This is a genomic window from Rahnella sp. P4_A8 (genome assembly GCF_056402435.1).
Genome location: NZ_JBFUHK010000002.1, coordinates 171,970 through 228,108, shown reverse-complemented (window position 1 = coordinate 228,108; position 56,139 = coordinate 171,970). Strand labels below are relative to the sequence as shown.

The window sequence follows — 56,139 nt, the reverse complement described above, 5'->3', positions numbered from 1 at the left end:
GGTGAGAGACCATGCCCACGGCATCGTCGATCTGGCTGGTTTTACTGGCACCAATCAGGACGGACGTCACGCGGTCGCCGCGCAGAACCCACGCCAGCGCCATCTGCGACAGCTTCTGACCGCGTGCCTGCGCAATATCATTCAGCTTACGCACTTTTGCCAGCTTCTCTTCCGTCAGCTGATCTGCTGTCAGGAACTTACTGCCGCTGGCTGCGCGGGAATCTTCAGGAATGCCCGCCAGATAACGGTCAGTCAGCACGCCGCCTGCCAGCGGTGAGAAGGCGATAGACCCGACGCCGTTATCCGCCAGCGTATCCAGCAGATCAGCCTCAACCCAGCGCTCGAACATGGAATATTTCGGCTGATGGATCAGGCACGGTGTGCCAAGATCTTTCAGGATTTCAAACGCTTTTTTGGCGCGTTCTGCCGGATAATTCGACAAACCGACGTACAGGGCTTTGCCCTGACGCACGATCAAATCCAGCGCGGCCATGGTTTCTTCCAGCGGTGTGTCAGGGTCAGGACGGTGATGATAGAAAATATCCACGTACTCCAGCCCCATGCGTTTCAGGCTCTGATTCAGGCTGGCGACCAGATATTTTTTCGAGCCCCAGTCTCCGTACGGGCCGTCCCACATGGTGTAACCGGCTTTGGAGGAAATAATCAGCTCATCGCGATAAGGCAATAAATCTTCCTGCAGGATGCGGCCGAAATGCTGTTCTGCCGAACCCGGAGGCGGGCCGTAGTTATTGGCCAGATCGAAATGGGTGATCCCATGGTCGAAAGCATGGCGGATCAGTTTCCGGCCATTCTCAAAATGGGCGTTATCGCCGAAGTTATGCCACAAACCCAGGGAAACGGCGGGCAGTTTCAGACCGCTCTGGCCACAGCGACGGTATTCCATATTCTCGTAACGGGTTGGACTGGCTTGATACACCATGTGAGTCCTTATAATAAATTCAGAAGTGAACAGAAGGTTATAAATGTCATAAAAAACCAATTTTAGTGTATGCGCTTTCACAAGCATTTCCAGCTAATCAGATCACATCCGGAACAATCCTTGTACGCAGGATCGTTGATTACCGTGACTATTCTTCCTGCCTATTACCTTTACTGCTGAATCCGCTTCCCTGCATTAACACAGTGCAGGGGTGTAACTCTGCGTTGCCATGCCTTATTTCGAATAATAAATGTGCTGTCCCCCGGTTTGGAGTAATACTCATATTAGTGGGATTAACTGGTTACTTTATTTTTCACAGAGGATCGTCATGGTTAATGAATACACAGTAGGTGACTATCTCTTAGATCGTTTATCACTCAGCGGGATCTCCGAGTTGTTTGGCGTGCCGGGCGATTACAATCTGAAATTCCTCGACAGTGTGATTAATCATCAGCAAATCACCTGGGTTGGCTGTACCAATGAATTAAATGCCGCCTATGGCGCAGATGGTTACGCCCGTACCAAAGGTATTGCGGCGTTGCTGACGACATTTGGTGTCGGCGAACTGAGCGCACTGAATGGCATTGCCGGTAGTTATGCGGAATATGTGCCCGTCGTGCATATCGTGGGTGCGCCAGCGCTGACGTCTCAGCGTAAAGGTGAGCTGCTGCATCACACGCTGGGAGATGGCGAATTCTGTCATTTCATGCGGATGTCAGCTCCGGTCAGCGTGGCGCAGGCGTCCCTCACACCGGAAAATGCCCTGGCTGAAATCGACCGTGTGATTGAAGAAGTGATGTACAGCTCGCGGCCGGGTTACCTGTTATTGCCCAGCGATGTGGCCGCTTTGCCGGTCAGTACCCGTGCGCATGCGTTACCTGCGCGTCAGCCGCCTTTCTCGGCTTCTTCTCTGGAAGCTTTTACTGCCGCCGCTGAAAAGCAGTTGCGGGGCGCAAGCCGTGTTTCGTTGCTGGCGGATTTTCTGGCAGACCGCTTCAAGGTTAAAAAGGCGCTGGAACAGTGGATGGAAGAAGTGCCGCTGGCGCATTCAACATTGCTGATGGGTAAAGGTTTATTCAACGAGCAGCAGGCGCATTTTGCTGGCACTTATTCGGGGGCCGCCAGCGCACCGTCAACGAAAGAAGCGATTGAAGGGGCTGATGTGGTGATCACGGTCGGGGTGAAATTTACTGACACCATCACCGCCGGTTTTACCCAGCAGCTTCCGTCCGGAAAATGCATCGACCTTCAGCCCTTTTTTGCCCGCGTGGGCGATAAGATCTTCCATCAGCTGCCGCTCGAAAAAACGGTCAGCGTGATGCACCGCCTCACCGCTGAACTGGCTTCCGGCCGGACGCCTTATCCTGTTAAACACAACGCATTGCCGTTGTCGCACGATAACAGCCTCGGACAATATGCCTTCTGGCAACAGATTCAGGATTTCCTGCAACCGGGAGATGTGCTGGTCGCTGAGCAGGGCACCGCCTGTTTTGGTGCGGCGGCGCTGAATTTGCCGCAGGATTGCCAGTTCGTCGTCCAGCCGTTATGGGGCTCAATCGGTTTCACGCTGCCCGCCGCATTTGGTGTACAGATTGCCGTACCGGATCGCCGTGTCGTGCTGCTGATTGGCGATGGCTCCGCACAGCTCACCTTGCAGGGATTAGGTGCCGCCATCCGTTATGGCCTGCCGCCGATTATTTTTGTGATTAACAATGACGGTTATACCGTCGAACGGGCGATACACGGCGAAACCCAGCGCTACAACGACATCGCGCAGTGGAACTGGACACAGTTCCCGGCGGCCTTCGGCGGTAAAGAAGTCTTCAGTGCGCGGGCGGATTCGCCGCAGGCGCTGAAAGAAGCGATAGCAAAGGCCACCGCACGGCGGCAGATGGCCTGGATAGAAGTCATTTTGCCAAAAATGGATATTCCTGAACTGCTCAATTCAGTGACTAAATCGCTGGCGCAGCGTAACTCAGGGCAATAAATCAGTTTCCGGTGATGGCGGGGCAGTCAGCTGGTCGATGAACCACCAACCCGCCGGACCGGGCTGATTGTTTTTACTCCAGACCGCATCCACCGATATCTGCTTCGGCCAGCCGCGCATCGGCAGGCTGACCAGTTTGTCATGTCCGAACTGTTTCACCAGCCAGTGCGGCAGTGTCGCCCAGCCAAATCCCTGTTCCGCCATTTCCAGCAACATCAGATAACTGGGCGCTGACCAGATCTGACCCCGCGCCCGCGGCATTTCACGACGGCTGTAAGGCTGCAGGCAAAGCTGGCGGAAGGTGTGCAACTGCTCCGGTTGCAGATCGGTGATTTTTGCCAGCGGATGTTCACGGCTGCAAAATACCGACATATCCGTTTGTTCCGGTAAACGCGCCACACCAATGTCCGGCGGATAACTCGCCTGTACTTCCACCATGCCGACATGGGCACGGCCAGACTGCAACAGGTCGATCACATCCTGATCTTCGGCGATCTGACATTCAAATTCGATATCCGGATACCGGCGTTCAAACCGGCGCAGCAGCGCCTCGTGGTGAGTCGGCTGGTAAGTGTCAGACAGCACAAACGTCAGGCGGGTTTCCACCTGCGTCGATAAACGCACCGCCAGCTCATCGAGGCGTTCGCTGGCCGCCAGAATCGCCTGAACGTGGCTGAGCACGCGTTGTCCGGCTGGTGTCAGCACCGGCTGGCGACTCTGGCGGTCAAACAGTGTTACGCCTAAATCCACTTCCAGATTGGCGATCGCCGTACTGACACTCGACTGACTCTTGCGCAGTTTACGCGCCGCTGCTGAAAACGATCCGGTATCGGCCGCTTCGACAAAAGCCATCAGGGCTTCCGGTGAATAGCGCATCAGGTACTCCTTCTGATTCTGATCTATCTATTTTATCGATACTTTCTATCTTTTAACTATCTCATTTAGTGATGATAATGACTGCCTGTGACAGCCGTCACGTAACAATGATCAGGAGTCAGGCAGGTTTTTATGTCTAAGCAAACACGGAATATCTCTCAGAAAACGTTCGGCGAACGCATTTTCCACGCGGTGGGTTTTGAAACAATCGCGGTACTGATTTCGGCACCGGCAGCAGCCTGGGCGCTGAACAAACCGGTCTGGGAAATGGGCGCGCTGGCGATCATGCTGTCGACGACAGCGATGGTCTGGAACATCGTTTATAACAGCCTGTTCGACAAATTCTGGCCGGTTTCCCGCGTGGTGCGGACATTTAAAATCCGCGTGGCGCACGCGCTGGGGTTCGAAGGTGGATTTATTATGATTGGTCTGCCGGTTGCCGCACTGTGGCTGGGGATCGGGCTGCTGGACGCCTTTATGCTGGAAGTCGGGTTCTTCCTGTTCTTCCTGCCGTATACCGTGGCCTACAACTGGGTTTACGACACGTTGCGCCAGCGCTGGATGGACCGCCGTCTGGCCGCAGAGGATTGCCCGGCCAAACATTAATCCGCATCGCTGAATGCACAAAAAAGCCCGCCGACATTTTCTTTGTCCGCGGGCTTTTTGTCGGTTATGGTTTTGCCATCCGCATAAACACAGGGTGTGCAAATGAAAACGTTAGGGTTGATTGGTGGCATGAGCTGGGAATCTACCGTGCCGTATTACCGCATGATTAACGAGCATGTGAAGCAGCAACTGGGGGGATTGCATTCTGCCAAACTGTTTCTCTACAGCGTCGATTTTTATGAAATCGAAAAGCTGCAAATGGCTGGTGACTGGCAGCAGGCGGGTGAAATTCTTGGTAACGCCGCGAATTCACTGGCGCGTGCAGGGGCGGAGGTCATCGTTGTGTGTACCAACACCATGCATAAAGTGGCAGACGATATCGAACGGATCGGCGGCCTGCCGCTGCTGCATATCGCCGATGCGACGGCTGACAAAATCACCGGACAGGGGCTGTATAAAATCGGTCTGCTCGGCACGCGTTTCACCATGGAACAGGATTTCTATCGCGGACGTTTGCAGGAAAAACATCAGATTGACGTGGTGACGCCGGATGAAGCTGACCGCGGGATTGTTCATCGCATTATTTATGAAGAGCTGTGCCTGGGCAGGATTAAGGAGGATTCCCGCGCAGAATACCGGCGGATTATTGGCAAATTAGAACAGCAGGGCGTGGAAGGCATTATTCTCGGATGTACCGAAATCACCCTGCTGGTGGGCGCTGAAGACGCGAGCGTGCCGGTTTTTGACACCACCGCCATTCATGCGCTGGCGGCGGCGGAGTTTGCACTAAAGCAGGATTAATCTTCTTCCGGGACCGGCCGGTTGAGCCGCTGTTTTGCCACCTGCATCAGCGGTTTACCTGCCAGCATCAGCCAGGCTGGCAGCATCACGATGCACAGTAGCGGCAATAATTTCAGCCCCGGCACCACCGCTGCGGCCATAAACAAGCTGAGCCAGCCGTCGCGTGTCACCACCAGCACCATGCCCATGACGGCGCATGAAACGGTCACCGCCGCCGGCACATCCGGTGCGTACTGATGCAACATCAGGCCAAGCGATACCCCGACAAACACCGCCGGGAAAATGCGTCCGCCACGAAAACCGCAGGCTGCCGCCACCACTAACGCCGCCAGTTTGGTCAGGGTGATCGCCAGCAACGGCCCCATCTCAAACAACGCATTGGAATGTGCCAGTTCCTTCATTTCATCCAGCCCTTTAAACAGGGTAATTTCCCCGCCTGTCAGCGCCAGTAAACCCAGCACAAACCCGCCAATACCCAGGCGCAATACCGGATTCTGAATATTGTTAAACATCCGGTGAACATGCGGGAACAACCAGACGGCAATCATCCCCAGCGCGATGGCAATCAGCACCACGACTGACCCGCTGAAAATATCCATCAGGCTGGCGGCGTCATACGACGGAATGCTGAGCGAAAAATCGGGCTGAAAAAACTGATCGGTGGTGATGGCGCCAGCGCCCGCGGCGAGCAATGGCGCAAAAAGGCGATCCCATAACTGCACATCTTTGCTGGTGCCGAGGGTTTGCGAAAAAATCAGCGCGGCTGCCACCGGCGTGCCGAACAACGCGCCGATAGTCCCGGCCGCCGCCAGGATCACCCAGTCCGTCGTTGGCACTGCGGGCAATAAACGGGATCCTATTGCCGCCACCAGCGCGATATTAATCACTGTAATCGGATGTTCCGGCCCCAGACTGACACCGCCTGCCAGTCCGACCATCAGCGCCAGCGCCAGCCCAGGTAAAGCGCTGACTGCCACCGGGGCGCCAATCAGAGATTCCGTGGCAGGATCCGGCCCGGCGTGGCCTGGCATATACTTAATGATGGCGCCGACGCCAATGCCGGTCAGTGTCAGCATAAACAGCGTCCAGCTGGCGGATTGTGTATTGATATTCAGCACGGCGGGAATGTTCTCCCACAGCAGATTTTGCAGCGCGCCAGAAATCATCATGACGAATACCAGAACCAGGCTGGACATCACGCCAATAATGATCGCGGGCAGGGCAAAAGCTAACATGACTCTGGTGCGGGGATGGAACATGCACGTATTTCCTTACTTTATAATTTTGTTTGCTCTGATAGCTTAGATGAATCCCGGCAAAGTCGGTTTGCGGGCTGTCGACATTATTTTGTGTGGCATGCTGCATAAATGTGGGTTGCTTCAAAACTGCGTTGCAGCGTATAGCAATTACCGCTATTTTGCCCACACGAATTTGGCGCAAATGCGCAGCATAATGAATTTACTTTTGCGGAGAATAACATGACCAAATACTCCCTGGTGGGCGATGTCGGGGGCACCAACTGCCGCCTGGCGCTTTGCGCGTTGGACAGCGGCGATATTTCTCAGTCTAAGACTTTCTCCGGGCTGGATTACGACAGCCTCGAAGCCGTGGTGCGTGAGTACCTCGCGCAGCAGCATCAGGATGTTGAGGATGCATGTATTGCCATCGCCTGCCCGATCACTGGCGACTGGGTGGCCATGACCAACCATACGTGGGCCTTTTCCATTGCCGAAATGAAGAAAAACCTTGGCCTGCAACATCTGGAAGTGATCAATGACTTCACCGCTGTTTCGATGGCGATCCCGATGCTGAAAGAAGATGACCTGTTGCAGTTCGGCGGTAAAAAAGCGCAGGACGGCAAACCGGCAGTGATTTACGGTGCTGGCACGGGGCTGGGCGTCGCACACTTAATTCATGCCAATAACCAATGGTTGAGTCTGCCGGGCGAAGGCGGCCATGTTGATTTCGCGCCAAACAGCGAAGAAGAAGACATCATTCTTGAGCAGTTGCGTACCGAAATGGGGCACGTTTCTGCCGAGCGTATTCTCTCCGGTCCGGGGCTGGTGAATCTCTACCGTGCCATTGTTAAATCAGATAACCGCGTGCCGGAAAACTTCAAACCGAAAGACGTGACAGAACTGGCGCTGGCAGATGAAAATCTGGATTGTCGCCGCGCACTGTCGCTGTTCTGCGTCATCATGGGGCGTTTCGGTGGCAACCTGGCGCTGAACATGGGGACCTTCGGCGGCGTGTACATTGCCGGCGGCATTGTTCCGCGCTTCCTGGACTTCTTCAAAGCTTCCGGTTTTCGTGCCGCGTTTGAAGACAAAGGCCGCTTCAAAGATTACCTGATGGATATTCCGGTGTTCCTGATCACGCACGATCAGCCGGGGCTTGTGGGTGCCGGGGCGTACCTGCGTCAGTCTATCGGCCTTCCTCTTCGTCCTTGAAGTTGCAGCGGTGTTGGCTGCGCTCGAAGACCCGAATCACTGACATCAGTCAGCTCATCGGGATCTTCTCACTTGCCGCCTTGCTGCAACTCCAATGACTTAGCGGAAGAATCGGGCTTTCTATTTCAAAAGCCCGATCAAAACCGCATTAACTGCCTGAATTCCTTCACCTTGCTTCTACTCACCGGCACTTCAAAATCCAGATCACTTAAGCGCAAAATGTAGGTGTTGTTAAACCACGGCACGATCTCGCGGATTTTCGACAAATTCACGCAGTACGAACGATGACAGCGGAAAAAATGCTCCTCCGGCAGGCGGTTGCATAATTCGGTGATGTTCATCGGCATGGTGAATTCTTCTTTGCGGGTATATACCTGCGTGACCTTTTCCTGCGCGGCGGCGTAATAAATATCGTTGATATCGGTAACGATAATCCGCTCATCTTTGATCAGATTGATGCTGTGACTGACACGCGGGGTGCTGCCCGCGACGGGGGCAACACCTTCCGGTTTATCGCCCGGTTCCTTCACTGTCAGCTCTTTATCCCGGCGAAAATGTGACTCCAGCTTTTGCAGCATGGTGACAATGCGTGACTCGTGATAAGGCTTAAGAATGTAATCAAATGCCTCGATTTCAAAGGCTTCTGCGGCGTGCTCCTTATAGGCGGTGATAAACACGATATAAGGTTTATGCGCAAACTTACTGATGTTTTGCGCCAGTAATACGCCGTCAAGGGAAGGGATGCTGATATCGAGAAAAATCGCGTCCACTTCATGTGATTGCAGGTATTTAAGCACGTCCAGCCCGTCATCCAATATTGCTTCAATGCTGATGCTGCTGTGGGTATTAATCAGATAACTCAGCTCTTCCTGAGCCGGTACTTCATCTTCGACGATAATCGCTTTCACTGAATTATCTCCCGGTGCGATGGCCCGAAAGGCGGGCGGGTAAAATGAAAAAGCGTCCCTGTAGTCAGGCTATTTTGCTCTCAAGGGCTTGCGTGACTTTTGCAGGAGCGTGGGTAATAACAAACGAAATATCGGTGCCTGGCTCAAGACGGCGGATGCTCAGGCCCTGACCATACAGCAATGAAACGCGGTGATGCACATTGAGCAGGCCGATTTTGTTGCCGGGCATTTCATTGCGTGCCACACGTTCAATGGTTTCCTGATTAATACCGTGGCCGGTATCTTTTACTGACACCCTGATACCGTCAGCCTGATGCTTCACTGAAATCACCACCACGCCTTTTCCGCTGCATTTCTGGATGCCGTGCACAATGGCGTTTTCGACCAGCGGCTGGATCAGCAGGCTGGGGATTTTCACCGAAATGTCGTCATCAATGTCATAAATCACCGTCAGTTTGCTGCCGAACCGCGCCTGCTCAATGGCGATGTAATCCTGTACCTGATGAAGTTCTTTGCGCAGGTCGATCAGTTCATCGTTCAGTTCCAGGTTATAACGCAGATAACGGGAAAGGTTGATGATGAGCTGGCGCGCCACGTCGGGGCGGGCGCGGATAGACGACGAAATCGCATTCAGCGCGTTAAACAGAAAATGGGGATTTATCTTGCTCTGCAACGCCCGCATTTCGGCTTTATTGGCCATCTCGCGCAACTGTTCGGTGCGTGATACTTCCATCTGCGTCGACATAATTTGCGACAGCCCGATCGCCATCACTTTCAGCGAATAAGTGATGCGGTGCGGGTCGCAATAATAGATTTTCAGCGAGCCGGTGACTTCGCCTTTTTCCCACAGCGGAATAATAATCAGCGAGTGAATTTGCGGCGTACGGTGCATTTCATCGTTGTTTCTGACCGTGATTTCACCGCTTTCCAGCGTCGCTTTGGTCATCTCACTCAGCGTTTCATGGCCGATATTATACTCTTCAGCACCCACGCCGACGTACGCCAGAATGTTTTTGGTATCAGTGATCGCCACCGCATCGGCGTCGATATCATCACGAATAATGCTACAGATACTGGCCAGGGATTCGGCGTTGATATTCCTGCCTTCTATGTTACGGCCATCTATATTGCGAAAGTACGGCAGCGTTTTATTGGCAATATCCAGCGCCAGCCGCGCCTGCCGTGCGGCAATCACCTCTTTTTCATCCTCGACACTTTGCACCAGCAACACAATCAGGCCGATGGAACTGGCTCCGAGGATCAGCGGTGCAGCGATGTTCATGACGATATCCAGCCCGAGCGAAAACGGTCGCGCCATCAGTAAAATCAGGATCATGGTCAGCGTTTCGCACAGCATGCCGCCCAGAATGCCGACTTTCCAGTGCAGTGATTTTTTGACTTTCTTATTGATATAACCGGAAAGGAAACCTGCGGTAATACTGGTGATGAGGCACGGAACAGACGTTGGTCCGTGAATGTCGATCAGGAAACGGTGCGTGCCGGAAATCAGGCCGGTAATGATCCCGACCCACGGCCCGAACAGGATCCCGCCCGACATGATCGCGATCGTACGCACGTTGATCAGTGAGCCTTCGACGTTGATCCCTGAGAGCGTACCGAAAATGGCGAACAGCGAGAAAATGGCGGTGACCGCAGTCAGTTCCAGCGGCGTATGGGTTTCATTTTCTTTGTGCAGCAGTTTGCGGAACAGCGGGGTTCGCGTGAGGAAGAACAGACAGATGAGCATCAGCGCCGCACGGTCGAAGACCGCCAGCAGCATATCGAACATGTGAGGCATGGCAGATTAGGCTCTTTGCACGATTGAAAGATAAGCGTGCCAAATGGATTCAGCGGTTATTATATGTAAAAGGTCAGACTTTCACCATCGCCAGACACAGGAGCACATTCCGACATGATTTTGTTATCCACGCCGCGGCTGATCATGCAGCCCATCCAGGCTGACGACTGGGCATTTTTCTTGCGGCTGTATCAGACCCCGGACGTCATGCGTTTTATCGGCGATATCGAAACCCATGCACAGGTTCATAGCCGTTTTGAACAACGTCTTGGTCACTGGGATCGCTACAGTGATTTCTGGCTGTGCCTGCTGATCCGCGAAAAAGACACCGGCGCGGCGGTGGGACTGACCGGATTTTTCCCGGACTGGCGGCCCTATAAACAGGGCGAAGTCGGATTCATTCTGGCGCCTGAACATCAGCGCAAAGGTTATGCAGCGGAATCCCTGCGCGAAGTGCTGAACTTTGCGTTTGACCAGTGTGGTTTTCACCGTCTGCAGGCCAACGTGCTTGAAGGCAACGACGCTTCGCGCCGTGTGCTGGAAAAATGCGGATTCCTCATGGAAGGCCGTTTACGGGACAGCTACCGGATCGGCGACGAGTGGAAAAACGACTGGCTGCTGGGGCTGCTGGCGAGCGATCCGCGTCCGCAGTAAAAAAATAATGCGCAGTATCTCGACAGCCATTTTCCTCTGCGTTATGTTCGTAGAAGGCCGTTACGCGGCCAGCGTCGCTCGGACGGTCCGGGCGCTTACGTATCCCAGAGGAAATTATGGCTGATTCCAGTTCACCCCGTCGTTTTTCACGTATTGATCGTCTTCCCCCTTATGTTTTCAACATTACCGCTGAACTGAAAATGGCCGCACGCCATCGTGGCGAAGACATTATCGATTTTAGTATGGGTAACCCCGACGGCCCGACACCGCCGCACATTGTGGAAAAACTGGTGCAGGTTGCGCAGCGTGAAGACACGCACGGTTACTCGACCTCACGCGGCATTCCGCGTCTGCGTCGTGCGATTTCCCGCTGGTATGCCGATCGTTATCAGGTAGAGATCGACCCTGAAAGTGAAGCTATCGTCACTATCGGTTCGAAAGAAGGGCTGGCACATCTGATGCTGGCGACGCTCGATCACGGCGACACCGTTCTGGTGCCCAACCCAAGTTATCCGATCCACATTTATGGTGCCGTGATTGCCGGTGCGCAGGTGCGTTCTGTGCCGCTGGCTGAAGGTGTGGATTTCTTTGCCGAGCTGGAAAAAGCCATTCGCGAAACCATTCCGCGGCCGAAAATGATGATCCTCGGCTTCCCGTCCAACCCGACGGCGCAGTGCGTGGAGCTGGATTTCTTCGAGCGCGTGGTGGCACTGGCTAAGCAATACAACGTGCTGGTGATCCACGATCTGGCGTATGCCGACATCGTATACGACGGCTGGAAAGCGCCGTCAATCATGCAGGTGCCGGGTGCAAAAGACATTGCGGTGGAATTCTTCACGCTGTCGAAAAGTTACAACATGGCGGGCTGGCGCATCGGTTTTATGGTCGGTAATCCTGAACTGGTCAGCGCGCTGGCGCGTATCAAAAGTTATCACGATTACGGCACCTTCACGCCGTTGCAGGTGGCGGCCATCGCGGCGCTGGAAGGGGATCAGCAATGCGTGAAAGACATTGCCGAGCAATATCGCCAGCGCCGTAACGTGCTGGTACGCGGGCTGCATGAAGCGGGCTGGATGGTGGAAAATCCGAAAGCGTCGATGTATGTCTGGGCAAAAATTCCGCCTGCATATGCGCATTTAGGGTCACTGGAATTCGCCAAACGTCTGCTGGCCGACGCTAAAGTTTGTGTGTCGCCGGGCATTGGTTTTGGTGATTACGGCGATACCCATGTGCGTTTCGCCCTGATCGAGAATCAGGACAGGATCCGCCAGGCGGTGCGCGGCATCAAAGCGATGTTCCGGGCAGACGGTTTGCTGCCACCGAAAAAAACGGCGGGTGAACCGCCTGTGGAGCCGGAACAGGCCGTTAACGAATAATATTCTGATGCGCTGAAAGCGATAAATGAAAGCCAGTCATTCAGATGACTGGCTTTTTTGTTTTTATGCAGCCGGTTTGTTCAGCGAATATCGACTGGCGAACAGCCAAAACGCTCTTTGAAGCGCAGGGAAAAACGCGAGCTGGCCCGATAACCGCAGGCATCCGCGATTTGCGAAAGATTCCAGCGCGTGGTTTGCAGCAGGGTGATCGCATGATGCATGCGGATATCCTGCAACAACGTGCGAAAACTGATTTGCTCTTCCACCAGACGCCTTCTCAGCGTGGCTTCGCTCATCGCCAGTTGCTGGCTGGCGCTGGCGGCCGTCCAGGCAAATTCCGGCGCGGCCGCCAGCAGGGCGGTAAGACGTGTACCGAGCGGTTCTGCGGCGCGCGGCATAAACAATATGCGGCGTTCTGCCAGCGCGATAAGTACGGCGGTAAGACGATTTCGCTGCACTGTATGACTGGCCGGATTGCCGATCCCGCGCAGGCAAAAATCGAGCGTATCGCGTAATTCGTCATCCAGCGGGAGAGTTTCAAACCCGTTCAGCGGCGACAGCGCAGTCAGAAGCCGGGCGTTATCGCGATAAAATTCCGCTACCAGCGCAGGTGAAAACCCCAGATACAGCGACGAGAAAAAACCGTTTGCCGCGTCCGGCGTTTTACTGACGTGCGCCAGCGTATGCTGCGACACCACGATCAGATGTTCCGAATTCCCAAGCTGCACCGACGTGCCGTTTTCATGGCGCAGCGCCAGCTGACCAGAATTTACCCGCAGCAGCGAAGGCTCAAAAAAACGAAAATTCGACACCTGATGAGGCTGTTGCAGATAAGGCTCGGCCCGTGAAAAAAGCCGGTCATGACTGACCGGCAATTTATTTGGCAAAAGACTCACGGCGTGACTGTGCTGCTCAGAGGACATGGTTTCTCCTGCCTGCGGACTTTAATCCAGATTGGGATTTAACGTGTAGGTGCCGGTCAGGCTGGCCTGCGCCAGAACGTGACCTTCGATGGCCTGCAACACATCCGGGCCAAAGAATTTATCCTGCAAATCCAGTTTTTCAATGTCCAGCGCATACAGCGTAAATACGTAGTCATGCACCCGTTCATCGTTCCACGGCGGGCACGCGCCGTCGTAACCGTAATAGTCGCCGCCCATGTTTTCATCATCGCCAAACCATGCGGTATAGCCGTTGATGCCATGACGCATTCCGGCACTGGCGGGCAGCGCGGGTTTGCCGTGCGGCGTCACGCTGTTGCTGTGACTGCCTGCGGCGATTTCGCGAGCATCTGCCGGAATATCCACCAGCAGCCAGTGGAATAAATCGATGCGCGGCAGCGAAGCTGGCACCACTTTGCCTTCCTGATTCACGTCGTCCGGGCGGCCTGGTACGTGCGGATCCACACACACCAGCACAAACGAACGGGTATTTTCCGGCACATCACTCCACGCCAGGTGCGGGTTCTTATTATCGGAAAGTGCAATGTGGTTTTGGGTATCTTTCACGGCAAATGAAAACTCACCCGGGATAGGTGCACCGTTCTCAAAACTCTGGCTAATCAATTTCATCGTAAACTCCGCATCAGACAATGCTATTTCAGTGTGCGTTGATTATAAAGAGCGGTGCGGACAGACAGGGAACATCACCGGTCAAATTATTCACTTTTCCTGTCATTATGAGCGGAAAGGTGAATGTCTGCCGCGTTTAATCCCTGTTGCGGGTATATCCACAAAGTCTGCGCAATTCCTTTCTATACTCAGGGCAATATTCCTGTTTTCCACACGTTATCCTCCGGCGAGGAAATTACTCATGAAAACCCGTTATTCGCTGTCGCAGATCAGCCTGCACTGGGCAACGTTACTGATGATTATTCTGACCTACACGGCGATGCTGACCCGTGATTATTTCCCTGAAGATAATCAGCCGCTGGTGCGTTTGCTGCATTTTAATTTCGGGATTTGTGTCTGGTTGCTGATGTTTGTGCGCATTTTCCTGCGGACCCGCCATGCGACACCGGCGATCACGCCGCCCGTGCCGCGCTGGCAAAAAGCCGCGTCCCATGCAGTGCATGGGGTGTTATATCTGCTGTTTCTGTCGTTGCCGGTGCTGGGGATTTTGACGCTGGAGTTTGGCGGGCGGGAGTGGTTTTTATTCGGCTGGCCGGTGCCACAGTTTGTGACGCCGGATCCCGATGTACGCCGCACGGTGAAAACGGCGCATGAATTCCTGGCAAACTGCGGTTATTACCTGATTGGCCTGCACGCGCTGGCAGCGATTTATCATCATTACTTGCGCAAAGATGACACCTTACTGCGCATGATGCCGGGAAAATAAAGCGGGATTCACCGGCAGAAATCTGCCGGTGAAGGGAGGCGATTATTCTTCGTCGTGTTTGTAATGAATGACCCGGCGTTTACCGTCAATCTGTACGTCAGCCCATTTACGCGTTACCGGTTTGACCTCGCCGTTGCGCAGGGCAGTGATCAGCGCAGGGTTATCCTTTTCTTCATACAGATAAAGTTCTCCCGTTTGCGCCCATTTCCCGGCCTGTCTGGCGTAAATACGGCAGTTGACGGAAGGCGTATCCAGCGTATTACAGAGGAAAACTTCTTTCTGCCGGTCGTTGTTTAAATCCAGCGTATTGACGATACACGCGCCCTGCAGGCTGTGACAGTCGCGCAGTGTGTTGCGGTATTCATCCAACTGCGGCAGGTTTTTCCACCAGGTGTCGTCGGGGGATACCGCGCCTTTCGCGAGCTGAATCATCTTCTTAGCATCTTCCACGCGATAATTTTCCGCCAGTGCAGCATGCTCTTTATCATCGTAAGCGCCCCAGCGTGATGTCTGCGCGATCATATTTTTCAGTGTGACCTGCAGGCGCGGATCGGCAGTAAACGCGGGGTGTTGTTGCAGCGCTGTCAGCGCCTCGTTGCCACGGCGACCGGTATCGAAACGCAGCATCTTCAGATCGAAATCCTTCGCCTGCGTTTTGCCGCTGTCGAGTCGCGCAATCTGATTGTTGACGCTGATACGGTAAGGATCGAGCAGCGGGCTGTTGGCCGCCATCAACAGAATGACCACCAGCAGCGACAACGGCTTATTGAATTGGGTAATACGCGGCAGCCAGTCCGGGCGTTTATCGATCACCGAAAAACTGTAGCAAAGGGCGGCGATCAGCGTGACGCTGATCACCAGCACCGCCCACAGACGTTGCGGCGTCCAGCCGTATTGCGAAACGCGCAGGCCGGTGGAATACAGCGCCAGCACGGCATACACCGGCAGCAGTAAAATCGCCGCATTCACCAGCAAACGGATCGCCCGCGGATACGGTTTTTCAGCGTGATCGGTTTCGCGTACCACGTTAACCAGCAGCAGAATGCCGAGCGCCATGGTGGTCAGCAAACTGGCTGCGGACCAGGCTTGCGATAACACCGTCAGGCCGGTGAACGGCAGGGCGAACAGGAAAATCAGCGCAACGAACGCCACCAGCGGCAGCAGGCCTTTGAGAATAAAACGGATGATATTGCGGGTGGTATTCATCAGCGCCGGTTGCGTGCGGCAGGTGACGATACTGATGCCCAGCAGCAGGCCGAACACCAGATGCATAAACAGCGGCGTATCGAAAAACAGCTCATGGAAATATTCAATGCCGATCACCCGGAACAGCCCGGCACATAATGCCATCACGCCAACGGCCAGCAGCATCATCAGCAACGTCAGCATGGCGCACAGCGTATTCTGGCTGTAGCAGGCGGAAAGGTTGGCGTAACGGTAACGGCTTTCTGCCGGGAACGCCTGCACCTGTAGCCACGGCAAAACAAAAAAGACCAGCAGCGTCAGCGACAGGTTAAACGGCACCATCACGCTGTCCCCGGACGTTGCCGCGATATTGCTTTTCGCCCAGGCTGCCATGCCCGCCAGTAACAGGATGAGTAACCCCGTTCCGCCCCAGAACCGGCGATCACCAGGCTGTACTACTGACAGAGAAATCAGCACCGGTAATGTTAATGCCATAGTCTGGCCGTAAATATTATGAGAGAACCCGGCATATCTGATGGCCGCGTGATCTGAAAAGAAGTAATACAGCAGGAACCCCTGCAACAGGCAAATCGCAAGGATTAACCAGCGGGTGGGAACGGGCAGAGGCGGCATCGCGCGACCTGCTCTGTTGAACTGAGACATCCGTGACTCTCCGAAAGTGTAAGAGGACATGTTGTTAAAAACGCATGCCAGTGTAGAGGGTTCCGGCTTCCGGTGCAGAAAACTCTTCACCTGAGCGGCCTCAGCGTTTTGTGAGCGACCCTTCATAACTGGCAAAATCAGCGGCAGTCACTAGGCTTATGGACTGGATGGAGAATTTCGAGGTGAAAATGGCAGAACATGAACTGAAAGAAAAGCGCATTGAAATTGTTAAGAATTTCTACGCCAAACTGGATCAGGCAGATGCCTCTTTACTGGATCTCTTTGCTGAAGATGTGGTGCTGTTTTTTCCGAAATTTGGCACTGCGCAGGGAAAGTCTTCACTGGGGGAACTGGGTAAACGCTTTGCGCTTGAAATCGACAAGATCCAACATATTCAGAACGCTTTCCGCTTTCTGAGTGACGGAGATGCCATTGTGCTGGAAGGGCAGATGCGCGGCGTGATGCAAAACGGTGACCGCTGGCCGACGTCCGAAGTCGGCAGCCATCATTTCTGCACTGTCTTTGTCTTTGAAGATTTGCTGATCAAACGGCTGAGCATTTATCTCGATCCGGACTTTAATCTTGAGGATAAAAAGCGGGTGAATAATTACCGGCAGGTGATGAAAAGCGAGGAAAGCAAAACCTGAGATTGTCGGATAAAAAAAGAAGGGAAACCGTTTCAACCCACGGTTCCCCTTCGCCAACTGCCTCTCATCAGGATTCGGCAGGGACAATGTTGTTCTTATAGCGTTGCAGAATGGGTGAGTTGATCTCCGACGGGTTTTGCAACTGCCACAGGTTACGTTCGATACCGTCATTTACCAGATAAATCACGCCGGATTCAATCGCCGACATCAGGCATAACATCACAGGCTCATTGGTGGTGTAGCCCAGTTCGCCTTCCAGCAACCGCTGATAATCGATAAAGCGGAACACCCCGGCCTGCACTTCATACGACAAAATCGTTTTGCTGGTATTTACGGAAGATAAAACCTCGCCGGTATTAACGTCGACAGCGCGCAGGTTCACGGCTATCTGATCCAGCTGGTATTGCGTACTGGCACCGATACCGAAATACCGCGCCCCCACGCCGCCTGATTTCACATTACTTTCGTAACCGATTATCGAGCCTTCAATCAGAATATTCGCTGCCACCAGCGAGGAAAGTGGCCGCTGATTATTGATCGCGACACTGCCATTTTCCTGCGCGGCACGGATAATTTTGCGTTCGTTCAGCAGGTTTTGCAGCCCCTGACGTTCCAGCGGGATAAACCATTTTGAATCTTTGAGTGCCGATACCAGCATCGCCGTGGCGCTTTGTGGCACGGCGGTCGAGAAGTTACTGGCCGGATACGGTTTGAACTGCCCCGTTTCATCCTGAATGTTATAGACCGACACAAAAATCCGGCCCTGCGGCGAAGGCAAATGCGTCAGATCGGTATAGCTTGGCGCCCGGGGCAATAATGTCGGTCTTGCGGCTTCTTTCGGTGCTGCTGTGAGGCACCCGCTCAACACAAAAACTGCGATGAGTAATAAATAGCTGCGCATGATGTCGTTCCTGTTTTTATTGGTCGTCGGAATCAGTTGGTGGTGGCGGACAAACCCTGAACCTGAATAGTGGAAATTTTACCGGTCTTGCGGTCAGTGACATTCATCACCAGCTGTCCGTCGGTATTCTGGATATCCACGATAAAGTCCTGTGTTACCAGCCGCCCCGGTTTTCCCTGATTGACGTTGCCCATCAGGCTGCCCAGCAATTGTGACTGAATCGAGGCGGTGAAATTGTCCAGTGCAGACGTCGAGGTGGACCCGAAGTCATACGCATCGGGGTCTTTATAGGAGTTTTGCGCCTGAGCTTCGTTGAGCAGGAACGCGCCATTATTCGGGTTGCCGCCGAAATTCGGGTTGATGAACTGGAAAACCATATTGCCGCCCCAGGAAACCGGGGACGCCGTCAGCAATGCCAGCAGCATGACTGAACGCGAAGCTGAGACTGGAATATTCACGATGCTCTCCTTAAGAGGCTGTGCATTAAAATTCGTCATGGGCGAGATCCCCGGTGCCCAGTAACGCTTTGTCTAATTGCCGCCGTGATAACGCTTCGGTTACACCGGCAATGGCGGTATCGACGTCCTTATTAAAATTGCGCCGGTTGGGAAACAGCAAAGTCTGATACAGGGTGTCCTGACCTATTTTTATGGTGATCCAGCTCCCCCAGCGGGCGCTGGGCCTTTCTGAAATGGTGATGGTTTCCGGGTAGTTCTGTTCCCATTTGCCGGTAAAGCCACGGTAAAAATCGTGGCCGACCGATGTCACGGTTCTGTCGGTGATAAGCCCCGGGTCTTTTATATCCGCAGCCTGAACATGCAGGCAGGTGGCGCATAACAGCGCCAGCCAGAGCCAGAAGCCCTTTATGCAAATAGTCATGATGTCAGCGCTTGAGATTGTCATTCGCCCAGGACGCCGCCTGGGTACGGTTTTTAACCGAGATTTTTCTAAATAAATTATAGAGATGCGTCTTGACGGTGTTCTCGCTGATAAACAGCAAACGCGCGATTTCCGTGTTCGAGGCGCCCACACGTAACTTATTGAGGATCTCTTTTTCACGATGGGTCAGGCCGGTTTCTTCTGAGTGAAGATGACGGAAAGCACCGGACTGATTGATCAGGTAACTGGCGAAGCCCTGAGAGAAGTAACATTCTCCGCGGATCACGCTTCTGATCCCTTCCACCAGATGTTCTTCGTCAGTGGAGAGATAAAAAACGGCGCTGATCCCCGGCCAGGTTTCAATTTCCCGAAAATGATAATTATCAGGTGTGTTTAATAATAATAACTTCACGTTGTCGTGATAGCGGTTAATAGCTGTTTGCCACAGTTCAATTGTCCGGCGATCGGCTTCCATCATATCGAAGAGAATTAATGCCTGTTGAAGCGCCTGATCCTCAAGTGATTTATGGATATTATGCAGCCGGGTATTGACACAAAGTTGCTGTTTTAATTGTTGCAATAAAGCACTGGCTTGTAATGATGGTTTGGTCACTAATAAAAGAATATTATTATTGATTGCTGCTTCATTACTCATAATGAAACCCTGCCCTGATTTTTATAGCCACAGTCTGCCACTGCCTGAATATTGAAAAGGCACGGAATAGACTGAGATTTTATTTTGCTAAATCTATAGCTGTATGTTTGCTGTGCATATCTGAAAGTAGCAAATATTCACAACCTGAGGCACATAATATTTCCAGGTGGTTTATGTGCGGTACTGACTCAATTTAGCTTTTGGTTTACCTTACGCAAGGCTTATTTATGTTTCAAAATGTAACTGAAAATGTATAAAGCTTTCCTTATGTATTCCGGGAAATTAAATTCCGCCCTATTAAAGAGGGCTTAAGTAATAAATTTACACTATCTTAACGTTTGGCCTTGTTAAGACAGCATATTTGTCAGATAGCGCTGCGAATTAAGGGGGCTCAAACACCAGCCGGCTGCGTATTTCGCCTTAAATAACTCAAACTTGTTTATCTTTTCGTATTGATTTTACTTAGGTGAGCACATCTGCAGGCTTCTTTATGCCCTGTTAAACCGCGCCGCAAGGCAGCGGGAAGGCATTTTTAAGCGACTGTTAAGGGGTGGAAATGTGCGGGGGATCTCTTTTAGGGCTGTTTTAGTTTCAGAGAAAATTAAGAATAGTTGCATTTTTGTGATTATTTAAAACGGTTTGCTCTGTAACTTTAGGATTAATGCCATGGGTTGATTAGCCGTGCTGACCTTTTACTGAGACGCGCTGGTCAATCCGTATGATAAATACCGCCTCATGCTTTTTGATGAAGTCTGAAATTAAAATACGACGAGCGGGTGAGTTCCTTATTTTGAACAAACACCATAATCAATTCGTCAGCAGCAATTAGCCGGTAAGCAAAGTGTGGTGCCGGTATATACAGGGTGACGAAATGAAAAAGACTTTATTGACCCTGGCGTTACTTTCAGCCTCCTGGGGCATTCATGCACAGCAATTTGATATGGCCTATCCGGAAATGAATTCTGAGGTGCCGGATCAGATTTTTGCTGGCGCAAGGAATTCATCGGGGAATTCGTCAGTGATTTATCAGAACGGTAATAACAATCTGGCCACCACTTATCAGACGGGTTCTGGAAATTCCGGCGTTATCCGTCAGTCCGGGTCAGAGAATACTGCGCTGGTGAATCAGCGAGGTAATGGAAATAACGCGGATATATCCCAAAGCGGCAGCGATAATTTTGCCTACGTATCGCAAACCGGTGGCGGGGATGCATCCATTACGCAACAGAATTTTGGCAATACCGCATACATTCTGCAAAAAGGCCGGAGTGTGACGGAAATTCGCCAGAATGGTACGAACCAGAGCAGCGGCGTCGTGCAAAATTCGTCAGGAATGGCGATTAGAGTGACACAGCATTAACACACCAAACATCCGATATTAAACCAATGGGGTAGCATCATGAAACTTTGGAAAATTGTGGCAGTCTCCGCTTTAGTCGTCAGTGGCAGTGCATTTGCAACCAGTCCTGGTCATGGCGGGGGGGGCTCTGACCACGGTCATAATCCACCTTCATCAACTGTGCCGACATTCACAGCCACTCAGTGGAATTCTGAAATTCAGATTTACCAGCAGGGCACGGCAAACCTGGCGAATGCCACTCAATCTGGCGCACAAAAATCGCTGACCGCAATCAGTCAGGATGGCTACAGAAATAGCGCCGGGACGACTCAGACCGGTGATGGCAGCCTGATCAGTGTGGTACAAAAAGGTGAATACAACGGCGCTAACGTTTCTCAGAGCGCTAACGGCAGCAAAGTGCTCGTGTCCCAGAACGGTTCAGGCAACTATGCCCAGGCTTCACAAGGTGCCAATGGCTCTCTGACCAGCATTACTCAGGTCGGTACCGCGAACCTGGCCTACGCGTCACAAAACTGATTAGTGTTCCCTCCCCTGCGAAGGGGAGGAGTAAAGCAGAACAGGGCACTAGCCCTGTTTTTTTTCGACGGAACCCTGAGGATAAACGCTATGCACTTACTGCTGATCGCCGCCGTGATGTCCAACCAGCTTTGGTTTGATACGCACAACGAGGCGCAGAATTATGTTATTACCCCGATGGTCAGTCTCACCAAAGCCTGTTCCTGTCAGGTGGCGGTTTCTGTTTTGCAGGAAAGCACCGCAGGCACCAGCACCAGCCGCCAGAGCCACAATGTGAATCTTTCCGCCAATCAGCCACAGCCTCTGGGACAGATGCGTTTTGCCGTCCAGCCCGGCGGGAAAACACAAATTATGATAACCATTACGGACGGCGACAAACTGCGTCTGGAAAAGCAGCTTACCTTGCCGAATGACGCCTGATACCGGGCGGATCACACCGCCAGATTGTCATAGCCTTTGCGGCGATAATTAAGGACAGAGATGCCCCAGAACACGACGAAAATCGCCACGGCTGCATAGCCGACGCTGCCCATATTCTCATTCAGGCGTTCGACAACCGCCCATATTCCGCCGTGTAAATCCAGTTTATCGGCCATCAGTCCGAGTGCTTCCAGGCCGCCGATAAACAGAGCGATCATCACGCTGGTGGCTGTAATCGTCATGTTGTAATAGAGCTTTCGCACCGGTTTATCGAACGCCCAGCCGTAAGCGCCGACCATGACAAAGTTATCCAGCGAATCGACCAGTGCCATGCCGCTGGCGAACAACGCCGGAAATACCAGAATGCTCCATACGGACATGCCGGAAGAGGCCCCCGCAGCGGAAATCCCCAACAGGCCAATTTCCGTGGCGGTATCAAAACCCAGCCCGAACAAAAATCCCACCAGATACATCTGCCAGCTTTTATTCACCAGATTAAATGCAAAGCTGAATAACCGGCTCATCACACCTCCCTGCATCGCGTGGGTTTCTCCGGCGTCCGGAAAGCTTTTGCCCTGTTTGATCTTCTGAAAACGGCGGTAAACATCGCGCAGGATCAGCGCATTCAGCAGGGCCATCATCAGTAAAAACAGTGCGGAAACCATCGTGCCGATAGTGCTGCCATAATCGTGCAACCAGCCAATTTTGTTGCCAAACATCAGTGACGTTGCGGCGATCGCCACGCAGGCCAGTACCACAATGCTGGAATGTCCGAGGGAGAAAAATGCCCCGACGGCCACCGGACGCTGACCCTGTTGCATCAGCTTGCGGGTAACGTTATCGATAGCTGCAATATGATCGGCATCGACGGCATGACGCAGCCCGTAACCGTAAGCCAGCAAGGCCGCCGCCACCAGCGCCGCATTGTGGCGAAACACCACCAGTGCCCAGCCCCAGGCCAGTAAATTGATTGCCAGCAGCCCGATCAGCAGCCAGAAAGCACGACGGTGTGTGTGAAAAAAATCACGGTTAATCATGGGAGTCCTTGTTGTTAAAACCAGAAGAAAATTGCAGACGGGCGCAGGCGATAACGGCCTGACCCAAAGCCAGCCCGCCGTCTCCGGCGGGCACGTTTTGCGGCATCAGCACGCGAAGGGGTGCTAAATAATGATGTAAAAGCTGGCGCAGCAGGCGGTTATGCAGCACGCCGCCACCCAGTGCGACAGTACGGGTGCCGGTTCTCACCGCGTGGTAGCAGGCGAGGGCGGCAAAGCCTTGCGCCAGCGCGTCGTGAAAAGCGAAAGCCCGTGCGGCAGGCGTGGCATTCCAGCCGAGCCATTGCTGCCAGAACGTCGCTAAATCCAGAAAAGTGCCCGACGGCGTATGCCGCAGTGGCATCGTGACCGGATGCGAAATACCCTGTGCACGTTGTGCCAGCGCTTCCAGACGGCATGCCGCTTCGCCTTCCCAGCTCAGTTGCGCAGGCGTACAGCCGAGTGCGGCGGCGACGGCATCAAACAAGCGCCCGCAGGAAGACGCCAGCGGGGCATTAATCCCGGCGGTGATGGCTCTGGAGAGCGGTAACCACGGAAATGCCTGCAACACCTTTGCCTCCGGGCGTGTCTGCCAGTCCGGCACAAACGCCTGCCACTGCGCCAGCAAATTCCGCCACGGTTCCCGCGCGGCCCGGTCGCCACCCGGCAGCGCAACGGCAGGCAATCCGCCTAAATGTTCACAGTGCAGATAATCCACCTGTAAACACTCACCGCCCCACAGGGCACCGGTTTTATCGTCAGCAATACCATAACCCAGCCCGTCAAGCGCCAGCCCGATGACCTTGCTGCCATCCAGCGGCCAGTGATGTTCCGCCAGACACGCGGTGATATGAGCGTGATGATGAAGAACATCAATCATGCGTACACCGTGACTTTCCGCCTGCACATGACTGATATACGCCGGATGTGCATCACGGGCCACCGCCAGCGGCATACAGTCATAAAGGTGCTGAAAATGTTCAATCGCCTGCTGCTGCTGTCCGGCAATATCGCTGCGGGTGAGTGACCCGAAATGTGCGCTGAGAATCGCCTGATCACCGCGCACCAGACAGAAGGTATTTTTGAGGTCACCGCCCAGTGCCAGCAGCGACGGCTGGGCATCGAATCCGTCAGGCAACGTAAAAGCATCGGGCACATAGCCGCGTGCGCGGCGCAGCATTTCAGTACCGTGCGGCGTCACACGCAGCAGCGAATCATCGGCGCGCTGGACGATATCGCGGTTATGCAACAGCCACATGTCTGCAATGCCATCGAGTTGCAACAGCGCAGCCGCATTAGTCAGCACGGGGGCACAACCGTTCGCATTTCCGGAGGTCATCACCAGCGGAGTATCCACTGTCTGCATCAGCAAATGATGCAGCGGGGTAAACGGCAGCATCAGTCCGACTTCGTCCAGTTCCGGCGCGATTGCCGCGCACAGCGGCGACATCGCGCTTTTCGTTGCCAGTACGATGGGCGCGGCCGGTGACTCCAGCATTTCGCGCAGTGCAAATGGCGGGCTTTCATCGCTGCATTCTGCCAGCCAGCCGATGTCCGGCAGCATCACCGCCAGCGGTTTTGACGGACGCTGTTTACGTTCGCGCAGCCGCATCACCGCGTTTTGCTGCGTGGCATCGCAGGCCAGATGAAAGCCTCCCAGCCCTTTAATAGCGACGATTTTACCCGCGCGTAATGCTGCAACCGCGTATTCCAGCGCCGCATCTCCTTGCGCCAGCATGTCGCCATTTTGCAACGTCGCGCTGACCTGCGGCCCGCACTGCGGGCAGGCGACCGGCTGCGCGTGAAACCGCCGGTCGGCGGGGTTCTGATATTCCTGCTGACAGTGCGGACACAATGTAAATTCCGCCATGCTGGTGGAAGGGCGGTCATAAGGCATGGCGCGGATCAGTGTAAAACGCGGGCCGCAATGTGTGCAGTTGGTGAAGGCGTAGCCGAAACGACGATCACCCGGGCGGGTGATGTCTTTCAGGCATTCCGGGCAGGTCGCCGCGTCGGGCACCACCTGCGTATCCATCCGGCTGTGACGGCTGTCAGCGATAGTGAAATTTTGCGGAAGCGTCTGCCAGTCGAAAGGATTGAAGCTGATGCTGTCGATGCGCGCCAGCGGCGGGCAGTCGCGCTGTAATTGTTCAATAAAAAGTTCGAGATTGACCGGCTGAAGCAGCCTGATTTCCACACCCGCGCTGTCATTACACACTTCCCCCCGGAGCTGCAGACGGTCGGCCAGTTGCCAGATAAAAGGTCGGAAACCGACGCCCTGGACTTTGCCGCAGACGCGAATGAGCAGACCGGAATCAGACATAAATACCTCTTAAATCTCAGGGGGGTTTTGCTCCTCCCCCTGCGAAGGGGGAGGAGCTTAAAAACTAAACCTCAACCACCGGGATCACATCTTCCACGGCGCTGCGCAGGCGCGCTTTCATGTCGCTGTAAGTCTGATGAGCGTAGTTCTCTGCCCAGCGCTGATCGGCGATCTGCTCGACTTTCACCGCGCAGTATTTGGTTTCCGGCGTTTTGGAAATCGGGTCGAGATTGTCCTGGGTCAGTTCATTACAGGCACCGATCCACCACTGATACGTCATGTACACCGCACCCGGGTTGATACGTTCGTTGTAGTTGGCGCGGGAAATGACTTTGCCACGGCGTGATGCCACCCAGACCAGTTGCTGATCACGGATACCCAGCGCCTGGGCGTCCACCGGGTGCATCTGCACGAAGCCCGGTTCATCAGCCAGCGTTTGCAATGCCGCACAGTTACCGGTCATTGAACGGCAGGAGTAGTGACCGACTTCACGCACGGTACACAACACCAGCGGATAATCGCCGTCCGGCACTTCAGCCGGTGCGCGCCACGGTGCGGCAAACAACTGGCCTTTACCGGTCGGGGTATCGAAGTGATTGTCGGCATACAGATATGGCGTCCCCGGGCTTTCAAGCGTGGTACAAGGCCACTGCACGTGTCCCAGTTCGCCCATTTTTTCGTAGGTGGCGCCGTAAAACAGCGGACACAGGCTGCGCATTTCGTCCCAGATTTCCTGGTTATCGTTGTAATGCATCGGATAACCCATTTCGGTCGCCAGCAGGCTGATAATGTCCCAGTCGCGCTTGACGTTATATTTTGGTTCGATGGCTTTCTCGAAGCGCTGGAAGCCACGGTCTGCGCAGGAGAAGACACCGCCGTGTTCGCCCCAGGAAGTGGCCGGTAAAATCACGTCGGCCTGCTCGGCGGTTTTGGTCATGAAGATGTCCTGAACCACCACGAATTCCAGTGCTTCAAAGCCTTTGCGCACCAGACCTAAATCGGCTTCGGTCTGCAACGGATCTTCACCCATGATGTAATAGGCTTTAACTTTGCCTTCAAGGGCCAGATGCGGGATTTCCGTGATACGGTGACCGACTTCGGTGTCCATCTGATTCACGTCAATGCCCCAGGCATCGGCGAATTTCGCGCGAACTTTCGGATCAGTGACGGACTGATAGCCCGGGAATTCATTCGGCAGCACGCCCATATCACAGGCACCCTGCACATTATTCTGACCGCGTACCGGTCCGACGCCGACGTTGGCGCGGCCAAGATTACCGGTCAGCAAAGCCAGCCCTGCCAGACCTTTTACCACGTCAACCGCCTGACCAAACTGGGTGACGCCCATGCCCCACATGATGGTGGCTGAAGGTGCAGCGGCGTAAGTGCGCATCGCCTGACGGATTTGCTGCGCAGAAACACCGGTCTGTTCTGCCACGGCTTCCGGTGAGTAATCCGCCACATTTTTGCGGTATTCCTCAAAGCCTTCGGTGTATTTCGCGACATAGTCATGGTCATACAGATCTTCTTCGATCAACACGTGGGCAAAGGCATTTACCAGCGCCATGTTGCAGCCGTTTTTGATTTGCAGATGCTGATCGGCAATACGTGCGGTTTCGATGCGGCGGGGGTCGCAGACGATGATCTGCGCGCCTTTTTCTTTCGCTTTGATCACACGGCGCGCGACGATGGGATGGGAATCCGCGCAGTTATAGCCGAACACCAGCAGACATTTTGAGTTTTCGATATCGCCGATGGAATTACTCATCGCGCCGTTACCGAGCGTGGCCTGCAAACCGGCCACCGACGGGCCGTGACACACGCGGGCGCAGCAGTCGACGTTATTGGTGCCGATCACTGCACGGGCAAATTTCTGCATCACATAGTTGGTTTCATTGCCGGTCCCGCGGGAAGAACCGGTGGTCATAATGGAACGCGGGCCGTGTTTTTGTTTAATGTCTTTCAGGCGCTGTGCGGTGTAACGGATGGCTTCATCCCAGCTGACGGCTTCGAATTTTCCGCCTTTCTGGCGGCGGATGAGCGGCTGGGTCAGGCGCGGGGTCAGCAGTTTGGTGTCATTGAGAAAATCCCAGCCGTAATAGCCTTTCAGGCACAGTTCGCCCTGATTGGTGACGCCGTTCGCGGCTTCCGCACGGATGATTTTTCCGTTATCTACAACCAGATTCAATTTACATCCGGCGCCGCAATACGGGCAGACAGTGGTGACTTTTTTCATGGTCTTGCTTCCTTAATCCGGGGTTAAAACAGCAACGGGGAGGTGCTGTCGAGCGCAGCGCGGCGGCGTTTTTCTGCGTTCATTTCCTGTAAGTGGTTACGGTCGATAGCGAAAAGTGCCTTGGTCGGGCAGATTTCCATACAGGCCGGGCCTTCAGCGCGGGTGTGGCACAGGTCGCATTTGTGCGCCTCGGCTTTATCCGAGGTGGTGACCATCGCCGCGCCGTTCTGGCGGAAAACGGGTTTGGTGACGACTTCCATGGCGCCGTACGGGCAGGCGACAACGCAGGTCTTACAGCCGATGCAGCGTTCCTGCATCACCTGTACATGATCTCCGGTGCGAAGAATGGCGCCGTTCGGACAGACGTTGGCACAGGGCGCATCTTCACACTGGCGACACATCACCGGTGTACTGAGATTGACACCTTTAATGACGTGCAGACGCGGTGCGAATGTCGCGGCGTTGAGCAGCGAAATATCCTGCGATTCACTGTGAGCCATCACGCAGGCAATTTCACAGGTACGACAGCCGATGCATTTTTTAGGGTCGGCGATGATAAACCGGTTCATTTTTCTCTCCAAATCCCCGTCGTCCTTGACATCGCAGGTGCGTTGGCTGCGTTCACTCGCCCGAATCACTGACTCATGTCAGCTCATCGGGACTCCTTCGCTTGCCGCCTTCCTGCCATGCCAATGCCTTAGGGGATTTCAGTGTGCTTTTAATTCAGGGGGTTAAAAGTTTTCATCTACTTCTATACATAAAACGTGCCAGTTTCGGATGCTTGTTTTTATCTATGTATTTCAGTTGGTTATATAAAAATGACGTAACGATGACGAAATGTCGGGCTGATGTCATGTCTGTTTCGTCACCGCATCGACAGTTATGTCGACAGCCGCTGTCAGAGGCTTTCGGGCCGGAAAGGGGCGATTCCCAGCCCCTGATCCAGCGCAGGCAATAGCTGATACAGGCGGTTCACGGCCTGTTCAACGGCGGCACTCATCGGGAAGTAAAAAGCCACCACGTCCGGCTGAATGCCGACAAAGGTGATCTGCGGGATGTCTTCACGCAATTGCTGAATAAGGAACGTCAGCGGCAGATTGTGGGTGGTCATCATGAACATCTCAGCGATGTCATCTTCATCGATAATGCGCATTTCACCGGGCGCCAGCCCCATGTCGGTGGCATCGACAATCACCAGATGCGCAGGCCGCAGTTCGCGTAAATAACCGATGTCGTTCTCTGGTGCCGCACCGCCGTCAACCACAGTCCAGCCGGACAGCGGTTTTTCAGCGCACAGTTCGGCCAGCCGCGGGCCGGCACCGTCGTCGCCCATCATGCTGTTGCCCACGCACAGCAATGCGTAGCGGGAGGATAAATCAGGCATCGTATCTCCTGACCATCAGGTACATGGCGGGGTCGTTTTCAATCTGGGCAAGCAGGGTGATCAGCGCATCGCTCCAGCCCTGTTGCGTATCACTCATGTACGGGCGGGCAGCGCTCAGCGCCAGCGCCAGCAGGTGGGTGTGGCTGCTGTCGATAATGATCTCTCCGAAACGCTGCACACCGGCCAGTTTTCGATATGCTTCGCTGTTTTCGGGCAGGCAGTCAATCCAGTGCATATACCCGTCGAGAGGGCATTCGAGACGGGATTTCAGGCAGTCGATCACCCCGAGGTGATGGCCGATCGCCAGGCTGTAATACACCACTTCCTGCACTTTTTGCGAACTGCGTTTCAGGGCGCTTTTCTCATCGACAAACTTGCTGCTCAGCGAATAGAAAATCACTTTGTTCTTGTCCGGCTGATGACCGGCGTAGGGTTGATGTCGCGCGTAGCGCTGGTCGTTGACGGAGGTCATCACAGGTGTACCTCGCCACGCAGAACCTGCTGATAAATGTGCTGCAGGTTGCCGACAATTTCGTTGAGACGCAGATCGCCTTGTTCTTCAAGATATGCAGAAACGCGCTGTTCCACGGGTTGTAAGCCGGGCGCGGCCACGATATCCATAAAGGTGTCGGCAATCTGACGGCCATAACGGTAACCGGCCATCCGGCGCGCTTCGCGGTCCAGCAACACGCGCAGCGGCTGCGGTAAATCCGGGTGCAGCAGCAGAGCCGGTTCGGTGGCCGCCTCATCGTGTTGCTGGCCTTTGATCTTCTGATCCAGCAAACCCAGCGCCATCGCAAAACCATAAATGGTGGCGGCCGGTGTCGGCGGGCAACCCGGAATATACACATCCACCGGCACGATTTTGTCGGTGCCGCCCCACACGCAATACAGATCGTGGAAGATGCCGCCGCTGTTGCCGCAGGCGCCGTAGGAAATGCAGATTTTCGGATCCGGCGCAGAATCCCAGGCGCGCAGCGCCGGAATACGCATGGCGCGGGTCACGGCACCGGTGAACAGCAAAATGTCTGCGTGACGCGGCGACGGGACCACTTTAATCCCAAAGCGTTCGGCGTCGAACAGCGGGGAAATGGCCGCGAAAATCTCAATTTCACAGCCGTTACAGCCGCCGCAGTCCACGCGGTAAACGTAAGCTGAGCGGCGGATGCTGTGAAGCAGTGTGGATTTCAGTTTGGCAATGCTTTCATCCAGCGTGACGGGTACCGGCAGGCCATTTTCGTCACGCGGAGCAATCAGGTTATGACTCATGAATGAGCCTCCGTGGTCATGTGCCGGCCAATATCAATACGGTCGGAGGAAGAAAGGCTGTGCAGTTTTTTGCATTCGGGGCAGGTTTCATACTGCTCCCGGCGGTCAGCAACTTGCCGGTCGCTCAGGGCGGCGCTTTCCTGCAACAGGCTGAGTGCGAAGTCGATTTCCTTTTGTACCGCGTAAGGTTTGCCGCAGGCACGGCAGTGACAGATAGGGAAATCCGCGGTCTCAAACAGGTCTTCTTTACGCCAGACTGCCAGTTCAAATTCCTGCGACAGTCTGATGGCCGCCGTCGGGCAGACTTCCTCGCAGCGGGCGCAGAAAATGCAGCGGCCTAAGAACAGTTGCCAGCGGAGGGTTTCGCCGTCTTCTGCCGTGGTCATGGTCAGCGCGTTAGACGGGCAGGCGTTGGCACATGCGCCGCAGGCAATACACTGCTGTGCGGTGTATTGCGGTTTGCCGCGAAAATTCGCTGCCAGATCCAGCGGCTTAAACGGATAAGCCACGGTTGCGGTGCCGGTTTTAAGCACTTTTTTAATCAGTTTCAGCATGATGGGAGCAGCTCCTCAAAGCGGCGAATTTTTGCGTTCGATGCCGTAGCGTTCGATCTCTTTGTAAGGCACGACGATGGACGTTTTCTTACGCACATCGACAACCGTCATGCGGTCGGTGCAGGAATAACAAGGATCGAGACTGCCGATAATCAGCGGCGCATCGGAGACCGTATTGCCGCGCAACATGTAACGCAGCGTCGGCCAGTTGGCGTAAGTCGCCGCACGGCAACGCCAGCGGAACAGCTTTTGGTTGTCGCCGGTCATGCTCCAGTGAATGTCGTCACCGCGTGGTGCTTCAGCAAAACCGAGGGCGAAACGGTGAGGAATATAATTAAAGCCTTCCACCGCCAGCGGGCCGCCGGGCAGGCTTTGCAGGCCGAACTCGATCATATTCAGGGCGTTAAACACTTCGTGGATGCGCACTTTCAGGCGGGAATAAACGTCGTTACCGGTTTCGCTGCACAGTTCAAATGGCAGTTTGGCGTAACCGGCATAAGGGTGATCCTGTCGCATATCGCGGCGGTGACCGCTGCCGCGCACCATCGGGCCGACATTACTGAAATCCCGCGCTACCTGCGGATCCAGAATACCGACGCCGATACTGCGCTGCCGGGTATTTGGCGTGCTGAGCAGGATATCCACCAGCTCGTTAAGATCCCGGCGCATGCTGCCCGCCAGCGCAATGGTGGCGATCATGTCGTCTTTGAGGATGTCACGGCGGATGCCGCCGATCAGGTTCATGCCGTAGGTTTTACGCGCGCCGGTCAGGATTTCTGCCATCTTCATCGACTGTTCACGGACGCGGAAAAACTGCATGAAACCGGAATCAAAACCGACAAAATGACAGGCAAGCCCGAGGTTCAGCAGATGGCTGTGCAGACGTTCGACTTCCAGCAGAATAGAACGGATCATCTGGGCGCGTTCCGGCACCACGATACCCATCGCGTTTTCGACCGAAGAGGTGTACGCCACGCTGTGCGTGAACCCGCAGATGCCGCAAACGCGGTCTGAGAGGAAGGTGACTTCGTTGTAGCCCATGCGGGTTTCGGCCAGTTTCTCCATGCCACGGTGCACGTAAAACAGCCGGTAATCGGCATCGATAATGTCTTCACCGTCAACGAACAGACGAAAGTGTCCCGGTTCGTCAGAAGTGACGTGCAGCGGACCAATCGGCACAATTTTGCTGCCTTCTTTGGCTTCGGAAATAAACGGATAGGTTTCTTCGTCCGTGGTAGGTGCCGGGCGCTGACGGTAATCCATCGCGTCTTTGCGCAGCGGGTATAAATCGTCCGGCCAGTCATCCGGCAGCACCAGACGGCGTTCGTCCGGCAACCCGACCGGGCGCAACCCGTACATATCACGCACTTCACGTTCGCCCCAGACCGCTGCCGGTACGCGCGGTGTCACGGAAGGGAATTCCAGCGACACAGGATCCACTTCGGCGCGCACAGTGATCCAGCATTTCACGCCTTTTTCCATCGACAGCACGTAATACAGCGCGTAGTTGCCGCACAACGTACGTTCGTCATTGCCGAATAACACGGAAAGCCAGCCGCCCTGCTGGTAATACAACCATTCGACCACTTCCGGCAGCCAGTTCAGCCTGATGGTGACGGTCGCCTGCGTGTCGGTCTGCCATTCACTGCCTAAGATCGCCGACGGAAACTGCTTCGCCAGCGCGGCCAGATACTCTTTACCGACCGGGTTTTGATTTAATGCGGTATTGAACTCACTCATTACAAAGCCTCTTCCCGCCGCAGCGGGACAAGAAAAATGTCAGGTCAGCCTGCGACCAGCCAGGAAACCAGCGCCAGAAACGCCAGCCCGAAACCCGCCCAGGTGGTGCGGGAAGTTTTAAGAAAGCGCAGACGGGCGACGCTGTTCTCGATGAGCGCCACCACAAATACCGCGATCAGCAGTTTCACCAGACACAGCACCACGGCGGTCAGCAACGTCAGCGGCGTGAGTTGCTCCGCCAGTCCGAACGGGAAAAACAGACCAAGGAATAGCTGCAACACCACCAGTTGTTTCAGGCTGATGCCGATTTTCAGCACGCCCAGCGCCGCGCCGGAGTATTCGGTCAGCGGGCCTTCCTGTAATTCCTGCTCGGCTTCCGCCATGTCGAACGGCAGCTTGCCCATTTCGATATAGGTCGCGAATGCACAGGCCAGACCGGCCAGAACGAGGGTTAAGGAAGACGACAGCGGCCAGTGCAGAACACGGGCGGCAATGGCGCCAAGCGAGGTGGAACCGGCGACCAGCGCCGCAATCCACAGCCCGAGCAGCAGAATGGGCTCGACCAGTACGCCAAGCACCGCTTCACGGCTGGCGCCGATGCCGGTGAAGGTGCTGCCGGTATCCAGCCCGGCGATGGCAAACACAAAACGCACCACGGCAAACAGGTAGATGACCGTGATCAGATCGCCCGCCGCGCCCATTGGCGACGCCAGCGTCACCACTGGCAGGGCGGTGGCGATCACCAGTAAGCCGCCGGTCAGCAGGTACGGCATGCTGCGAAACGCCGCACCGGCCGCGGCGGGTGCGACACTCTGGCGGGTCAGCAGTTTGGTGATATCACGGTATTCCTGTAACACGCCCGGTCCCTGACGGTTGTGCATCCGTGCGCGCATTACGCGACTGAATCCGGCAAACAGCGGCGCGAGCGCCAGCAACGCAATCGCCTGAATCAGCGCCAGCGGCCACAACGAACCCGCGAGTAAGAATGAAGTGTTCATAGTCAGTTCCTCAGGCAAAAGCCACGACCAGCAACACGGCCAGTTCGATGAAAGCCAGACGACGGCAGAAGGCACCCAGCCAGCCACGGTGCAGCGCGGCCACCAGCGGAGCCGGTGTCATGTGCTGACGCAGGCGATAAAGCGGGGCAAACATCACGCGCAGCGGTTGGGCAAAACCCGTCGCTGTCACCACCATGTCAGCGGAATGGCCGTAGCCACAGGCCCAGGCATCGCCGCGTGAACGGTTTGGCAGACGGGAACCGCGCAATACCGTGGCGGCAATCCACGGCAGCAGCGGCATGCCCAGCAGCAGAATGGCGACCATCGGCGCGGATACCGCAGACGTGGCGGAAAACGCCGCGCCATGTCCGGCGGCCTGTAAAACAGGCGCGTTCAGCACTGAGGCGGCAACGGCGGAGAAGTGCGGAATCAACCACGGCGAGGCGACACCGAAAACCACACACAACAGCGCCAGCAATACGCTGCTGAGTGTCATCAGTCGCGGGGCAGGCGTGGCGTCTGCCGCCGCCGGACTGCGTGGTGTGCCTAAGAAAGTGACGCCGAAAACTTTGGCAATACACATCAGCGCCAGCGCACCGGTCAGGGCCAGACCGACCGCCAGCAGCGGCCCGAGCAGACGTGCGATAAACACGTGACCCGCACTCAGCTGGAACAGCGACTGATACAGCAGCCATTCGCTGGCAAAGCCGTTCAGCGGCGGCAGGGCAGCCATCGACATCAGGGCAATCAGCATCGACACGGCGGTCCACGGCATCAGACGGGCGATCCCGCCGAGTTTTTCCATGTCCTTAATGCCGGTCTGCATTTCGATTTCACCGGCACCGAGGAACAGCGCGGTTTTAAACAACCCGTGATTAAACAGGTGAAACAATCCGGCCAGCAGGGCGAGCGAAGCCAGCAGCGGCAGATTCAGCGCCACGCCCACCATGGCGCTGCCGATGCCGAGCAAAATAATCCCGACGTTTTCCAGCGTGTGATAGGCCAGCAGACGGCGGATATCGTGCTCCATCAGCGCGTACAGGCCGCCGATAAATGCGGTCAGGATTGCCAGAAGCAATACCATCAGGCCCCACCAGAGTGGCGGTGCGCCGAGCAAGTCCAGACCGACTTTTACGATGCCAATAATGCCGATTTTCATCAGTGCCGAAGAGAACAGGGCAGCGGCGTGGGCGGGGGCGCTGGAATGCGACTGCGGCACCCAGGCGTGCAGCGGGATAATCCCGGCGTAGAGTCCGAAACCGGCCAGTGCCAGCAGGAAAGCCAGCGATTTAATGCCTGGCGTAAACGTGGTGTGGCGAAGAACCTCAAAATCCAGACTGCTGCTGGCGTGATGCAGCAGCGCAAACGCCAGGATCAGACACAGCGTGCCGAGGCGGCCGGATAAAAACTGATTCAGACCGGCACGGCGGCTTTTCACATCGTCGGCTTGTACGATCATGAAATACGCACACAGCGCGGCCATTTCCATCATCAGGATCAGTTCAGCCGCATTGGCGGAAATCGCCGCGGCAGTCAGCGCCGCCAGCAGCAGATTGCATAACAACCCGGAACGGGCGCGCTGGCGCGGACGGGCATTCGCCAGCCATGCGCAGGCATACAGGCTGCTGAACAAGGCTGTTACCGACATCGCCAGTAACAACAATGCATTCAGCGGGCTGAAGCTGGCGTGGTAAGGCAGAACCGGCAGTGTAAGGGTCACCGGTGCGCCACTGTTAACCATCTGAATCGCAGCGATAATAACCGCCACGGATGCCACCATGCTGCCAGCGCCTGAAATCAGGCTGCTTAATTTCGCGGCTCCTGCCAGTAACCCGCAGATAATGCCGCTGAAAACCCAGACCAGCAGCGCCAGCGTCAACAGTGACGCCGGATCCAACGCTAATAGTGCCGTCATTGTTTGGCCTCCGTGTCAGGCGCACTAAAGGATGTCAGCCCGGCCGGGAATACATTCATCGCATTCAGGCGTTTTTGCTGGCTGGCATTGTCAGACAGACTGGCCGTGATAAGCCGGATGGCCTGTGTGGGACAGGTCTTGATGCATGCCGGACCCTCAGGGCTGAAGCTGCATAAATCGCATTTCACTGCCACCGCGCGAACCCCGGGCACACAATCCAGGAAAGGGCTGATCGCACGTGGCGGGCGCGGCGCGGGCGGCGCTTTTGAGGTGTTACAGTCGACGGGCATGTCCAGCGGCGTGCTGCCGGAAAAGGTGATGGCACCGAACGGGCAGGCAAGCCCGCACAGTTTGCAACTGACGCAGAGGCTTTCATTGAGATGAATCGCGTCGTTTTCACGGGTGATAGCATTAACCGGACACACCTGCGCGCAGGGGGCATCTTCACACTGGTGACACATCACCGGCGCGGAATCCAGACGGTTTCGCATCACCTGCAAACGGGGGGCAGATTGTAAACCGTGACGCTGGTGTTCCTGCGAACAACTGGCCATACAGGTATTGCAGCCAATACAAAGTTTCGGATCAGCTATCACATATTGATTCATGGCATTTTTAAAGCTCATGAAGTCTCCTTGGTATTTCGTCAAAGGTGACGAAATCGGCACTTAAATTGACATTTCGACATTTATGTCGGAATAGATCCCAGTAAAAAAACGGCAATGAAAAACATTCCTGTTATGCCGGTGTGATAATGTATTTCTGAATGTAAATCAGGCGTGGTCGAGTAATTTATCGAGTTGCGAATGAATGGGCTGATTAGTTTTCAGTGAGTCGAAAATACACTGATAAATAGCCGATATTTTATTGAGATAATGTTCCAGCACGGCGTTCTTATCTTTAATATCCACGGTGCCATCCACCCGGCCTTCTTCACTCAGCGTGGCGTGGGCAAACGCTCTGAAGTCGGGTTCTTCACCGCTGTGCGCCATGTTCAGGCTGTAAACGATATCCTGACTGTAGAAGTCGTCGCTGAGATGAATACTGACGGAAAAATGGTTAAACAGGGTGAAGCGGATATCCTGATCTTCGCCGCAACTGAATTCATGGTTTATCTTTTTATTTGAATGGGTTATGGCCTGTGTCAGGCTGTTCTGATACAGGCGCCATTGTGATTTCAGATGGCTGTTTTTGCTGGCTATATAATCCGCTTTACTGGTCAGTTCGCTGAGAGTGCTCATTGTCATTACCCGTTATTGAGGTGTGCGTAGGTGCCTTTCCGGTCCGTCTTTATGCAGAAAGTGACGACGAAAATACGGCGCATACATCCCTGCTGGCATAAAACGTGCCAGTTTCCGGTTTTGTTTAAGAACTGCTTTATTATTAAAAGGTTAAGATATTTAAAACCTGTGTGCCCGGTTGCATGAAAAACATAATGACATGTCGATGACACGGTATTTCGACATATATGACGGACTGCGCCGGGATTATTTCGCTATCCGGTTTTCTTCTCCGTGTCTCCGTGTCGAAAAATTGTGGCATCAATATTGCTACTTACCTTCCCATACGCTGTTTATTAATCTCCTGACGGAGAGGGAAATAATGCACGAGATTACGTTGTGCCAGAACGCCGTGGAAATAATGCAACAGTTTGGACGGCAAAATAATGCCCGGAGAATTACGGCGGTATGGATGGAAATTGGCGCGTTTTCCTGCGTCGAACCTGAAGCGGTGCAATTTTGCTTCGAACTGGCGTGCCGCGAAACACTCGCTGAAGGTTGCGAATTGCATCTCCACACACCGGCGGCAGAAAGCTGGTGCTACACGTGCCAGCAGGACATCACTTTACTCAGCCCCGGCGTGCTGCTGTGTCCGCACTGTGGCGGACGTGATGTGCGGGTGGTGGCCGATGACGGCATGAAAATTAAACGAATCGAAATCGAATAACGGGCACCCGATGTGCCCGGGGAGAAAGCTATGTGCAGTACCTGCGGTTGTGCCAGCGGCGAACTTCGTATCGAAGGCGTCAGCCCTGAACACACTCATCACCATTCCCATGATCACGATGATTCACATGATCATCGCCACGGTCTGCCGTTTGCACCGCGACGCCTGGTGGACATCGAAATGGACGTGCTGGCGAAGAATAACCATATCGCTGCCCATAACCGCGAGCATTTTGCGGCGGCGGGCATTCTGGCACTGAATCTGGTGTCCAGCCCCGGCTCCGGTAAAACGACCCTGCTGACCAGCACCCTGACCCGGCTGGCACCGTATTTCGACTGCGCGGTGATAGAAGGCGATCAGCAAACCACTCACGATGCCGATCGTATCCGTGCCACCGGCGTCCCGGCGATCCAGGTGAATACCGGTAAAGGCTGCCATCTGGACGCGCAAATGGTTCATGATGCGCTGCATCAGCTGTCGCCAAACAATAACAGCCTGTTGTTTATCGAAAATGTCGGCAATCTGGTGTGTCCGGCCAGTTTTGATCTCGGTGAATTGCACAAAGTGGCGGTGCTGTCCGTCACGGAAGGCGAGGACAAGCCGCTGAAATATCCGCATATGTTTGCCGCATCGCGCCTTATGGTCCTCAATAAAATCGACCTGTTGCCGTATGTCAGTTTTGACGTCGAAGCCTGTATTGCCAATGCGCGCCAGGTCAATCCGCAGATTGAAGTGATCCGGCTTTCTGCCACTACCGGCGAAGGTATGGAGCAGTGGCTGGCCTGGCTGGAGCAGCAACGATGTGCATAGGCATTCCGGGACAAATCGTCGCGCTGCATGACCAGCAGCCTGATCACGCCTGGGCAGAAGTCTGCGGTCTGCGCCGCGAAGTGAATATTGCGCTGGTGTGCGACGGCCAGCCACAAACGCTGATCGGCGGCTGGGTGTTAATCCACGTCGGTTTTGCATTGAGCAAACTTGATGAACAGGAAGCACAAGAAACGCTGGCTGCGCTGCACGCGATGGAAGAAGTAGAAGCCGATGTCGCCCTGTTTCTCGGTGCGGGAGAGGCCCGATAATGCGTTTTGTTGATGAATTCCGTGATCCGAAACTGGCGAAAACGCTGATTGAACGGCTGCATCAGCGGGCGGCATTACTGCCTTACACCGCTGAAAAACCCATGCAGATTATGGAAGTGTGCGGCGGCCATACCCATGCCATTTTCAAATTCGGGCTGGATAAACTGCTGCCCCCGCAACTGGAATTTATCCACGGGCCGGGGTGTCCGGTGTGCGTGTTACCGATGGGGCGTATCGATGCCTGCTGTGAAATTGCCGCACATCCCGACGTGATTTTCTGCACCTTTGGCGACGCGCTGCGCGTGCCCGGCAAGCAAGGCTCGCTGTTGCAGGCGCGCGAACGGGGTGCCGATGTGCGTGTGGTTTATTCCCCGCTGGATACGCTGAAACTGGCCCGTGCAAATCCGGCACGTCAGGTGGTGTTTTTCGCCCTCGGTTTTGAAACCACGCTGCCGGTTACCGCTGTCACGCTGCAACAGGCACGGCGCGAACGTCTGCCCAATTTCAGCGTGTTCTGTCAGCACATCAGCCTGATGCCGACCTTACGCAGCCTGCTCTCGCAGGATGATGTGCGGATTGATGCTTTTCTGGCTCCCGGTCACGTCAGCATGGTGACGGGCACCGCACCTTATCATTTCATCAATGAAGAATTCGGCAAGCCACTGGTGATCAGCGGCTTTGAGCCACTCGATATGCTGCAAAGCGTGCTGATGCTGGTGGAACAAGTTTGCGAGGCATCGTGTAAAACGGAAAACCAGTATCGCCGCGTGGTGCCGGAAGAGGGTAACCTGCTGGCACAGGAAGCGATGCGCGAAGTGTTTACGCTTGCCGGTAGCAGCGAGTGGCGCGGTCTGGGCGTGATTGAAGCCTCAGGGATTTCCCTGGCCCCCGCCTATGCCTCATTTGATGCAGAGCGGCGCTTTAACCCGCAGGCACAACCGGTAGCGGACGATCCCCGCTCCCGTTGCGGTGAAGTGCTGACCGGGCGCTGCAAGCCGCATGAGTGCCCGCTGTTTGGCACCGCTTGTACGCCACATAATGCATTTGGTGCGCTGATGGTGTCTTCTGAAGGTGCGTGCGCGGCGTGGTATCAGTACCGGCATCAGGAAACGGCAATGGCGGATAAACCGCAGCAAAAGCATCAACAGCAGAAGGTAAGTCAGGATGAGTGATCGCAAAGAAGTCGTCACAATGGCGCATGGCAGCGGCGGCCGCGCCATGCAACAGATGATCGAACAGATGTTCATCAGCGCATTTGATAATCCCTGGCTTAACGAACGGGAAGATGGCGCACGATTGTCACTTGCCAGCCTGAGTGCACAGGGCGACCGGCTGGCGTTTACCACGGACAGTTACGTGATTGATCCCATCTTTTTCCCCGGCGGCAATATCGGCAAGCTGGCGGTGTGCGGCACGGCAAACGATCTGGCGGTCTGCGGGGCGACACCCGCCTATCTTTCCTGCGGTTTTATTCTGGAAGAAGGGTTAGCGCTGGATGACTTACAAAAAATAGTCAGCGCGATGGCGCAGACCGCGCATGCTGCGGGCATTGCCATTGTGACCGGCGATACCAAGGTCGTGCAGCGAGGTGCCGCCGACAAAATCTTTATTAATACCGCCGGGATCGGCGTGATCCCAACGGCCGTTAACTGGGCCGCCGGTACGATAAAAGCAGGCGATAAAGTGATCGTCAGCGGGACGCTCGGCGATCATGGTGCGGCGATCCTCAATCTGCGTGAAAAGCTGGGGATGGATCTGGGCGTGGAAAGTGACTGCGCGGTGCTTGCGCCGATGATCGCACCACTGCGACCGCTGGCTGGCGTGCATGCCTTACGTGATGCCACGCGCGGCGGGGTGAATGCGATTTTGCATGAATTCAGCGCCGCCAGTGGTTTTGGGATATGTATCGACGAAACCGCGTTGCCGGTGAAACCGGCTGTGCGTGGCATCTGTGAATTACTGGGGCTGGAACCGCTGAATTTTGCCAATGAAGGCAAACTGGTGATCGTCGTGTCGGACCGGGCTGAAGAGCAGGTGCTGAACCTGTTACGCAGCCATCCGCTGGGCGCTGATGCGGCGACTATCGGCGAGGTGACGATAAGTCCGCAGGTGTGTCTGCGCGGCGCGCTGGGTGTTTCCCGCCAGTTAATGTTGCCCCATGCGGAGCCATTACCCCGCATTTGTTGATCTCGTCAGGGGAGCGCGCCGCCGCGAAGGCGTAAACTTTCTTAATCGTTTCTTCAAAAACGCTTTACATCAAAAGCCAGAGCCCACGGTATGCAGAGTGCAACAATGAGCACCACAAAACACAAAGGATTACTGGAACTGACGCGCACATTGCTGCTGCAACAGAACATGACATCGCTGCTGGAAACCCTGACGCAAGTGGTGCAGAGCGCCGGTATTGCGGAGGCTGTGACGCTGGTGTTGTTCGACAATAACAGCGAACGCGTCAGTTTTTATGGCATCGATCCGCATCATCAGCCGGTCAGTTATGAAGATGAAACGCTGCTGGCGACCGGGCCGGTACATGCCTTGCTGAGCAATCCTAAAACGCAGGTCTGGCGCAGTGAAGCGTTGCATCTGCGCTATCCGCAACTGGCGGCGCTGAACCTGTATCCGGCGTTTACCGATTATTGTCTGGTGCCTCTGCTGGCCTCTTCCGGCTTGCTGGGGGGCTGTGAGTTTACCCGTCAGCACGCGACCCCGTTCAGTGAGGAAGACAAGAACGGTCTTTATGAGCTTTGTACGCTGGCGGCCATTGCGGTCGAACAAATCCAGTTGCGCGAAAACGCCTCGCTCCAGCAATCCCTGCTGCGCCATGAACGTGACGATTTCCGCATTCTGGTGGATATCACCAACGCCGTCCTGTCCAAGCTGGATCTCGACGAACTGACCGGCGAAATCGCCAAGACTATTCACCATTTCTTTCACATTAATGCCATCAGCATTGTGTTGTGTGATGCCGATAAAGACAGCGAACAGGCCAGTGTTTACGCGACACATTATGTGCAGACGCACGTCGCGGAGCGTGAACAGTCGCGCATGACGCTGGAGGGTTCGCTGGAACAGCAGGTGATGAAAAATGGCGAAATGTTGCTGACTAACGTGCGGTCCGCCGAAGAACCGGATAACGATGAAAGCACGTTGTTCCAGCTGTTATGGCGGGATCAGACCAAAACCCTGTGCATTCTGCCGTTACGTTTTGGTCATAAAACGCTGGGGGTGTTGAAACTGGCACAGTGCCAGCCGGATAACTTTAATTCCGCTAATCTGCGCGTGTTGCAGCAGATCGCCGAACGCATTGCAATTGCCGTGGATAACGCACTGGCCTATCAGGAAATTAAAAGCCTGAAGGAAAAACTGCAACACGAAAACCTGTATCTCACCGAGCAGATAAACAGCAATAACCCGGATTTCAGCGACATTGTCGGCCGCAGTTCCAGCATGTCGGCGGTGCTGAAACAGGTTGAGATCGTGGCGAAAAGCGACTGTTCTGTGCTGATCCTCGGCGAAACCGGCACCGGTAAAGAGCTGATCGCCCGTGCGATCCATAATCTCGGCGATCGTCGTGATCAGCGCATGGTGAAAATGAACTGCGCGGCCATGCCTGCCGGATTAATGGAAAGCGATTTATTCGGACATGAAAAAGGCTCGTTTACCGGGGCTACCGCTCAGCGGATGGGGCGTTTTGAACTGGCTGATAAAGGCACCTTATTTCTCGATGAAGTGGGTGAAATTCCGATTGAACTGCAACCCAAGTTGCTGCGCATTTTGCAGGAGCAGGAGTTCGAGCGTGTCGGCGGCAATAAACTGATTTCGGTGGATGTGCGGATGATCGCTGCGACCAACCGCGACCTGTGCCAGATGGTTGCCGATAAAGAATTCCGCAGTGATTTGTATTACCGGCTGAATGTGTTCCCGATTGTCATCCCGCCGTTGCGTGAGCGCCCTGAAGACATTCCGCAACTGGTGAAATTCCTGACCTATAAAATCGCCAAGCGCATGAAACGCACCATCGACAGTATTCCCGCCGAGACCTTGCGTTTATTAAGCCGGATGCCCTGGCCGGGCAATGTGCGCGAACTGGAAAATGTTATTGAACGCGCTGTGCTGCTGACCCGCGGAACGGTGCTGGATTTACAACTTCCTGAGCTGAATTATCCGTTGCCGGTGTCTCAGCCGGAGAGGGTGATGCCCGCGCCTGATACTGCGCCCGCCCCGCATTTGAATGAGGAAGACGAGCGCGAACGTATTCTTCAGGTACTTAAGGAGACCAACGGCGTGGTCGCCGGTCCGCGTGGTGCGGCACAACGTCTGGGGTTAAAACGTACGACGTTGTTGTCGAGAATGAAAAAATTGGGGATTGCCGCGCATTAACCGGGTCAGGCTGTTTTTACCGCACCGGACAATGAAATATGGCCGATGCGGTAATGCTGCCCGTCGCCTGCCAGCGGATTTCTCCCCGCCGTAAAATGGATTTTCTTCCAGTTTGTCGTGTCCCAGGCGGTGACGTCGATAAGTCTGTCGCTCACCGTTTGCTCACTGAATGGCGCAAGGTCACTGAACGGTGCGATATCCGTTATCTCTCTTTTCGCATATACCGCCTCCGCGACGTTTCCGCTGACATGTGCCGTCAGCACCGGATAAACCCGGATCTGCGGCCAGCCGAAGGCGCCGGCGACGCCCTGAAAACCTGCACCTGAAATAAAACGGTTCATATCTGATACGTCCTGCCACAGGTAAAACGGCGCGTAGATATTTTCTGCGCTGCCGGTTTGCAGGCAGTTGCGGCGGGCATAGAGATAGGTTTTGAAAATAAGCCCTGCAAAACCGTCCGTCCGATATCCGTTATCCGCAATGCGCTTTTCAATAATACCCATGTCATAGTCCGCAGGCAGGGTAAAACTGTATTGCATGGCAATCATGACCGGGCTCCTTGCGCAATTCTGAACATTTCACCGTGACTGAACGACCAGTCTTCCGGCTGCGTAAAACTCACCACCACCATCACATCAGCCAGAGAAATTCCCAGTGTGAGGTGTAATTTTTCGGCCAGATGGTGGAACAGTTGCTGTTTCTGATAACCGTTACGCGGTTTGCCTGCGGTGATGTGAAACAGCAGAAAATCGTCTGAACGCCGGTCATTTTCACCGGCTAAATAGGTCGGGTTGATCACCCGCTGGTGGCGGCTGACCGGTTCGAATAACTGAAAACAATCATCTTTGGGCACGGAAAAGTGATCAACCAGCGCTTCCTGTAATATGGCTGAAATGGCATCCTGCCAGGCATCCGTGCGGTGGGCTGGTAAAGAAATTCGGCTAAAAGGCATCGGTTGTTCCTCCGGTTACGGGGCGCGGGTTACTGGTCATTGAGAGCGGCGAAGCGGCTCAGGGCGGATGCCGCTGCGGGCCAGCCGGCATAAAATGCCAGATGGGTGATCACTTCTGAAAGTTCGGCCTGTGAGACCCCGTTTTTTACCGCCAGGCTCAGATGAAAAGGCAGTTGTTCAACGCGATTGAGGGCAATCAGTGCGGCAACGGTGATCAGGCTGCGATCACGCGCAGACAATTCATTTCTTTTCCACAGATCGCCGAACAGCACCTGTTCCGTCAGTTCTGCAAATTTGGGCGTCAGACGCGCCATGGTATCCAGCGTCTGTGTTTGGGACGAGGTCGTGCTCATATCAGGCTCCTTTTTGTCGGTGTGAAAAGGAGCATAAGGCGTTATGATTATCCTGAATATCGAAAATAACAGCAGCATTAGTCCATAAAAACGGGATGATTAAGCATGGCGAAAAGACCGGTCACTTTTGATTCAGAAGCCTTGCGCAGTTTTGTTACCGGCATTGAGCTGGGGAGTTTTGTGCTGGCCGCCGACCGGCTGGGACGCTCCACATCTGCCGTCAGCGCGCAGCTGAAAAAGCTGGAGCAACAGGCGGGCACGGAGCTGGTACAGAAATCCGGACGACACCTGATCCTGACCGGACGCGGCGAAGTGATGCTGAGTTATGCGCGGCGGATCCTCAGCCTGAATGATGAGGCCAGCGCTGTGCTGCTCGCCAGTACGCTGAGTGGCAGCCTGAATCTGGGTATGCAGGAGGATTTCGGCGAAACCCTGTTACCGGCCATTCTCGGCACATTCACCCGTGCACATCCGCAGGTGCAGGTTTCCGCCAGTATTACCCGTAATCAGCAATTGCTGGACGGGATCCGGCATAACGAGTTTGATCTGGCGGTGTGCTGGCAGGCTGATGAAACGCCACTTTTCCCGTCAAGCCGCTCGCTCGGACGGATTCCGCTGCGCTGGATTGGCCCTGAAAGTTTCGACCTGAAGCACTATCAGGAAACCGGCGAACCGTTGCCCTTGCTGGTGTTCGAAGCGCCATGCCTGATGCGGAATGCCGCAACGACGGCGCTGGATAACGCCGGTATTGCGTGGCGGATAGCCTTCACCAGCCGCAGCCTGAGCGGGATTTGGGCGGCGATGTCGGCGGGGCTGGGGGTGACTGTTCGTACGGATTTCGGTATGCCATCAACCGTACGGATTTTGCAGGAATTGCCCGCGCCGGGTGAGGTGGGGATCAGCCTTCATCAGAGCCTGACGCCCCCGGGCGAGGCGGCCGCCAGCCTGAGAGAGTCGATTGTCGGCTTCTTTACGCAGCAGCACTGAGCCGCTGTGACTATTTTTTAGCCGGTTGCTGACGATAATGTTCCAGACGTTCGCGAAAATAAGCGCGCAGATGTTCCGGCTGCTCCATCTCCACTTCTTCTGCGTTGACCGGCAGATGGTTGCGCTCACGCACCACGACAGTCCCGGCTGCCAGCCCGGCGCTCACTTTATCCATTTCCTCTTTACTCAGTCCTGCGAGTGCTTTGTTCATGGTTTCTCCTTTTGATTGTTCTGTTACGTTGTCGGGCAAAGCCTCTATTCTACTGCGGTTCCGGCCAGTGTCTTTAACATGCCGTCAGCGAAATATGTCTCCAGCAATGCCGGGTCGGTTTTCTGATGTTCCGATGAAAGAAATTTGGCAATAGCATTGCGATCATCTTCTCCCCAAATAAAGATTTTATCGGGATGATAAAAAGCATGTTTTTTTATTGAGGCATTATTGGTGATCAGTTTCTTATTAAAAGCCATGGCTTCGAGAGCACGCAGCGTTAATCCGCATTGATCCGGCTTGTTGATCTCAAGAACGACAGAAGCTCGCTTCAGCTTTTCAATATTTTGCTGATAACTGATTTTCTGATTGATACAACAGTCCGGGTAATCCGGGGTTCCGTTGCAATCGCCCACCAGATAAAAGTCGGTCTGGCAGTGATTCTGGCGCAATACCGGTGTCAGGTCGTTAATGAGTTTTGCCCGATAATCATCAAACCCGCCGACATAAAAGCATGAGCAGGATGACGGCGTATTTGCCGGTTCCGATTGCCACGCAGCCATGTTATGGCGGGTGAACGGCAAAAACTGGTCAACATAAGAAAGTCCGTATTTCCGGCAATCTTCGGGATCAAAACTGTAAATAACATCAAAAACAGCGGTGACCCGGTCGAGATAATTTTCGTCATGGGAAAGTAATTTCAGCCGACGTCTTTTAGACGTAAGCGCGGCCACTGAGTCGCGCAATACCAATATTTTTTTGCATTTGGGCAGGGAAAGTAAATCCAGCATCAGAAATGCGCTGTAGCCGTTACAAATGATGATGTCGGTTTCACGCACGCGGCGGAACTTGATAGCAATCTGAAATTTCCGGTGCCAGTGTTTGAGCCGCTTTCCCGGCAGCAAAGAGTGGACAGATTTAAAGTGTTTTTTGACGTGATAAATCGTATGCACATTAAATTCTTTTTTCAGTGCAGAGGTCATCATCCGTTCGTACTCTGAGTTCCATTCGATGAAATGTATTTTCGGTGGTTGCGAAAGATGGTTTTTCATTGTTTCTCCCTTTATGACCAAAGTTTAGCATTTTCAGTGCATAAAAGTGTTGATGCGGCCTGGAAAGCCATCCCATCTCACAACGGGTTTACAAAATCGCCAAAAACAGGCCATTATTTATCCTTCCCCTGACCGGAACGGAGCCTGAAAAATGACCCGAATGACAGCGAAAGATTTCCCGCCTGAACTCCTCGAATATTTTGATTTTTACGTGCACGGCAAAATGACCAAACGTGAGTTTCTTGATCTCTCGGCGAAGTTTGTGGCAGGCGGATTGTCGCTGGCTGCGCTGACAACGCTGATGACGCCGAACTATGCCTACGCCGAACAGGTGCAATTCACTGATCCGGATATTGTGGCGGAATACATTCAGTATCCGTCGCCGCAGGGACACGGCAGCGTGAAAGGCTATCTGGTGCGTCCGGCCAAAGTGACCGGTAAAGTGCCTGGTGTGGTGGTGGTGCATGAAAATCGCGGGCTGAATCCGTATATCGAAGATGTCGCGCGGCGGGTGGCGAAAGCCGGATTTGTCGCGCTGGCGCCGGACGGGCTGAGTTCGGTCGGCGGTTATCCGGGCAATGATGAAAAAGGGCGCGAACTGCAAAAACACGTTGATCCGGCCAAACTGATGAACGACTTTTTTGCGGCGGTAGAATTTCTGATGCACCACGAGACTGGCACCGGCAAAGTCGGCATCACCGGTTTCTGTTACGGCGGTGGCGTGGCGAATGCGGCGGCGGTGGCTTACCCTGAACTGGCGGCCGCCGTGCCGTTCTACGGGCGTCAGCCGAAAGCGGAAGATGTGCCGCGTATCAAAGCGCCGTTATTGCTGCATTATGCTGAACTGGATAAACCCATTACCGAAGGCTGGCCGGCGTATGAAGCGGCGCTGAAGGCCAATAACAAAGTTTATGAAGCGCATATTTATCCCGGCGTGAACCACGGTTTCCACAATGATTCGACGCCGCGTTATGACAAAGCGGCGGCGGATTTAGCGTGGGAAAGAACCATTGCCTGGTTTAAAAAGTACCTCGAACCGCAGACAGAAAGCGCATAAAAGAAAAGGGCGGGATCGCAAAATCCCGCCCTTTTTTTACGTTTCAGACGCCCGTTATGATTTCAGGATGCCATCGAAATCCGAGGCATCATGGCGCTCTTCCAGTTGTTCATCACCCCAGGTGCGGTTCACAATGCGTCCGCGTTTCACCGCCGGACGGCCCGCCACTTCAGCCGCCCAGCGCTGGAAGTGCTTATAAGATTCGATGTCGAGGAATTTAGCCGATTCATACAGACCGCCCTGCGCCAGGCTGCCATACCAGGTGAAAATGGCGATATCAGCAATCGTGTATTCTTCCCCGGCAATAAAACGGTGTTCAGCAAGCTGACGGTCTAATACGTCGAGCTGGCGTTTGGCTTCCATCGTAAAGCGGTTAATGGCGTATTCGATTTTGACCGGCGCGTAATGGTAGAAGTGACCGAAACCGCCGCCAAGATAGGGCGCGGAACCTTGCAGCCAGAACAACCAGTTCAGGGTCTCAGTGCGACCGGCGAGATCTTTTGGCAGGAATTGGCCAAATTTTTCCGCCAGATACAGCAGGATGTTGCCGGATTCAAACACGCGGATTGGCGGTGTGGTTGAGTTATCCAGCAGCGCCGGAATTTTTGAGTTCGGATTGACGTCAACAAAGCCGCTGGAGAACTGATCGCCTTCATTGATGCGGATAATAAATGCATCGTATTCCGCACCGCTGATGCCCAGCGCCAGTAACTCTTCCAGCAGGATCGTCACTTTCTGGCCGTTCGGCGTGCCAAGGGAATAGAGCTGAAGCGGGTGTTTACCCACCGGCAGCGTTTTTTCGTGCGTCGGGCCCGCTATCGGGCGGTTGATGTTCGAGAACTTGCTGACTTCATCTTTATTCCAGGTCCAGACTTCAGGGGGCTGATACTGTTCTGACATTGCATTCTCCGCATCTTTTTTTGAGGTTAAGACTCAAAAGTCTAGCAGGAGATAATCAATGGCGACGCTGAGAATGTGCCTTCGGGGCGCGGCTAACTGGCGGCAGGATACAACCCTTTGCGCTTCCATTTCACATCGGCCACTGACTGGCCGTTGTGAATTCTCCCCTGTAACAGCAAATTGAATTTCGCGCCGGTAGCGCGCATCAGGCGGCTTTGCAGAATATACACAGCCTCGGTGCCCAGCTCGCGGCACGGCAAATGCACGGCAGTGAAACTTTGTGCCGCTGATGTTTTCATGTCGTGCGCAAAATCGATACTCATCACCGAAATATCTTCCGGGACTTTAAATCCGTATTCGTTCAGGGCATCAATGGTGGCCTGTGCAATCTGATCGCCTCCGCATAAGATGGCTGACGGCATGGTTTCCCGTTTATGCCCCCGGAGATACTTCTCAATATTTTCTCTCGCCTGTTCCCCTCCGCTGCCATGATTGACCAGCAAATGCAGGGCTTCGTCGAACACCACATGGTGTTCAAGGCAGGCGCGTTTAAAGCCATCGAGGCGCTGCATCATGGTTTCACGACGCAGGTCGGTGAACAATAAAACGGGGCGGTGACCTCTGGTAAACAGATAGTTGGCGGCACTGTAACCGATGGAATAATGATCGGCAGAAACACAGTCCAGACGCATCTCGCTGTCCTTGGCGTTGATCATTACCACCGGTTTGTTAGATTCTGCTGCCAGCCGATACAGCATCACGTCATCAATACCGATAATGACAATGCCGTCGACATCCGGCTGATGAAGTGCCTGCATAAAAACAGCGATATCCGGTTCATTGACTGCCAGCGCGCATTTACGTATGTGAATATCAAAACGCGCAACTTCCGCCGTTATTTCCTGAATCACTTCATAATAATAACGATCTTCATGGGGAGAGAAGGCGGCGGGTGGCGCACAGAGCAACAGGCAATTCATTAACAAACGGCTGGCCGGAATGTCACGCAAAATACCCATTGTTCTGGCATGGGCAAATACTTTCTCTTTTGCCTGGAGACTGACATTGGCTTTCCCTGCCAGCACACGGGAAACGGTACTCGGAGAAAGCCCGGTTAACTCCGCTATTTGCCTGATTTTTAATTTTCCCGTCATTTTGTGATCAATGCCTCAAATGGAGATGGACTTATTGCCATGGTTAACTGGTTGTAATTCATGGGCTATTCAGCATGATAGCAAATTCCGCAAACGGCACTGCAATTCCTGTCACAAATAACAGTTGTTGGAAAAAAAAACCATTATTACTCTCCAGAATATAAACCTCAGAAACAAAAAATAAGGTATTTATCTGTGCTGAATCTATAAAGAATTCAACACGGTGACGCCCTTTATGCGGCTTAAATCCGCCAGCTGTTCGGTTAAATATAAGGAGTAAGAGAATGCTGAAAATAGCCATTATTGGTACGGGTAATATTTCACATAACCATATTCAGGGATATTTAGAGTTTGCTGATCGTTGCCAGATTGTTGCGCTGGTAGATATTTATCCTGAAAAAGCGGAAGAGAAAAAACGGCATTATGGCCTGACGAACGCCAGGGTCTATGCCAGCCATGAGGAAATCCTTAATGATGCAGATATCGACATTTTTGACGTCTGCACGCCGCCGTATGTCCACGCCGAAATCTCGATTAATGCGCTGAACGCAGGCAAACACGTGTTGTGTGAAAAGCCGATGGCGGCGTCATTACAGGAATGCGACGCGATGATCAGCGCGGCGCAGGCGAGCGGGAAAACGCTGTCAATCATCGCGCAAAACCGTTTTACCGACGCGTTCTGGCGGCTGAAAAAAGTGCTCGATTCCGGTGAGACCGGCAAAGTGTGTCATGCACAGGTGGATTCTTTCTGGTGGCGCGGTCATTCCTATTACGATTTGTGGTGGCGCGGCACCTGGGAAAAAGAAGCGGGCGGTTGCACGCTCAATCACGCCGTTCACCATATTGACGCGATTCAGTGGATGCTCGGTTTTCCCTCTGAAGTGGTCTCGATGATTACCAACGCTGCGCATGATAATGCCGAAGTGGAAGATCTCTCGGCGGCCATTTTCAAATATGACTCCGGCGCGCTGACCCAACTGACGGCTTCCGTGGTGCATCACGGCGAAGATCAGAAGATTGTTATTCAGGGCGAGAAAGCGCGAATTTCAGCTCCGTGGGACAAATACGCCAGCATTTCTGCGCCGAACGGTTTCCCGATTGATGCGCGTGACACGGATCGTGAAAACCAGCTTGAAGACATTTACCAGTCGATTCCCAAACTCACTTATACCCTGCACACCGGCCAGATCGACAATTTCCTGACCGCACTGGAAACCGGTACCGCGCCGCTGATTGACGGCATTCAGGGCAAGCGTTCACTGGAACTGATTGCCGCGATTTATAAATCCGCCATTACCCGCAGCATTGTGTCACTGCCGTTGTCGCCGGAAGATCCGTTTTATCAGACCGGCGGGCTGGTTTCGCTGGCACCGCACTTTTACGAAAAATCAGCATCGGTGGAAAACTTCGCCAATGAAGATGCGATCCCTCTCGGCAAAAATATGGATAAAGGAGCCTGAACATGAGCAATAAAGACGGTATGAATTATGCGCCGGTAGGGAAACCGCAACCTGTGGTAAAGCCCGGTGAATTCGTGATTGCTGCTGCGGCCCTGGATCACGGGCATATCTACGGTATGTGTAACGGGTTGATCGAGGCGGGCGCCAGCCTGAAATGGGTTTACGATCCGGATCCGGTAAAAGTGGAGAAGTTTGTCGCCCAGTATCCGCAGGTTAAGGTCGCGGAGTCATTGCAGATACTCCTTGATGACCGTGAAGTGCAGATGATCGCGGGGGCGGGCATTCCGTCCGAACGCTGCGCGCTGGGGCTGAAAGTCATGGCCGCCGGGAAAGACTATTTCAGCGACAAAGCGCCGCTGACCACGCTGGAACAACTGGCGCAAGCGAAGGCCAAAGTGGCCGAAACCGGGCGCAAATATGCCGTGTATTACAGCGAACGCCTGCACGTAGAAAGTGCAGTCTTCGCAGGCCAGCTGGTGCATGAAGGAGCGATCGGACGCGTGATCCAGACGCTGGGTACCGGCCCGCATCGTGAGGGTGAAGGGCGTCCCGACTGGTTCTACGAGAGAGAGCGTTTTGGCGGCATCCTGTGTGATATCGGCAGCCATCAGATTGAACAATTTCTGTTTTATACCGGCAACAGTGACGCGCAGGTTGTGGCGGCTCAGGCTCTTAATTTCAATCACCCGCAGTATCCGCGTTTCGAAGACTTTGGCGACACGATGCTGAAAGGCGATAACGGCGCACGGGGTTATTTCCGCTGCGACTGGTTCACACCAGAAGGACTGAGCACCTGGGGCGACGGCCGTCTGACGCTGCTCGGCACCGAAGGTTATATCGAGATCCGCAAATATGTTGATCTCACGCTCGGCGAGCAGGACGTGGTGTATCTGGTGAATCAACAAGGCGAGTTCCGTTACCCGGTTTCCGGCAACGTCGGCTTCCCGTTCTTTGGTCAGTTGATCCTCGATTGCCTGAACCGCACCGAGCACGCCATGACCCAGGAGCATGCGTTTAAAGCTGCCGAGCTGTGCATCCGGGCACAGATGCTGGCAAACGGAACCCACTAAACGGGAGCAGATGATGAAAACTCTCCAGGCTGCGGTGATCGGTTGCGGGTCTATCCATACCTGCCATGTGGCAGCGATCCGGCACGAACCGGATTGCCAGTTAAGGGCGATTGCGGAGTGCGATATTGGCAAAGGCCGGGCGCTGGCGCAGGAATATGGCTGTGATTTTTACACGGATTATCACGAAATGTTGTGCGATCTGCAGATTGACGTGGTGCATATCTGCCTGCCGCATCATCTGCACAAGGAGGCTATTCTCGCCGCGCTGGCGGCGGGAAAGCATGTTTTTACCGAGAAACCGGTGGCGCTGAATATCGGAGAAGTCAGCGCCATTAAACTCGCAGCGTCACAGGCTGCGGGGCTGACAGGTGTGTGTTACCAGAACCGTCTGAATCCTTCCAGTCAGAAAATTAAAACGCTGCTGGAAAGCGGGCAACTGGGCAACATGCTGAGCATCAAAGCTATTCTGACCTGGTCGCGCAGTGGTGCTTATTACAGCGAAAGCCTGTGGCGCGGGCGTTTTGCCACTGAAGGCGGCAGCCTGCTGATCAATCAGGCGATACATACGCTGGATTTAATGCAGTGGTTTGGCGGCGGTGTTCACGCGCTGAAAGGCGTGGTGGAAAGAACCTTTCTCAGTGAGCTGACTGAAAATGAAGACACAGCGATGGTCAGCCTGAAAATGGGCAACGGTGCGCATGGATTGTTTTACGCAACGAACTGCCACAGCACCGATTCACCGTTGCTGCTGGAAATTCATTGTGAAAAAGGACTGTTGCAGTTGTATCACAACGTGTTGTGGCTGATTGAAGGAGAAAATAAAACGCTGCTGATAAGTGATGACAGCCCGTCAGGAACAGCCAAAAGCTACTGGGGCGACAGTCATCGTCAGGCAGTCTCGAATTTCTATCATTCTGTACGTCATCCTGAAGAACAAAATTATATCTCTGTTTCACAAGCCGAAGTTTCCCTGAATATTGTCGGTGCGATTTACCGCTCCTCACAATCAGGGAAATGGATCACGTTGGCTGATTAAATCTCTATTAATAATAACCCTACATTCACAGGATAATAATAATGAAACCTACTGAACGCAGAGTAGGTTACGGCACGGCTATAGGCTATGGCGTAACTGATTTATTTGGCGGTGGTGCATTCGCCGTTATCGGTACCTGGCTTTTATTCTTCTATACCATGTATTGCGGATTAACCGTTTTAGAAGCGGGATCTATTTTTGCTATTGCCCGTGTCATTGATGCCGTATTAAGTCCGATCATGGGTTATATCACCGATCACTTCGGAAATACCTGGCTCGGAAAACGGTTTGGTCGCCGCCGGTTTTTCCTGCTGATCAGTTCGCCACTGATGTTCCTGTATGCGCTGGTCTGGGTAAAGGACATGGGCTACTGGTATTATCTTGGCACATATCTGTCGATTGAATTACTTTCAGCGATGGTGCTGGTGCCGTGGGAAACGCTGGCCGCCGAGATGACCAACCGCTTCGGCGAACGTACCCGTCTCGCCGGTGTGCGTATGATTTGCTCGCAGCTCGGCGGTTTCCTGGCTGTGTCTGTGCCGGGCGTCATCATGATGTTTACCGGTAAAGATAATCCGATGACGTATACCTATACCGGCATATTCTTCGCCACGGTATTTTGTATCGCGGTATTCACCACATGGCTGTGTACCTGGGAAGCCAAAGACGTGCGGGATCCGAATGAGCCGGAACCGGAAATGGAAACAGGCGGCAGTCTCTGGCATCATCTGAAGAGTCTGGTTTTAGATTTTATCTCATCCTTTAATATCCGCATGTTCCGCCAGCATATTATTATTTATATTGCTTCCTTTACCGCCATGGACGTATTCGGTGCCGTCTTTACCTACTATGTGGTTTATGGTCTGAATCAGGATGTGGGATCGGTTTCCGGATATTTAAGTGTGGCGGCCTTTGTTTCTGTGCCATCGACGATTGTTTATATGATGGTGATGGAACGAATGAATCTTTCGCCTTCTGCCGCGCTGCGAATCGCCTATGGTTGTATATTCTTCGTGCTGGCTGCTCTGTTTTATATTTATATCACCAACGCAACGGTGCCGTTAATTCTCTTTACTTCCATCTTCGTTATTTTAGGCTTTGGACGTTCAGGGCTTTATTATATTCCGTGGAATATTTACAGCTTTATCCCGGACGTCGATGAAATAGTCACCAAAAAACGTCGTGAAGGAATTTTTGCCGGTGTGATGGTGTTTACCCGTAAAAGTACCGTTGCGATTGCCATCATGGTGATTGGCCTGGTGCTGGAAGAAAGTGGATTTGTGAAAGGGCAGGGTGCTCAGCCGCTCAGCGCGTTACACGCGATCATCGGCCTGATGATCTTCGCCACCGGTGCGTTGCTGGCGATCAGCTTCTACATGACCTTCAAATTCAAGCTGACGCGGGACACACATAAAATCCTGATCAAGGAAACCGCCCGTCTGAAACTGGGTGGCGCGCAGGAAGACTGCGATGAGGTGTCACGTAAGGTGATTAAAGATCTGACCGGTTACGAATATAACGAAGTCTGGGGCGGGAGCGCGACACGTAAAACCGCGAGGGAAAAGTTAGCGATTGAGTAACCCGTAACCTGCGGGCCGCAACCGGCCCGCAGGTATTTTCTGTCAGTGATCCTGCGCGGGCAGGGTCTGGTTTCCGTCACCCAGCGCGAGCTGCATAAACACGGTGTCCAGCCAGCGGCCATGCTTAAATCCAACGCTATGCAGGGTGCCTTTCATCTGAAAACCGGCGGCGAGATGTAAGCCAATTGAGGCTTTATTTTCGCTGTCACCGACGTTACCGATCAACTGACGATAGCCGTGAGTTTCCGCCCAGTCTATCGCCCGTCGCAGCAACGCTTTACCCGCACCGCGTTTCTGAAAAGCAGGATCAATATAGATAGAATCCTCCAGCGTGTGGCGATACGCATAGCGTTCGCGATAATGACCCAGATAGCAATATCCCTTCACTTCATCCTCATGCAAAACCACCAGCCAGAGCAAACCTGCCTCTTTAATCTTCTTCAGCCGGCCCGCCATCTCGCGTTCATCCGGGGGCTGTGTCTCGAACGAGGCGGTTCCATGGAGAACGTGCCAGGCATAAATTTTCTGTATCGCGGGAATATGCTGCTCTCCGGCTTCAATAATTTCCATTCTTGCAGGTTCTCATCAGTGTTTTCTCTTCCGTCTACTCTTTCCCAAATGCGTCAGGGAGGGCAAACTTTTTATGACTGATATAAGTAAAAGATCTGGATGTCCGGACTTAAGCGGGGTCATCTATATGCTTTTTTCTTCTTAGCGATGCTTTATTGGTTTTTTAAACAGCGACCATCCTCCTGTTATAGTCATTTTCATTACGCATTAGCGGTTATTTTTTAAGGAAAAAAAGTGAAACTGACGATAGCTCATTTACGCACGGGTGTTGTGTTTTTGCTGGCAGGATTACTGCTGGCGGGTTGTGATCAAAAAAGTGGTGATGCAAAACATATCAAAGTCGGCGTGATTAATGGCGCAGAGCAGGATGTGGCGGAAGTGGCGAAAAAGGTCGCGAAGGATAAATACGGTCTGGACGTCGAACTGGTTGGTTTCAGCGGCTCATTATTACCGAATGACGCGACCGAACATGGCGATCTGGATGCGAATGTTTTCCAGCACCGTCCGTTCCTTGATCAGGATAACAAAGCCCACGACTACCATCTGGTGGTGGTCGGCAACACCTTTGTGTTCCCGATGGCGGGCTACTCGAAAAAAATCAAAACTGTGGATCAGCTGAAAGATGGCGCGACGGTGGCGATCCCTAACGATCCGACCAACTTAGGCCGCGCACTTTTGCTGCTGCAAAAAGAGAAACTGATCACGCTGAAAGAAGGCAAGGGCCTGCTGCCAACGGCGCTGGATATCACCGAAAACCCGCATCATCTGAATATTATGGAGCTGGAAGGCGCGCAGTTACCGCGTGTGCTGGATGACCCGAAAGTCGATGTGGCGATCATCAGCACGACCTATATCCAGCAAACCGGATTATCACCGGTGCATGACAGCGTGTTTATCGAAGATAAAAATTCGCCGTACGTGAATATTCTGGTTTCGCGCCCG

At 54.0% G+C, this 56,139-nt stretch carries 58 protein-coding genes (2 of these 58 cut by a window edge); 24 read left to right on the top strand and 34 right to left on the bottom strand.

The annotated features are described in order from the left end of the window. Positions 1-940: the 5' portion of an L-glyceraldehyde 3-phosphate reductase gene (gene mgrA / locus AC1DUO_RS02175; protein ID WP_112151259.1), read on the bottom strand. It extends 50 nt beyond the left edge of the window; the window shows 940 of its 990 coding nt (coding positions 1-940); it begins with the start codon at positions 938-940; its stop codon lies off the left edge, out of view. A 328-nt stretch (positions 941-1,268) separates the two neighbouring features. On the opposite strand from mgrA, the gene AC1DUO_RS02170 reads away from it, so the two are divergent. Beyond that, on the top strand, positions 1,269-2,927 hold the full coding sequence (locus tag AC1DUO_RS02170) for an alpha-keto acid decarboxylase family protein (RefSeq protein ID WP_126124684.1): 1,659 nt from the start codon (positions 1,269-1,271) through the stop codon (positions 2,925-2,927). Here AC1DUO_RS02170 and AC1DUO_RS02165 read toward each other — a convergent pair. Further along, a complete protein-coding gene (locus AC1DUO_RS02165; RefSeq protein ID WP_013574454.1) occupies positions 2,916-3,803 on the bottom strand; it encodes a LysR family transcriptional regulator in 888 nt (295 codons plus the stop codon). The genes AC1DUO_RS02170 and AC1DUO_RS02165 overlap by 12 nt on opposite strands. Positions 3,804-3,935: 132 nt before the next feature. Between AC1DUO_RS02165 and AC1DUO_RS02160 the strand changes: the two genes are divergently transcribed. Further along, the gene (locus AC1DUO_RS02160) at positions 3,936-4,409 is read left to right on the top strand and encodes a multidrug/biocide efflux PACE transporter (protein WP_013574455.1); all 474 of its coding nucleotides are present in this window, start codon (positions 3,936-3,938) and stop codon (positions 4,407-4,409) included. A 102-nt stretch (positions 4,410-4,511) separates the two neighbouring features. Continuing rightward, positions 4,512-5,210 carry an aspartate/glutamate racemase family protein gene (locus AC1DUO_RS02155; RefSeq protein ID WP_477986375.1) on the top strand — a complete coding sequence of 233 codons (699 nt, stop codon included), beginning with the start codon at positions 4,512-4,514 and terminating at the stop codon, positions 5,208-5,210. On the opposite strand, the gene AC1DUO_RS02150 is transcribed toward AC1DUO_RS02155, so the two are convergent. Continuing rightward, positions 5,207-6,469, bottom strand: a complete 1,263-nt coding sequence (locus AC1DUO_RS02150) for an ion channel protein (RefSeq protein WP_013574457.1) — start codon at positions 6,467-6,469, stop codon at positions 5,207-5,209. The genes AC1DUO_RS02155 and AC1DUO_RS02150 overlap by 4 nt on opposite strands. Positions 6,470-6,688: 219 nt before the next feature. Here AC1DUO_RS02150 and glk point away from each other — a divergent pair, with 219 nt between their 5' ends. Then, on the top strand, positions 6,689-7,660 hold the full coding sequence (gene glk, locus AC1DUO_RS02145; RefSeq protein WP_013574458.1) for a glucokinase: 972 nt from the start codon (positions 6,689-6,691) through the stop codon (positions 7,658-7,660). Between the two features lie 137 nt (positions 7,661-7,797). Here the strand turns inward: glk and AC1DUO_RS02140 are convergent, their stop codons facing one another. Both AC1DUO_RS02140 and AC1DUO_RS02135 read right to left on the bottom strand, forming a co-directional pair. Then, on the bottom strand, positions 7,798-8,568 hold the full coding sequence (locus tag AC1DUO_RS02140) for a LytR/AlgR family response regulator transcription factor (protein WP_013574459.1): 771 nt from the start codon (positions 8,566-8,568) through the stop codon (positions 7,798-7,800). 64 nt (positions 8,569-8,632) lie between these two features. After that, positions 8,633-10,366, bottom strand: coding sequence for a sensor histidine kinase (locus tag AC1DUO_RS02135; RefSeq protein WP_112151254.1), 1,734 nt, complete (start codon positions 10,364-10,366; stop codon positions 8,633-8,635). A gap of 114 nt (positions 10,367-10,480) precedes the next feature. On the opposite strand from AC1DUO_RS02135, the gene AC1DUO_RS02130 reads away from it, so the two are divergent. Further along, positions 10,481-11,020: a GNAT family N-acetyltransferase gene (locus AC1DUO_RS02130; RefSeq protein WP_250980694.1), complete on the top strand. Its 540-nt coding sequence runs from the start codon at positions 10,481-10,483 to the stop codon at positions 11,018-11,020. A gap of 116 nt (positions 11,021-11,136) precedes the next feature. After that, on the top strand, positions 11,137-12,396 hold the full coding sequence (gene alaC, locus AC1DUO_RS02125) for an alanine transaminase (RefSeq protein WP_112151252.1): 1,260 nt from the start codon (positions 11,137-11,139) through the stop codon (positions 12,394-12,396). Positions 12,397-12,476: 80 nt separating this feature from the next. Here the strand turns inward: alaC and AC1DUO_RS02120 are convergent, their stop codons facing one another. Beyond that, positions 12,477-13,319: a helix-turn-helix transcriptional regulator gene (locus AC1DUO_RS02120; protein ID WP_379672171.1), complete on the bottom strand. Its 843-nt coding sequence runs from the start codon at positions 13,317-13,319 to the stop codon at positions 12,477-12,479. Between the two features lie 21 nt (positions 13,320-13,340). After that, positions 13,341-13,967 (bottom strand): YbhB/YbcL family Raf kinase inhibitor-like protein, encoded by a 627-nt coding sequence (locus tag AC1DUO_RS02115; protein WP_013574464.1) that lies wholly within the window; start codon positions 13,965-13,967, stop codon positions 13,341-13,343. A 241-nt stretch (positions 13,968-14,208) separates the two neighbouring features. Between AC1DUO_RS02115 and AC1DUO_RS02110 the strand changes: the two genes are divergently transcribed. After that, complete coding sequence (locus AC1DUO_RS02110; RefSeq protein ID WP_037036325.1) at positions 14,209-14,733, top strand: cytochrome b; 525 nt, start codon at positions 14,209-14,211, stop codon at positions 14,731-14,733. A gap of 42 nt (positions 14,734-14,775) precedes the next feature. On the opposite strand, the gene AC1DUO_RS02105 is transcribed toward AC1DUO_RS02110, so the two are convergent. Further along, positions 14,776-16,581 carry a DUF4153 domain-containing protein gene (locus tag AC1DUO_RS02105; protein ID WP_112151249.1) on the bottom strand — a complete coding sequence of 602 codons (1,806 nt, stop codon included), beginning with the start codon at positions 16,579-16,581 and terminating at the stop codon, positions 14,776-14,778. Between the two features lie 188 nt (positions 16,582-16,769). On the opposite strand from AC1DUO_RS02105, the gene AC1DUO_RS02100 reads away from it, so the two are divergent. After that, positions 16,770-17,228 carry a nuclear transport factor 2 family protein gene (locus AC1DUO_RS02100; RefSeq protein WP_013574467.1) on the top strand — a complete coding sequence of 153 codons (459 nt, stop codon included), beginning with the start codon at positions 16,770-16,772 and terminating at the stop codon, positions 17,226-17,228. A 67-nt stretch (positions 17,229-17,295) separates the two neighbouring features. On the opposite strand, the gene csgG is transcribed toward AC1DUO_RS02100, so the two are convergent. From csgG to csgD, 4 genes are read right to left on the bottom strand one after another with little or no spacing between them, the layout of a single operon-like run. After that, a complete protein-coding gene (gene csgG, locus AC1DUO_RS02095) occupies positions 17,296-18,129 on the bottom strand; it encodes a curli production assembly/transport protein CsgG (protein WP_013574468.1) in 834 nt (277 codons plus the stop codon). A gap of 32 nt (positions 18,130-18,161) precedes the next feature. After that, on the bottom strand, positions 18,162-18,554 hold the full coding sequence (gene csgF / locus AC1DUO_RS02090) for a curli production assembly/transport protein CsgF (RefSeq protein ID WP_369794818.1): 393 nt from the start codon (positions 18,552-18,554) through the stop codon (positions 18,162-18,164). 58 nt (positions 18,555-18,612) lie between these two features. Further along, positions 18,613-19,032, bottom strand: coding sequence for a curli production assembly/transport protein CsgE (csgE, locus tag AC1DUO_RS02085; protein ID WP_013574470.1), 420 nt, complete (start codon positions 19,030-19,032; stop codon positions 18,613-18,615). Beyond that, entirely contained in the window at positions 19,013-19,663 is a 651-nt protein-coding gene (csgD, locus tag AC1DUO_RS02080; RefSeq protein WP_013574471.1) for a biofilm master transcriptional regulator CsgD, read from the bottom strand. Before csgD ends, csgE begins: the two co-directional genes overlap by 20 nt. 871 nt (positions 19,664-20,534) lie before the next feature. Here csgD and AC1DUO_RS02075 point away from each other — a divergent pair. The 3 genes from AC1DUO_RS02075 to csgC all read left to right on the top strand — a co-directional run bounded on the left by AC1DUO_RS02075 (position 20,535) and on the right by csgC (position 21,959). Then, positions 20,535-21,023 (top strand): curlin, encoded by a 489-nt coding sequence (locus tag AC1DUO_RS02075; protein ID WP_013574472.1) that lies wholly within the window; start codon positions 20,535-20,537, stop codon positions 21,021-21,023. A gap of 39 nt (positions 21,024-21,062) precedes the next feature. Continuing rightward, a complete protein-coding gene (csgA, locus tag AC1DUO_RS02070; protein ID WP_013574473.1) occupies positions 21,063-21,539 on the top strand; it encodes a curli major subunit CsgA in 477 nt (158 codons plus the stop codon). A 90-nt stretch (positions 21,540-21,629) separates the two neighbouring features. Beyond that, on the top strand, positions 21,630-21,959 hold the full coding sequence (gene csgC, locus AC1DUO_RS02065; RefSeq protein ID WP_013574474.1) for a curli assembly chaperone CsgC: 330 nt from the start codon (positions 21,630-21,632) through the stop codon (positions 21,957-21,959). Positions 21,960-21,970: 11 nt separating this feature from the next. On the opposite strand, the gene AC1DUO_RS02060 is transcribed toward csgC, so the two are convergent. The 13 genes from AC1DUO_RS02060 to hycA form a co-directional block, all read right to left on the bottom strand. Further along, positions 21,971-22,996 carry a HoxN/HupN/NixA family nickel/cobalt transporter gene (locus tag AC1DUO_RS02060; RefSeq protein ID WP_112151246.1) on the bottom strand — a complete coding sequence of 342 codons (1,026 nt, stop codon included), beginning with the start codon at positions 22,994-22,996 and terminating at the stop codon, positions 21,971-21,973. Continuing rightward, positions 22,989-25,316 carry a carbamoyltransferase HypF gene (hypF, locus tag AC1DUO_RS02055; RefSeq protein WP_112151245.1) on the bottom strand — a complete coding sequence of 776 codons (2,328 nt, stop codon included), beginning with the start codon at positions 25,314-25,316 and terminating at the stop codon, positions 22,989-22,991. The genes AC1DUO_RS02060 and hypF overlap by 8 nt, the downstream gene beginning before the upstream one ends. Before the next feature lie 64 nt (positions 25,317-25,380). Beyond that, positions 25,381-27,552, bottom strand: a complete 2,172-nt coding sequence (fdhF, locus tag AC1DUO_RS02050; protein WP_015689505.1) for a formate dehydrogenase subunit alpha — start codon at positions 27,550-27,552, stop codon at positions 25,381-25,383. A 23-nt stretch (positions 27,553-27,575) separates the two neighbouring features. Next, positions 27,576-28,121, bottom strand: coding sequence for an electron transport protein HydN (hydN, locus tag AC1DUO_RS02045; protein ID WP_013574478.1), 546 nt, complete (start codon positions 28,119-28,121; stop codon positions 27,576-27,578). A gap of 329 nt (positions 28,122-28,450) precedes the next feature. Beyond that, the gene (gene hycI / locus AC1DUO_RS02040; RefSeq protein WP_121019561.1) at positions 28,451-28,936 is read right to left on the bottom strand and encodes a hydrogenase maturation peptidase HycI; all 486 of its coding nucleotides are present in this window, start codon (positions 28,934-28,936) and stop codon (positions 28,451-28,453) included. Beyond that, positions 28,929-29,408 (bottom strand): formate hydrogenlyase maturation protein HycH, encoded by a 480-nt coding sequence (gene hycH / locus AC1DUO_RS02035; RefSeq protein WP_013574480.1) that lies wholly within the window; start codon positions 29,406-29,408, stop codon positions 28,929-28,931. The genes hycI and hycH overlap by 8 nt, the downstream gene beginning before the upstream one ends. Next, positions 29,408-30,205 (bottom strand): NADH-quinone oxidoreductase subunit B family protein, encoded by a 798-nt coding sequence (locus tag AC1DUO_RS02030; RefSeq protein ID WP_013574481.1) that lies wholly within the window; start codon positions 30,203-30,205, stop codon positions 29,408-29,410. The genes hycH and AC1DUO_RS02030 overlap by 1 nt, the downstream gene beginning before the upstream one ends. Further along, on the bottom strand, positions 30,202-30,759 hold the full coding sequence (locus AC1DUO_RS02025) for a formate hydrogenlyase complex iron-sulfur subunit (protein ID WP_013574482.1): 558 nt from the start codon (positions 30,757-30,759) through the stop codon (positions 30,202-30,204). Before AC1DUO_RS02025 ends, AC1DUO_RS02030 begins: the two co-directional genes overlap by 4 nt. A 15-nt stretch (positions 30,760-30,774) precedes the next feature. Next, a complete protein-coding gene (locus AC1DUO_RS02020; RefSeq protein ID WP_015689510.1) occupies positions 30,775-32,499 on the bottom strand; it encodes a hydrogenase large subunit in 1,725 nt (574 codons plus the stop codon). A gap of 44 nt (positions 32,500-32,543) precedes the next feature. After that, the gene (locus AC1DUO_RS02015) at positions 32,544-33,497 is read right to left on the bottom strand and encodes a respiratory chain complex I subunit 1 family protein (protein ID WP_112151242.1); all 954 of its coding nucleotides are present in this window, start codon (positions 33,495-33,497) and stop codon (positions 32,544-32,546) included. A gap of 10 nt (positions 33,498-33,507) precedes the next feature. Next, positions 33,508-35,412: a proton-conducting transporter transmembrane domain-containing protein gene (locus tag AC1DUO_RS02010; RefSeq protein WP_121019559.1), complete on the bottom strand. Its 1,905-nt coding sequence runs from the start codon at positions 35,410-35,412 to the stop codon at positions 33,508-33,510. Continuing rightward, positions 35,409-36,020 carry a 4Fe-4S dicluster domain-containing protein gene (locus AC1DUO_RS02005; protein ID WP_183065344.1) on the bottom strand — a complete coding sequence of 204 codons (612 nt, stop codon included), beginning with the start codon at positions 36,018-36,020 and terminating at the stop codon, positions 35,409-35,411. Before AC1DUO_RS02005 ends, AC1DUO_RS02010 begins: the two co-directional genes overlap by 4 nt. A 165-nt stretch (positions 36,021-36,185) precedes the next feature. Further along, positions 36,186-36,653 (bottom strand): formate hydrogenlyase regulator HycA, encoded by a 468-nt coding sequence (gene hycA / locus AC1DUO_RS02000; protein WP_013574487.1) that lies wholly within the window; start codon positions 36,651-36,653, stop codon positions 36,186-36,188. Between the two features lie 361 nt (positions 36,654-37,014). On the opposite strand from hycA, the gene hypA reads away from it, so the two are divergent. From hypA to flhA, 6 genes are all read left to right on the top strand, one after another. Then, positions 37,015-37,359, top strand: coding sequence for a hydrogenase maturation nickel metallochaperone HypA (gene hypA / locus AC1DUO_RS01995; RefSeq protein ID WP_013574488.1), 345 nt, complete (start codon positions 37,015-37,017; stop codon positions 37,357-37,359). Between the two features lie 30 nt (positions 37,360-37,389). After that, positions 37,390-38,169, top strand: coding sequence for a hydrogenase nickel incorporation protein HypB (hypB, locus tag AC1DUO_RS01990; protein WP_112151238.1), 780 nt, complete (start codon positions 37,390-37,392; stop codon positions 38,167-38,169). Next, a complete protein-coding gene (hypC, locus tag AC1DUO_RS01985; RefSeq protein ID WP_013574490.1) occupies positions 38,160-38,438 on the top strand; it encodes a HypC/HybG/HupF family hydrogenase formation chaperone in 279 nt (92 codons plus the stop codon). Before hypB ends, hypC begins: the two co-directional genes overlap by 10 nt. After that, positions 38,438-39,610 carry a hydrogenase formation protein HypD gene (gene hypD, locus AC1DUO_RS01980; RefSeq protein ID WP_013574491.1) on the top strand — a complete coding sequence of 391 codons (1,173 nt, stop codon included), beginning with the start codon at positions 38,438-38,440 and terminating at the stop codon, positions 39,608-39,610. Before hypC ends, hypD begins: the two co-directional genes overlap by 1 nt. Next, positions 39,603-40,625, top strand: a complete 1,023-nt coding sequence (gene hypE, locus AC1DUO_RS01975; RefSeq protein ID WP_013574492.1) for a hydrogenase expression/formation protein HypE — start codon at positions 39,603-39,605, stop codon at positions 40,623-40,625. The genes hypD and hypE overlap by 8 nt, the downstream gene beginning before the upstream one ends. Before the next feature lie 105 nt (positions 40,626-40,730). Continuing rightward, a complete protein-coding gene (gene flhA, locus AC1DUO_RS01970; protein WP_015689516.1) occupies positions 40,731-42,818 on the top strand; it encodes a formate hydrogenlyase transcriptional activator FlhA in 2,088 nt (695 codons plus the stop codon). A 5-nt stretch (positions 42,819-42,823) separates the two neighbouring features. Here flhA and AC1DUO_RS01965 read toward each other — a convergent pair whose 3' ends face one another. From AC1DUO_RS01965 to AC1DUO_RS01955, 3 genes are read right to left on the bottom strand one after another with little or no spacing between them, the layout of a single operon-like run. Then, a complete protein-coding gene (locus AC1DUO_RS01965) occupies positions 42,824-43,366 on the bottom strand; it encodes a DUF4865 family protein (protein ID WP_223509728.1) in 543 nt (180 codons plus the stop codon). Beyond that, entirely contained in the window at positions 43,363-43,770 is a 408-nt protein-coding gene (locus AC1DUO_RS01960; protein ID WP_449632223.1) for a tautomerase family protein, read from the bottom strand. The genes AC1DUO_RS01965 and AC1DUO_RS01960 overlap by 4 nt, the downstream gene beginning before the upstream one ends. 29 nt (positions 43,771-43,799) lie before the next feature. Next, on the bottom strand, positions 43,800-44,123 hold the full coding sequence (locus AC1DUO_RS01955; RefSeq protein ID WP_013574496.1) for a carboxymuconolactone decarboxylase family protein: 324 nt from the start codon (positions 44,121-44,123) through the stop codon (positions 43,800-43,802). Positions 44,124-44,228: 105 nt separating this feature from the next. Between AC1DUO_RS01955 and AC1DUO_RS01950 the strand changes: the two genes are divergently transcribed. Beyond that, positions 44,229-45,110 carry a LysR substrate-binding domain-containing protein gene (locus AC1DUO_RS01950; protein WP_250980700.1) on the top strand — a complete coding sequence of 294 codons (882 nt, stop codon included), beginning with the start codon at positions 44,229-44,231 and terminating at the stop codon, positions 45,108-45,110. A gap of 10 nt (positions 45,111-45,120) precedes the next feature. Here the strand turns inward: AC1DUO_RS01950 and AC1DUO_RS01945 are convergent, their stop codons facing one another. Next, a complete protein-coding gene (locus tag AC1DUO_RS01945) occupies positions 45,121-45,321 on the bottom strand; it encodes a DNA polymerase III subunit theta (protein ID WP_013574498.1) in 201 nt (66 codons plus the stop codon). A 44-nt stretch (positions 45,322-45,365) separates the two neighbouring features. After that, a complete protein-coding gene (locus AC1DUO_RS01940) occupies positions 45,366-46,370 on the bottom strand; it encodes a WaaS/CpsH family glycosyltransferase (protein ID WP_250980701.1) in 1,005 nt (334 codons plus the stop codon). Positions 46,371-46,521: 151 nt separating this feature from the next. Here AC1DUO_RS01940 and yghX point away from each other — a divergent pair, with 151 nt between their 5' ends. Next, positions 46,522-47,427 carry a YghX family hydrolase gene (gene yghX / locus AC1DUO_RS01935; protein ID WP_037036291.1) on the top strand — a complete coding sequence of 302 codons (906 nt, stop codon included), beginning with the start codon at positions 46,522-46,524 and terminating at the stop codon, positions 47,425-47,427. A gap of 54 nt (positions 47,428-47,481) precedes the next feature. Here the strand turns inward: yghX and yghU are convergent, their stop codons facing one another. From yghU to AC1DUO_RS01920, 3 genes are all read right to left on the bottom strand, one after another. Further along, positions 47,482-48,327 carry a glutathione-dependent disulfide-bond oxidoreductase gene (gene yghU / locus AC1DUO_RS01930; RefSeq protein WP_013574501.1) on the bottom strand — a complete coding sequence of 282 codons (846 nt, stop codon included), beginning with the start codon at positions 48,325-48,327 and terminating at the stop codon, positions 47,482-47,484. 92 nt (positions 48,328-48,419) lie between these two features. Next, on the bottom strand, positions 48,420-49,481 hold the full coding sequence (locus AC1DUO_RS01925) for a LacI family DNA-binding transcriptional regulator (protein ID WP_013574502.1): 1,062 nt from the start codon (positions 49,479-49,481) through the stop codon (positions 48,420-48,422). Between the two features lie 58 nt (positions 49,482-49,539). After that, the gene (locus AC1DUO_RS01920; RefSeq protein WP_015689520.1) at positions 49,540-49,782 is read right to left on the bottom strand and encodes a hypothetical protein; all 243 of its coding nucleotides are present in this window, start codon (positions 49,780-49,782) and stop codon (positions 49,540-49,542) included. On the opposite strand from AC1DUO_RS01920, the gene AC1DUO_RS01915 reads away from it, so the two are divergent. The 4 genes from AC1DUO_RS01915 to AC1DUO_RS01900 are packed head-to-tail and all read left to right on the top strand — an operon-like array spanning position 49,766 to position 54,627. Next, positions 49,766-50,941: a Gfo/Idh/MocA family protein gene (locus AC1DUO_RS01915; protein ID WP_013574503.1), complete on the top strand. Its 1,176-nt coding sequence runs from the start codon at positions 49,766-49,768 to the stop codon at positions 50,939-50,941. The genes AC1DUO_RS01920 and AC1DUO_RS01915 overlap by 17 nt on opposite strands. Before the next feature lie 2 nt (positions 50,942-50,943). After that, complete coding sequence (locus AC1DUO_RS01910; protein WP_112151234.1) at positions 50,944-52,011, top strand: Gfo/Idh/MocA family protein; 1,068 nt, start codon at positions 50,944-50,946, stop codon at positions 52,009-52,011. 13 nt (positions 52,012-52,024) lie between these two features. Continuing rightward, positions 52,025-53,047: a Gfo/Idh/MocA family protein gene (locus AC1DUO_RS01905; protein ID WP_477986396.1), complete on the top strand. Its 1,023-nt coding sequence runs from the start codon at positions 52,025-52,027 to the stop codon at positions 53,045-53,047. A gap of 41 nt (positions 53,048-53,088) precedes the next feature. Continuing rightward, entirely contained in the window at positions 53,089-54,627 is a 1,539-nt protein-coding gene (locus AC1DUO_RS01900; protein WP_013574506.1) for an MFS transporter, read from the top strand. Between the two features lie 42 nt (positions 54,628-54,669). Here the strand turns inward: AC1DUO_RS01900 and AC1DUO_RS01895 are convergent, their stop codons facing one another. Next, the gene (locus AC1DUO_RS01895; RefSeq protein ID WP_037036282.1) at positions 54,670-55,197 is read right to left on the bottom strand and encodes a GNAT family N-acetyltransferase; all 528 of its coding nucleotides are present in this window, start codon (positions 55,195-55,197) and stop codon (positions 54,670-54,672) included. Between the two features lie 234 nt (positions 55,198-55,431). Here AC1DUO_RS01895 and nlpA point away from each other — a divergent pair, with 234 nt between their 5' ends. Then, positions 55,432-56,139 carry the 5' portion of a lipoprotein NlpA gene (gene nlpA, locus AC1DUO_RS01890; protein WP_013574508.1) on the top strand. The gene runs 111 nt beyond the window's last position, so the window shows 708 of its 819 coding nt (coding positions 1-708); it begins with the start codon at positions 55,432-55,434; the stop codon falls past the right edge of the window.

Coding starts and splice junctions, on each gene's coding strand:
- AC1DUO_RS02115 (WP_013574464.1), bottom strand. CDS start 13,967: ATGAAATTGATTAGCCAGAGTTTTGAGAACGGTGCACCTATCCCGGGT.
- csgC (WP_013574474.1), top strand. CDS start 21,630: ATGCACTTACTGCTGATCGCCGCCGTGATGTCCAACCAGCTTTGGTTT.
- alaC (WP_112151252.1), top strand. CDS start 11,137: ATGGCTGATTCCAGTTCACCCCGTCGTTTTTCACGTATTGATCGTCTT.
- csgE (WP_013574470.1), bottom strand. CDS start 19,032: ATGACAATCTCAAGCGCTGACATCATGACTATTTGCATAAAGGGCTTC.
- hypA (WP_013574488.1), top strand. CDS start 37,015: ATGCACGAGATTACGTTGTGCCAGAACGCCGTGGAAATAATGCAACAG.
- AC1DUO_RS01955 (WP_013574496.1), bottom strand. CDS start 44,123: ATGAGCACGACCTCGTCCCAAACACAGACGCTGGATACCATGGCGCGT.
- AC1DUO_RS02060 (WP_112151246.1), bottom strand. CDS start 22,996: ATGATTAACCGTGATTTTTTTCACACACACCGTCGTGCTTTCTGGCTG.
- hypC (WP_013574490.1), top strand. CDS start 38,160: ATGTGCATAGGCATTCCGGGACAAATCGTCGCGCTGCATGACCAGCAG.
- AC1DUO_RS02170 (WP_126124684.1), top strand. CDS start 1,269: ATGGTTAATGAATACACAGTAGGTGACTATCTCTTAGATCGTTTATCA.
- AC1DUO_RS02160 (WP_013574455.1), top strand. CDS start 3,936: ATGTCTAAGCAAACACGGAATATCTCTCAGAAAACGTTCGGCGAACGC.
- csgG (WP_013574468.1), bottom strand. CDS start 18,129: ATGCGCAGCTATTTATTACTCATCGCAGTTTTTGTGTTGAGCGGGTGC.
- hycH (WP_013574480.1), bottom strand. CDS start 29,408: ATGACCTCCGTCAACGACCAGCGCTACGCGCGACATCAACCCTACGCC.
- AC1DUO_RS02005 (WP_183065344.1), bottom strand. CDS start 36,020: ATGAATCAATATGTGATAGCTGATCCGAAACTTTGTATTGGCTGCAAT.
- hypF (WP_112151245.1), bottom strand. CDS start 25,316: ATGTCTGATTCCGGTCTGCTCATTCGCGTCTGCGGCAAAGTCCAGGGC.
- AC1DUO_RS01965 (WP_223509728.1), bottom strand. CDS start 43,366: ATGATTGCCATGCAATACAGTTTTACCCTGCCTGCGGACTATGACATG.
- AC1DUO_RS01910 (WP_112151234.1), top strand. CDS start 50,944: ATGAGCAATAAAGACGGTATGAATTATGCGCCGGTAGGGAAACCGCAA.
- glk (WP_013574458.1), top strand. CDS start 6,689: ATGACCAAATACTCCCTGGTGGGCGATGTCGGGGGCACCAACTGCCGC.
- AC1DUO_RS02155 (WP_477986375.1), top strand. CDS start 4,512: ATGAAAACGTTAGGGTTGATTGGTGGCATGAGCTGGGAATCTACCGTG.
- yghU (WP_013574501.1), bottom strand. CDS start 48,327: ATGTCAGAACAGTATCAGCCCCCTGAAGTCTGGACCTGGAATAAAGAT.
- AC1DUO_RS01940 (WP_250980701.1), bottom strand. CDS start 46,370: ATGAAAAACCATCTTTCGCAACCACCGAAAATACATTTCATCGAATGG.
- AC1DUO_RS01960 (WP_449632223.1), bottom strand. CDS start 43,770: ATGCCTTTTAGCCGAATTTCTTTACCAGCCCACCGCACGGATGCCTGG.
- AC1DUO_RS01915 (WP_013574503.1), top strand. CDS start 49,766: ATGCTGAAAATAGCCATTATTGGTACGGGTAATATTTCACATAACCAT.
- hycA (WP_013574487.1), bottom strand. CDS start 36,653: ATGAGCACTCTCAGCGAACTGACCAGTAAAGCGGATTATATAGCCAGC.
- AC1DUO_RS01900 (WP_013574506.1), top strand. CDS start 53,089: ATGAAACCTACTGAACGCAGAGTAGGTTACGGCACGGCTATAGGCTAT.
- AC1DUO_RS02100 (WP_013574467.1), top strand. CDS start 16,770: ATGGCAGAACATGAACTGAAAGAAAAGCGCATTGAAATTGTTAAGAAT.
- AC1DUO_RS02030 (WP_013574481.1), bottom strand. CDS start 30,205: ATGAGTCATAACCTGATTGCTCCGCGTGACGAAAATGGCCTGCCGGTA.
- AC1DUO_RS02120 (WP_379672171.1), bottom strand. CDS start 13,319: ATGTCCTCTGAGCAGCACAGTCACGCCGTGAGTCTTTTGCCAAATAAA.
- AC1DUO_RS02135 (WP_112151254.1), bottom strand. CDS start 10,366: ATGCCTCACATGTTCGATATGCTGCTGGCGGTCTTCGACCGTGCGGCG.
- flhA (WP_015689516.1), top strand. CDS start 40,731: ATGAGCACCACAAAACACAAAGGATTACTGGAACTGACGCGCACATTG.
- AC1DUO_RS02110 (WP_037036325.1), top strand. CDS start 14,209: ATGAAAACCCGTTATTCGCTGTCGCAGATCAGCCTGCACTGGGCAACG.
- hypD (WP_013574491.1), top strand. CDS start 38,438: ATGCGTTTTGTTGATGAATTCCGTGATCCGAAACTGGCGAAAACGCTG.
- AC1DUO_RS01905 (WP_477986396.1), top strand. CDS start 52,025: ATGAAAACTCTCCAGGCTGCGGTGATCGGTTGCGGGTCTATCCATACC.
- AC1DUO_RS02130 (WP_250980694.1), top strand. CDS start 10,481: ATGATTTTGTTATCCACGCCGCGGCTGATCATGCAGCCCATCCAGGCT.
- AC1DUO_RS01925 (WP_013574502.1), bottom strand. CDS start 49,481: ATGACGGGAAAATTAAAAATCAGGCAAATAGCGGAGTTAACCGGGCTT.
- AC1DUO_RS02015 (WP_112151242.1), bottom strand. CDS start 33,497: ATGAACACTTCATTCTTACTCGCGGGTTCGTTGTGGCCGCTGGCGCTG.
- AC1DUO_RS02025 (WP_013574482.1), bottom strand. CDS start 30,759: ATGCTGAAACTGATTAAAAAAGTGCTTAAAACCGGCACCGCAACCGTG.
- hydN (WP_013574478.1), bottom strand. CDS start 28,121: ATGAACCGGTTTATCATCGCCGACCCTAAAAAATGCATCGGCTGTCGT.
- AC1DUO_RS02010 (WP_121019559.1), bottom strand. CDS start 35,412: ATGACGGCACTATTAGCGTTGGATCCGGCGTCACTGTTGACGCTGGCG.
- AC1DUO_RS01950 (WP_250980700.1), top strand. CDS start 44,229: ATGGCGAAAAGACCGGTCACTTTTGATTCAGAAGCCTTGCGCAGTTTT.
- csgF (WP_369794818.1), bottom strand. CDS start 18,554: ATGCTGCTGGCATTGCTGACGGCGTCCCCGGTTTCCTGGGGCGGCAAT.
- AC1DUO_RS02165 (WP_013574454.1), bottom strand. CDS start 3,803: ATGCGCTATTCACCGGAAGCCCTGATGGCTTTTGTCGAAGCGGCCGAT.
- hypB (WP_112151238.1), top strand. CDS start 37,390: ATGTGCAGTACCTGCGGTTGTGCCAGCGGCGAACTTCGTATCGAAGGC.
- hycI (WP_121019561.1), bottom strand. CDS start 28,936: ATGCCTGATTTATCCTCCCGCTACGCATTGCTGTGCGTGGGCAACAGC.
- AC1DUO_RS01895 (WP_037036282.1), bottom strand. CDS start 55,197: ATGGAAATTATTGAAGCCGGAGAGCAGCATATTCCCGCGATACAGAAA.
- hypE (WP_013574492.1), top strand. CDS start 39,603: ATGAGTGATCGCAAAGAAGTCGTCACAATGGCGCATGGCAGCGGCGGC.
- AC1DUO_RS01945 (WP_013574498.1), bottom strand. CDS start 45,321: ATGAACAAAGCACTCGCAGGACTGAGTAAAGAGGAAATGGATAAAGTG.
- AC1DUO_RS02075 (WP_013574472.1), top strand. CDS start 20,535: ATGAAAAAGACTTTATTGACCCTGGCGTTACTTTCAGCCTCCTGGGGC.
- AC1DUO_RS01920 (WP_015689520.1), bottom strand. CDS start 49,782: ATGGCTATTTTCAGCATTCTCTTACTCCTTATATTTAACCGAACAGCT.
- csgA (WP_013574473.1), top strand. CDS start 21,063: ATGAAACTTTGGAAAATTGTGGCAGTCTCCGCTTTAGTCGTCAGTGGC.
- fdhF (WP_015689505.1), bottom strand. CDS start 27,552: ATGAAAAAAGTCACCACTGTCTGCCCGTATTGCGGCGCCGGATGTAAA.
- AC1DUO_RS02105 (WP_112151249.1), bottom strand. CDS start 16,581: ATGTCTCAGTTCAACAGAGCAGGTCGCGCGATGCCGCCTCTGCCCGTT.
- yghX (WP_037036291.1), top strand. CDS start 46,522: ATGACCCGAATGACAGCGAAAGATTTCCCGCCTGAACTCCTCGAATAT.
- AC1DUO_RS02020 (WP_015689510.1), bottom strand. CDS start 32,499: ATGAGTGAGTTCAATACCGCATTAAATCAAAACCCGGTCGGTAAAGAG.
- AC1DUO_RS02150 (WP_013574457.1), bottom strand. CDS start 6,469: ATGTTCCATCCCCGCACCAGAGTCATGTTAGCTTTTGCCCTGCCCGCG.
- csgD (WP_013574471.1), bottom strand. CDS start 19,663: ATGAGTAATGAAGCAGCAATCAATAATAATATTCTTTTATTAGTGACC.